We start from the raw sequence: 57,671 nt of genomic DNA on the forward strand, positions 1-57,671 counted from the left end.
GCGCTGGCGGGTATAGATATCACTGCCCGCTCGAGGAAGCAGCCAGCAGGCAGCGGATCTCGAAAGGCAAGGCTTCAACGTTTGATTGTGCGTTCCCTTAGAGAAGGTAAGGCCAGGGCAACAAGGATCCGCCGTAAGGCAGAGCGCCGGCGGAATCCCGAGATACGCGCTGCTGCGCGCGTTCGGAACCTGGCAGCGAGAGGCTATATCGCTCATCGCTACAAGAATGCATGGGTTCTTATGGACCGGGTAGACCGTGCCAACGACAATGCGGAACACCTGTATAGGTATATTCGTCAGCAGCATCCTGATATGAATATATGGTTTGTTCTGCTACGAAAGTCGCCAGATTGGGAACGGCTGCACAAAGAAGGATTCCGCCTGCTGGAGTATGGTTCTGATGCATGGAAAGCCGCACTCCTACATGCAGACCACCACATCTCGTCTCACTTGGACAAATTCGTAACGAATCCACTCGACCCTAAGCACTATGGGAAAATGCCTTGGAAATTCACGTTCCTGCAGCATGGAGTCACTAAGGATGATCAATCCAAGTGGTTCAATACCAAAGCGATCGACTTGCTGATAACAGCTTCAAACGCAGAACATTTGTCTATCGTCGGAGACGGCACAAGCTATGTATTCACAGAACGCGAAGTGCAGCTGACGGGCTTCCCTCGCCATGATGCACTGCTAAGCGTGATGGCGAAAGGGCAGGATCGTTCCCGTATTCTGTTGACTCCGACCTGGCGCAGCTGGCTCGCGGGCGAGGTGATGACTAACGGCCAACGCATGAAGATCGAAGGCTTCGCTGAGTCCGAGTATGCGTGGAACTGGCGAACTTTGTGCCAGTCCGAGGACCTGAGGGAGTTCGCGAAAGCTCGGGGACTGAAAATTTCGATGCTCCCCCATCCAAGTTTGGCTGAGTACTTGGATGAAATGGAACTGCCATCACATGTCGAGCTGTTGACCTGGGACGACATGCCGTTTAGTCAACTGCTTGCGACGAGTGCCGTCGTAGTAACGGACTATTCGTCGACGGCCTTCGACGCCGCCTACGCTGAACTGCCGCTCGTATACTTTCAGTTCGACCGTGGACGAGTTCTTGCCGGTGAACATATTTACGAGAAGGGCTATTTCGACTATGACAAACACGGTTTCGGCCCCGTTGCTTCGGACGTGTCGACGGCAGTTTCATCGATAGAGGAAGCCTTAGCAGGAGACCATTCAAAATCGGAGTATGCTACGAGACGCGCGCAAACATTTCCTTTCCGGGACGGCGCAAACTCGGAACGAGTTTTCAAAGCCATTCGAAGCATTCGGAAGGAAGTGCCGTTCAATCGTGCTGTACAGATTCTCGATGCTGAATAACCCGTCCTGATTCATTCCAAGTCGTCACGCTGATGAGCGTATAGGGATATGTGGATGTGAATGTGCAAGTTCTTGCGAGACATCCACATATCCCGCCAGTTTCAGTGTGAATGCGTTCTGCGAGATATTTAATGCAGCCCGCGAAATGAAGACATTCATTCTCACAAAACATCGAAATCCAGCCTGGGCAATGAGAAAGGCGGAACCATGTCCGAGGAGTCGGTTAATTCGGGCGACGAGGACGTGCGTCGCCCGCAGAAAACTGTTTTGACCTACGGCACATTTGATTTATTTCATATTGGGCACTTGAATATCCTGAAGCGACTTAGTCAGTTGGGAGATCGTCTCATAGTCGGTGTCTCCACGGATGAGTTCAACGCTCTAAAGGGAAAGAGACCCGTCGTGCCTTTCGAACAACGGATCGAAATCGTACGCGCTATCAGGTACGTGGATCAAGCTATTCCTGAGCAACGTTGGGCCCAGAAGCGGGAAGATATAGAAAGATATCGCGTAGACGTTTTTGGTATAGGTGAGGACTGGAAAGGTAAGTTTGACGATCTAGAGGATCAGGTTGAGGTCGTTTATTTACCACGCACAAGTGGCGTTTCTACGACTGAGATGAAGCGTATTCTTAGTGCCTTTGATGAACATCATGTAGCCGAGCTCAAGAAAACGTTGGACGCAATAAGCCAGATAGTCAAAGAACTGAGCTAGCCCGGACCGTCATTGCGATGCCCGAGGCAATGGCGGGCGTAGGTACGCTGATCGAGTGATCAACCGGTTAAATAGCGCTGATCTCTTTCGGTGCTGTCCGGGCCTAAAATTCTCAAGCGACCATGGGACTCATTTCGGTGAGACCGTTGATTTCGGAGCCGCTATGGCTGCGGTTGGGGGTACTTGGATTGGAAGGGGAACCTATGAGACCTCTAACGATGGGCCTTGCGGTCGTTGTGGGCCTCATTGTCCTCGTCACCGCGGTAGCCATCGTCGTAGCGGCGGCCATTGTGCAGCGTGCACCGGCAGATCCGCCGTTCGCGAAACTCCACTCCGAGTTACTCGACCACGATTCCACCGCGAAAATCATGATTGCCGCGCATCGTGCTCAATGGCGCGACTACCCGGAGAACTCTCTTCCCGCCATCATGAAAGCCATGGCCGACGGCGCAGACGTTGTTGAAATCGATGTCCGCCTCACGGCAGACGGGGTCCCGGTGCTTATGCACGACGAGACAGTTGATCGGACGACCAATGGTACCGGCAGTGTTGCCGACCTCTCGTTGTCCGAGATCAAGAAACTGCGCCTCGTCGAAGGGCTAGGCGGAAACGACGCCGCGATCACCAATAACGCTATCCCCACTCTGGAAGAAGCCATGCTTGCGGTAAGGCATAAGGCCTTCGTGAATCTCGACAAGGGCTGGGACATCCGGGAGCGTTTGTACGAAGTCCTTCTAGCTACGGAGACGGTTGACCACGTCATCTTCAAGGGTAGTCCAGACGTAAAACAGGCAGCCGACTTTATGTCGATCGATGAGAGCATCTTGTATATGCATATTGTTGACGATGCTACCGCAACGCATATCGGTGCCTTCCCCGAGCGCCAGCCCGTAGCATACGAGGTGGTCTTCAACAGTCTTCAGGATCCGCAGGTTCAACCGGCCGCAGTGGAGGCCATCCGGGAGACCAGCCGCATCTGGGTCAACAGCATGTGGGGCAGTTTGGCCGCGGGACACACAGACGAAGGCTCGCTGCGTGGCGCCAATCACGATTGGAATGCTCTCGTCAAGCTTGGCGCCACGGTACTACAGACGGACAACGTGGAAGCGATGGACTTCTGGCGCGATGGGGGTCTGCTTGAGCGCTGGAACCATCACCCCGGGGACAAATCGATCCGGGTTCAGGCTGAGGACCCCGTCCCTGGTGGCCAGGGAGTCGGCTACCTGGATGTCGATCGCAACCAGTGCGACCTACGTCCGGAAGAGCCCATGCTCGATGTGTGCGACAATCGGGGCGCGTACGCCCTTGCTGAGATTCGCGGCCGCGAATGGGTGAAGTATTCTGTCGATGTCAAGCGCAGCGGAACCTACCAGATTTCGACGCGTGTTGCCTCCGACGGGCCGGCGATCAGCATCATGACCGAGTGGGACGGCGAAGCCAGCGATACGTTCACGATCGACAACACCACCAGTCTCAATGCCTTCGAACGCCAACCACTCGAAACGAGGCACTTCGAAATGGGCATCCACGAACTCACTCTTCGTGTTCCGGCGGACATAGTTCCGGGCCTTAATATCGACTACTTCCAGCTGGATCTGCTGAAGTAGCACCTAAGGTGAAATGGTCAGGCGCCCCTTTGATTTGAAAGCGACCAAGCGCAATTCTTCAGAGGCACTGGCATTGTGTCAGGACAATTTCTGCCCGGACACGCACTGATGTTCCGGCGGCCATCCGCTGATCTCCTGACGGTGCCGGACGGCGTACCGGCAGCCCGAATGCTTCCATAGCGAGTACTGGCGGACCAGTCGCGCCCAGCGGCCCGTAATCAGCTAATTCCAGCAGGGCCGGTCTATAGTTCGAAGCTGCTCTTGACGGGGAAATATCGATCCAGAAAGTCTAGGACCTGTTCGTCCTTCAACGGAACCGCACCTTCAACCGGAGCATCGTTCAGGCAGAAGCAGTCTCGATCACGATTTAGCAGCATCGACATCATGGTGCCTTCGTATGCGGAGTCGAGTACGTTTATGTAGTTATATCGGAGATTGCCTGGCACGGCTTTCTGCGCTATTTGGGCATAATAGTGGAATAGCTGATCAGCGACGATATCGTCGTGGTGCCGAAATCGACTTTTCCAAGTTTGGTGGTACTCAGAGGTAAAGCGGCGTTCCATATCAAAATGCACGCTTCGAAGCTGTGGATGCGGTGTATGCTTTATCGCCCGGGAAATAGTAATTCCGAATTCATTCTCGATCAGCCGCCGAATGTTGCGCGTTAGGTTGATATGAGGCTCGTCGGATACTGCGGATTCCCCAAATGGTCGTCTATTATTGGACTGCGAGACCTTAGCTATGCCGTTTGGCAGAAAGAACTGCTCCGGAGACACCGCCCTACCGAAGAAGACGTCGTCATTGATATAGACGTAATGTTCACTCAAATCAGGTATGTGATGTAGGCGGGAAATGATGGAATTACTATTGAAGGTTGGAAGATAGGGTAGATCACCATAAATGTCTTCGTGCGTAACCAACCGGATTTTTGGATGATCTTTTCGCAGCCAAGCTGGGACCTGACCATTGGTAACCAGGAAGACGTTCCGGAACCATGGGGCGTACATCTCTAATGATCTCAGCGAATATTTGAGTTCATCACGAGAGCGGAAGCGCGCAGAATGATTGGCCTCCGGGTGGTAGACATTTCCCAAATCCTCGGCTTCGTATCGCCGTTTGCGCTCGAGCCATTCAGGATCATCGCCATCAACCCACGTGTATACAGCATCTATAGGAAAGGCTACGTCGTCTAACATGCGCCTTTTGAAAACACTGAGAGTGGGCAGCTCGCGATCAGCTATCTCAACTGCTGCAGGAGACAAATCTGAACTTCCAATGGATTGAGCTGCCGCATTACGGCGAGGAGTTACGAACGTTCCAAGTTTGGCCGGGGCCTCGTGCCAGAATTCGACGTCGCAAGCGTACTCGAGTCCTATCGTAAAGTCCGTTTGCTCAGACTGAAAGAACGAACCGAATCGCAGCACGGAGGCTTTCAAAAGGTCAGGCTGTGAGCTGAGCATGGCTACTAGGTAGAGCTTCCCTGTTGTACCTGCATCAGCAACGTAGACTGCCTGATTTCTAAGCGAACTCGCCAGTACGTCGGCGAGGGCGGACTTCTGATCCTCCATGACGGCAACGGTATATCGAGTTTTCGCATCGTTTCGGACCATGAACCAATCGATGCCAGCGCCTGACAACGCGTCAGTGACCTTCATCAGGTTTAGGACCCGAATTTCCTCCGGCATACGCCCGCCCAACGGGTAAGCCAACACGCCCCGACTATAGGAGAGTTCCTTCTGCTTGAATGTAAGTTCACGCTCAAGAGATCGACGTCCACGCGGAACGGAGCGGACTCGACGGAACCTCATGAACTCAACGACGAAGGCCCTTAAATTTCTGTAAGGATTGTTGCCGAGTATGGCGCGCAACCAAGTGATGATTCCTCTGCGAGCTAACCTTGCCCATTGCCGAGCGCTGCTCCTCATTGTGAATCAATCCTCCTGGGGTTAAATGTTGTGAAGTATTTTGTGTTTTCAACTAGATCCGTCGCGTTCAATCTCTTGCCAGCGGGCTCAGATGGAGCGACGTTCCAGCCCTGCCCTCGGCGTCTACATGGCGCCATGACCCAGCCAGAAGCAATCACGAGGTACTGTTGCTGTTCGCCTTAAGACGTTCGTGCTCGGATGGGATACGCGGCAAAAACCACAAAGGTTCAACGAGCGGTCGAGTCAGGAGTCGTACTGGTCGCCAGACGGTAACGATACAGAGGATAGTCGCGACAGCAACAAACACGGCCGTTCGAAGCGTGGGATGACCCATGTCTACGAAAGGGGTCGCCCCGACCACTGTTAGTAGAGGTAAGTGCAGGAGATACGGGTACATCGTGTCGCGACCAGCATCAGCGATGAAGTTCCCGATTCCTGTGGGTGCGTTGGGCCGTCCAGGCAAAGCCAGCATGAAGCCCGCCGCCATGAGTAAGCCACTACCCATGGCAAGAAGCCGCCATAGCATGCCTTCCACGTTGGAAACCTCAAGTGACTCATAGCTCAAATTGCCGAGGAACGGCAGGCGCCAAAAGTTCTCTCCAAAAACAATCACCACCGTGAGGCCGGCCGATAGTACGACGAGTCCAAGAGCACGAGAGCGGGGATCGCTTCTCCACTCGGATATGCGATCAACTAACCAGGGGCCTATAAGGAACATTGGAAGGAAGAACAGCACCCGTGACAGCGAGAGAAAGTCTCCAATACTCGGGGTCAGTCCAGCCAGCAGGCTGATTACAACTGAGATCAACAACGCGTTCTTGATACCCCGGAACCATGGACCAACGAGTCGCCATAAGGCCAGTGCGACGAGGAACCATAGGCCAAAGGTCTGCTCCACGAAGGTCCAGCTGGGATTGGTGTCCTCGAAGATAAAGCTGAAGAGAAACGCTATGAGTTGAAAGACAATGTACGGCGCAATCAATTGACGCGTGATCTTTGACAAGCCGGAACCATCGGCTTGTAGATTCCTGGCTCCCCATCCGGCCAAAACCACAAGAACGGGAATGTGAAAAATGTACACGAAATTAGAGATGGCCAGCGCCAGAGCACTGTCATTTCTGAGCATACCGACGGCGTGACCTACGACTACAAGCACGATTGCCACCCATCGACTCTGGTCAATCCAGGTCTGACGGGTCGGCTCTGTACGATGGCTTCCCTGACGAGGGGAAATGCTTGTTCTCAATGTGCGTCCTCGAACTGCGTTCTGAGAGCGTTCAAAGCTCGGCTGAACTGACGATGTCTCGGGGGTGGTGCGTGAATGGACTGTTTTTCGATTGTTCTGGATCGTGTCCTCGATGCGGCAGGAACTTAGGGGCCAGTTGGCTAGACTACCAAAATGAGCTAGCAGTCGCCCGTTCAACGAATCTACTTGGCGGCTGCTACCCGGGGTTCGAGGGGTGCACGTGTGCGCTCGCGCAACCATCGAGGCTCAGTTTTGCCTGCATGAGAAGGCACCAGATCCTTCCTTCACAACCACAAAAACACAGCAAGGGCAGGTTCGCCGGATCCGCGATACCTCGTCCCGATAGAGTTGTATAAATCAATTGTCACGAATCATGAGTGACAGACAACTTGGGAGAGCGACTGTGCCTGCAACCTCATTGGTCGAATTCGAGCTTGAGAAGGTCAGTGTCAACGCTGAAGGTGCGTTGACACTGACTGGAACCACTCGTCGAAGTGACATCGCCGATTCCCCGACGGATTTAGCATTCGCGATTGTTGGTCGCAAGTCTAAAGCCGCGCGCGAATATATCGCGCACGTCAACGCAGATCCCGAGCGTTTCGAAGTTCGCGGCACCATACCTATGGGGGAGCTAGGCTTGGAAATCGACGATTTGGCAGACGTTTTCCTCATCGTTCGGACACTGACCGGCGAATCACGTATCCGCCTTACATGGGATCTCCCGAACGCTCATTGGTTGCCCTATCCCACTAAGTTCGGCAACCTCAGCCTAAAGAGGAAGCAGTCATGACTGAACCGGGTACCAGCGGGAGCGCACTGCCTGCGATGAAGTACTTTATGGTCCTCTGGGGCATCGCCGATAACTTCGGCGGGATGACGACGATGAGCCTCCACCGTGGAAGCGCTTTCCAACTGCACGGGGGGAGGACGGCGACGATTGTCACCTTTGACCCGAAGCCTAGCTATGCATCGACTGTGGAACGGCTGCAAGGACAAGGCCAACTTGCAGCAGGAACTGAAGTACTGAACGTTTTCCAGCACTACAGATCCAAGGGCCTTGGAAATGTCGATGGTCCTCTGCCGATTGATGTCCCTGTCGATAAAGGCGAAACAGGGTTGCCAGAAGTGGTACTGGACCCCGAGGGGAAAGTCTTCACGCGAACGAGACTGCGCCCAGATGGAAGCACGGTAGCTGTGCGTCAGTTCTATCGGCCGGACGGTACCGAATTCCTCCGTGACGAAGCACCTCAAGATCGTACGGGAAAGGGACTTGGCCGTTTTCTGACCCTTCTCGACATTTCCGGTGCCCCGGTTGCACAGTGGCGGCAAGCCGGGGACTTCTACCGTTCTTGGCTGCGCTCTCTGGCAGCGGGAGAGCCGAGCACATTCATTGTCGACAGCGCATTTGCCAGCCGGATTGTTTCCCCCTTGGAGTCAGAAAACATCATCAAATTCATGGTTCTCCACAACAGTCATATTGCCAGTGGGGGAGACCCATTCAAGGGGAAAATGGCGGCTGGGCAAAAGCTGATACACGAAAACACTCTTGCTTGGGACGGCATCGTGTTCCTGACCCAGAAACACCGTCAAGATTACGAGGAGCGGTTTGGGACGGCATCGAATCTGTTCACAGTATCGAATCCCAAACCCCGAGTGGATTCATTGCCTGATTTTGCAAGTCGCTCGACGAACGGCGTGATGGTATGCCGATTAGAGGCGCAGAAGAACGTCCCCCACGCCATTGATGTGATGGCGCGAGTACATCAAGTGATGCCGCAGGTAAAGCTGGACATCTATGGAGCAGGATCTTTGCGGGAAGAACTTCAAACGAGAATCGATGAGCTGTCCCTGCAGGACGTTGTCCATCTCCATGGGCATACACCAAATGCGGCTGCGAAGTTTGAAACTGCGCGTTTCTCGCTGTTGACAAGCCGGAACGAAGGGCAGCCTCTGTCGCTTATGGAGAGTCTTGGCCGAGGGTGCCCACCCGTTTCCTACGACATTCGTTATGGTCCGAGCGACGTAATTGATGATGGAGAAAATGGCTTTCTGGTCTCTGCAGGAGATGTGGACGCGGCCGCCGATCGTGTGATCCAACTATGTGGAGGTGATGAGTTGGCCCAGAAGATGGGAGAGGTTGCTTGGGACCGCAGCATTCGTTTTTCTGATACTGCGGTCATCAACCAATGGGCGCTTGCCATCGAGAAGGCTTGGGATCAGCGCGCACAGCGCGTGGTGCTGTCCGATTTGTCGCTGAAGCTCCGCGAAGTCGGATATATCGCTTCCGGGGGATTGGAAATTGCGGCTGATGTCCTATGGACTCAGCATTCCGGTCCTGCCGCGCAGGAGGTTCTGGCGGCAAATCTGGTTATTGGACGACGTGCCGGAGGGAAACCGGCCTTTCTCCCCATGGAGGTCGTGGAGCGTATGCCCGGTCGGTTGGTAGTCAGCGGTTCGGCGCTGATATCGGATCTGGATCGGGGCGTTGACGCATCGAACAATGAACTCGATATCTTTGTCCAGGTTCATGGAAGCAACGTGTTGAAGACTTTCAGAGTCGGTTTCCCGGGCCCGACCCATTCGTGGGTACCGTACGCTACGGTTCACGGATCATTGAGTCTCAAGCTCGTCTGAGCCGATTGTGCGCGTTTTGGCCGGGGCACGGTTATGCGAGGGATGGAGCGGTTCTCTGACGCAGAGCTGTATCCGTCCTGGCGCGGATAGCACCGTGTCTACGTTTCTCTCGGATGAGATCCACTTATCCATGTTGTTAGTCCGAGTTTTTCAACTCTGAACATCCGGCTTCATTGCTTCTAAGATCGGTTTCTCCAGATACGGCGCAAGCGTCTTTGCGTAGGTGGCAGTGATATGCGAACCGTCGAAGTATGTGACGATACCGCCGATTGCGGGATGACATTCGTCGTCTGCGCAGAAATAACGGTCCATAGTCACCGTCGAAAGGCGATGGGATTCAAGGATTTCTGCAGCTGTATGCAGAGGATCCGGCCAATGCCACTCCTCAGGGGACCCGGTGCAATTGGCGGAACGGTTCTCGTTCTCGGCTAGACAGTCGGGAATGGAGCTGATTTCGTTACCGGGGTAGGGAGGATCCTTGATCACCAAAAGGGTAGTGCCGGAGTCGGTCCAAGCGGACAGGTAAGACCTGTAACCGGCTACAGCAGGGGCCTCCGTCGTTTCCCAGGTCTCGCCCTGCACGGGTACGGATTGTCTTTCAGATGTAATGACAAGATCGAATTTATCGCCCTTGGTCTGTTCCAACACCCAGTCACCGTAGGCAAGGCAGTTGTCGGTTTTTTCCTGCGTATCAAACTCCAGAGGCACGTCGGTGGGATTGCAACGTGAGACGAGGAACGTTGAAATCGTCCAGTCATTGCGTTCTGCCAGTTTCTGGAGTGCGGGGAGCCAATGGCCGGCATGGGAATTTCCCACTAGGGCCACCTTCTTCTCGCCGCTGCCGTAGGTACAAATGGGCCGTTCCGTGAACGGCGCGTTGGACCAGCAGCCATCGGCATAGGCATCCGACCTGTCATCCTTCGCCAGTTCTGGTTCCGGAACTAGTTCGGCGGTAGGATCAGGCTCGCAGACGTCGAACCCCTTGGCGATGGCAGCCGCACCGAGACAGGGGTCGCCGCTCGTCTCTATTGCCGATAACCGTTGCTCCGCTTGTTGCGAGCGATAGTTGACCTCCGCAAGCTGTGCTGCGCCCAACACAGTCATCAGGATCATTCCTGCCGCGGCAAACCGGAACGTCGGCAGGAGACCTTGTGCCGACTTCGTGAAACGGAACTTGTCTTCGATGAACGTCTTGCTTAGCGCCGCCAGCACTACGGTGGCCACGAGGATCACGGCCTTATCCAGCCACCCCAGATCACCGCCGCTAACATAGGGCAACAGAACGATAAGGGGCCAATGCCAAAGGTAGACGGAGTATGAAATCCCGCCCAGCCATTGCACCGGTGTCCAACGGAAGATGCCCGTGGGGGACAAGCTGCTGTTACTACCTGCGAGGATGACTAAAGCAGTACCGAGGACGGGAATAAGCGCTGCAGAACCGGGGAATGGTGTGGCCTCGGTGTACGTTACGCCCGCCACCACAATTGCCAGTATCCCGACCCAGGCCAGTACCGCGTTGGCCGACGGATTCAGGCGGCTTGCGGTCAGCGGGGCGACGGAACCGACCAGACCACCGATGGCGAGCTCCCACATTCTGGTAGGAGTGATGAAGTAGGCAGCGCCTGGTTCCGCCGCCGTTGCCAGCACTGAGACGACGAGGGAAACGACAACGACGGCGGCAATTGCGTATCGAACTAAAACGCCCGCCCTAAGCCGGCGTTTGGCGGCAATCCAGAAAGCGGCCATGATGACGAGCGGCCAGACCAAATAGAATTGTTCTTCAACTGCCAGTGACCAGAAGTGCTGAGTTGGCGTTGGATCATTGCCTTCCGCCAAGTAGTCGACAGAGCTACCGGCGAGAACCCAGTTCTGGACGTACAGGGCAGACGCGATGATTTCCTTGGCGATGCTTTCCCATTGTGTGGGAGCGGAAACCAAGCGCGTTGCAACTGCGGTAGCCGCAAGGACGGCAAAAGACGCGGGAAGCAGTCTTCTGATCCTGCGCCCGTAGAATTGGGCCATTTCCCTGCCCGTTAGCGGGGGCTTCCGGATCAGATGCGAGGTAATGAGGAAGCCAGAGATGACGAAGAAAACGTCCACACCCACATAGCCGCCTGTGAGCCGCTCGGGCCACAAATGGTATATGACGACCAGAGAGACGGCGAGAGCTCTCAGCCCTTGAATATCCGGGCGAAATCCGCTGTTCTTGGCTGCTGTAGGTGGGTTTTCCCTAATAGTTCTTCCTCCTTCAAGGCCGCAAGCTCGGCGAAAGGATCGGCAGATGGTGAACTATTCTACAAGCTTGACTCCTGCATAGCTCTATCGACCGCCAGGAGGAATCGCCGGGTGCTTGCACCAGCTTCCGTCTCTCCGAAGTGATGCCTGATCAAATCCAGTTGCTCGACGCTGATGGGACGGGACCGTAGAGCGTCCAGCACGGAGGGCGTCCGATCCGCGTCAGCCGCTTCCAGCACAGGTACAACGCTCGTGATTCCCCTAGGGTCGACAACGGCCGCCGGTTCGATGGGCTTGGTAATCAGCAAGGGTTTGCCACGCGGGAGCCAGTCCATTGCCATCGCCGAAATATCACATATGCAGATGTCAGCTTGCGCCATCGCTCCGTTGAAATCCGCATCGTGGTCACGGTAATGCCCGGCATCGGGAGACTTCTTCGCTGCCGAGGCGATCAGTGAATCGATCAGTTTTACAGATTCTCCGTGTGAACGAAGACGAACGCCCGTACGGGGATGAGGCCGGAAAATCAGGCGGTAGCGTGGATCGGCAAGGAGCGCGCGAACAAGCGCGGGGCCATGGGAGGCTGCGGAACCGTAGGCCATAGCATCACGGTCGCCCTCCCATGTAGGGGCGTACAGCACTGTGACTCGTCCGGCGTCGTTATTAGGTGGAGCCTCTACGACATCGTCGAATTGCGGACGCCCAATTTCAACCAGCTTATCGGGATCCAAACGGGGGACGTTGGCGAGTATGCGTTGTCTGGATGCCTCACCGGCAATGAACGAGAAGTCATAAGCTTTGAGCTGGTTGGAAGCCATCGAGACCTTGTCGCTCTCCCCGTGGCTCAGGTGAATATGGGCCGGGCCCGTCAGTCGCAGGACAGTGAAGTTGGCCTGGTTGTTGTTGACGTAAAACACGGCACGTACTCCGTGGGCACTAACGAACTGTTCCACTTCATTGATGCTGCTCGTCAAGTAAACCGGCAGCGGGCAATTCTTCATGACGGCCGCGGCAGTTGTCGCCTTGTGAACCAGGACAGCCACCGGATGTCGTTCGGACAGCTTGAGCATCGGACCGAACCATTGCCGGATCTGATAAGTGCTGGAGGCGTCATCGGCAAAGTACAGAATGGCTTCATACTGTGCAGGTGTAGTCGGGTTTCGGGCAATCAACTGTCGACGCACCCTCTTATCCAACAAGAAGTTGCCGGCAATGTCGGCCATGAGCTTCAAGCCCCTACGGGCCTTCGCAGTGAGTGACACAGAGTCTCCTGTTAGAGGTTCGGGAAGCATTCAGCGTATCGAAGCAGCCAGGGGGAGCATCTGCAGAATCCATAATCCGTTCAGCTTTCTGTTGGTAAACTGTAACGAATCTTGAGTGGCCCTTGGGGACTATTGTGCTTCGGAAGGAATTAATGATCGCTGGACTGCGTGGCACCATTGCACGTAACTTGCCGCAGCCCGTCGTCCAGACTGTTTTCGACCTGTTCCACGGCAGGACACAGCTGCAGGCTTCATTCCGCTCATCTACCGCTCGTTTTCTGGCTCGCGCCGAGCTGGCAGGCATGAGGGGCCCGACGGATCCCGTGATATCTGGCGGATCAGTTCTCATGACCCGGCCAGTCGAGCGGTTTTCAGCTGTGGAAGCCATCAGGGCAAACCGTGAGCTGGCCCAGCAAGCAGCAGACCGGGCCAGCATCGAGTACCGCGTCGAACAGCCCAACCCGAACAGGCCCGGATCCCTGGTGATTGCTCCCGGCGAGTCGGCGGAACTGTTCCAAGCTCTCAAGAACGTCTCCGTTGGCCGTCCGGTGTACGTCAAACTTGGCCACAGCGCTCCCAAACTGATTAGCGAGCTCAACCAATTCGATGTGGCCCAGCTAACGGTGTTTGAGCCGCAGTCAGCTGATGGCCTGGTGCTGGCCGGAAGCGATCTCGGTTGCGAGATCATAGCGAAGCCGGAACGAGCTTCCTATTCATCTGTTACTGAAATGCTGGAGCCAGTCGACGTTGTCTATACCTGGGTCGACGGCGGGGATCCTGAATGGCAGGCGCGAAAGGTCGCGGCACTGTCGCGAATGCATCTTGGCGGACTGAATGAATATTCTGCCAATGATGAACGCTACCGATCGCACGACGAGCTGCGCTATTCGCTGCGCTCACTGGATTATTTTGCCCCGTGGATCAACCACGTCTACCTCGTGACCGCTGGACAAGTTCCGGAATGGCTCGACACCTCGAATCAACGCGTCACAGTGGTCGATCATCGGGAAATTTTCCCGGAGGGCGCGCTCCCCACTTTCAACTCACATGCGATAGAATCCCGACTGCATCATATCGCCGGGCTGAGTGAACACTTCCTCTATCTGAACGACGACGTCTTCTTCGGCCGTCAGGTCAAGCCGGAATTGTTTTTCGAGGGCAGTGGGCTCACTCGGTTCTTCCTCTCTGAGCAAGGGGTCGATGGAGAGCCGCCCAATTTAGCTGACCTCCCGGTTGACAGTGCTGCCAAACAAAACCGAGCGATGATTGAGAATCGCTTTGGCCGCACAGTTCGATTCAAATTCAAACACGCTGCTCATCCCGAACGAGTGAGTACGTTACATCAGCTGGAACTAGATTTTCCCGAGAAGCATGCGGAAACGTCCCAGTCGCAGTTTCGGAGTCCATCAGATATATCCATTCCGTCTTCCTTGGCGCACTATTACGGCTACATGATTGGGGCAGCCGTGCCGGGCGACCTGAGGTACCGCTATTGCGATATAGGGGAAGCGTCGGCTCAAGCGAAGCTGCTTCGGCTCTTGAGAGACCGCGACGCTGACGTTTTCTGTCTCAATGAAATCGGCGGTGCCTCCATTGACCTGGCCGCGCAGGACCAGCTCGTGCAGCAGTTTCTGAATGCCTATTTTCCCGTCCCCAGTTCTTTCGAACTAGGAGAGTAAATGTCCGATCCGAAATCGGGGTTTTCCAGAGCTAAGTCGAAGGCGGAGCGCCTCCTGGACCCTGGCTCCGGATCGGCACGGCAAGAGCTACGCGAACTAGCCATCTCCCAGGACGGCTCGATACTCACTTCAGAATTTGCCTTGAGTCCCGAGCTCAGTCCGGTGGCCTTGTGGGCACTGCACGCGGGAGAGTCTTGGATCCGATTGGCTGGTGTGGAAGACTCCGGAAAGCTTACAGACTCGGGCTGCAAGTCTTTCGTAGCATCGGTTGACCTTGGACGGCTGGCGGCAGATCTGCCTCGACAGATAAACCCGGAAGCGGGTTCTCATGAGGTTGACTCAGACGCTGATTCGGAAGCGTTGTTCCCTTTGTTCCTCGAGATTTCGGCTACAGCGGCCAATATTCCCCGGTACAGTCGAGAGATTCGTGTGGTTGGCGGGGCTGAAGTAGGGATGTCCTTCGGGGAGTTTCGCCTGGCATTAGAATCCGGCGCGGTAGAACCGGATGCAGCGTGCACCGCGCTGTTGGCCTTCGGACGCTTTCTGCACACCGATGTCGGCTTCCTGAGAACCGTCTCTGCTGCAGACAACACGATCGTCGGCTACGTCAACCGCAAAGGCTTCGTTACCCTTGCCCTCAACCGGGTTCTTAAACCGTACAACGCGGTTTACGTAAAGCGTTTGTCCGTTGCCGGTGGTTCTATCCGGCTCTCCGCAAGGCTTGTAGCGCGGCACGGCAGTCCGACCAAAGCCGAGCTGGTACTCGTTGGACGGGAAAGCGGCTCCCGGTACGTTGCCGACACGGCCATCAAGTTGGATGAAGAGGTCACTTCCAAGCGCTTTGGTCTACGTGAATATGCGCTGCGAGCCCAACTGGACCTCGCACGTTTTTCCAATGACCAACTATCTGCCGACGATACGGTTGATGCATGGCTGGAAGTCCATGAGGGTGGTACAGAGGATCCCCATCGTGTCCGAGTCGGCAGAACCAAATACATAGTTCGGAAAATGTCGCGGGCCGGCTGGCAGAATCGCGGCGACAAGACCCTGTGCATTGTCCCGTACTACACGTTCAAGGCCAAGAATACTTCGTTCCATCTGGAACTGCTGGATACTGATGCCTTCGAATACCTGCAGAAGAAGACTCGGGTGCCCTTACCAAGAAGGACAAACGGCAAACGTGTGTGGCTGGTTGGGGAGCGGCCTTACAAGGCGCAAGACACTGGCTTACACTTTTTCCGATACTTGCGCGAGAACCGTCCTGACATCGAGGCTTACTATGTCATCGATCCAGCCTCGCCTGAAGCGCGCAATCTCAGCGGGTTGGGAAACGTGGTCGACTATCGTTCCAAGCGCCATTTTGAACTTTCCCTGCAGGCCGAGCGCTTTATCGGCTCGCACCACCCTGATTTCCTCTATCCGACGAGGCTGCCCCAGTTCCGGAGGGCTGTTACCGGTGTAAAAGTATTCCTTCAGCACGGAGTCATGGGAACCAAATGGATGGTCCCCAATTACGGCAAGAAGGCCTCGGGGTTCGATACTGACCTCTTCATCGTCAGTTCAGACCGCGAGAAAGAATACATCGTGGGGGACTTCGGCTATGCTCCGAAGGACGTGGCGGTTACCGGCCTCGCCCGTTTCGATTCGTTATTCGCAGGCGACGTAAAGGTGAAAACGAACCAGATCTTGGTCATCCCTACCTGGCGCGATTGGCTGCAGGATCCCGCGTTATTTACTGAGTCAGAATACTTCCAAGCCTGGAATCAGTTCCTACATGATCCGGAGCTTCGACAAATAGCTGAACGAACCAGTGCCGAGATCGTTTTCTGCCTGCATCCCAACATGCAGCAGTTCCGCCATCATTTCACGGGGGCACCGGCCCGGATCATTTCCCAGGGCGAAGTCGATGTTCAACATCTGCTTAAGGAAAGCGCCGTGATGGTCACGGACTACTCCAGCGTAGGTTTCGATTTCAGCTTCCTCGAGAAGCCGGTTCACTATTATCAGTTCGACCGGCGGCGTTTTTTGGGACCTAACGGCTCCCATCTTGATCTGGATGCAGAGCTTCCGGGGAAAATATCCTTCAGTGCAAGTACATTAATCGCAGCTCTCGAAGAGACACTTGCCAATGGTTGTGTAATGCCCGAGGACTATGTACGACGTGCGCACCGCTTCATAAAATATCAGGACCAGAACAACTGCAGCAGGATCTTTGATGCTGTCTGTTCAGCCCAGGCTGCAGAATCCAGGATTCGGAAGCTTATCGACCCTGAATTTGGAGAAAGGCTGTTCGGTCGATTCCGCCGTAGCCGTTTCTATTTTCCGTCCATGCGTCAGTTCTACAAGTTAGTGACACGGACTACCGTTGACAAAGACCTCATCGTGTTCGAAAGCGGTCTGGGTAAGCAGTATGCAGACAGCCCCCGGTACATCTACGAAGAACTTGTACGGCGGTCCGACGCACGTACCAAAGTGTGGATCTACAACGGTAAACTGCCGCATCAGGACCAGCACACAAAGGTGGTCAAACGGCTATCACCGGGGTACTACTGGTACCTTGCAAAGGCAAAGTACTGGGTGAATAATCAAAACTTTCCGCACTATATCCGGCGCCGAAGCGACGGAGTCATGATCCAGACATGGCATGGAACACCGCTTAAACGGATGGCCCATGACATAGAGGAGATCCATGGGCGAGATGAAGGATATCTGAGCCGGGTCAGCAGTGCAGTTCGTCAATGGAGCGTTCTCGTCTCACCCAGCGCTTATGCCACCAACGCTTTCCGCAGTGCCTTTAAATACAACGGTCCCGTGCTGGAGGAAGGCTACCCGAGAAACGATATTCTCGTGTGGGGGGTGAACGAGGGCGTCGGAAGTATGGTCCGGCAACAGCTAGGCATTCCAGAAGACAAACGGGTGGTGCTGTATGCGCCGACGTTTCGAGACTCGGAAAGCAGCGGATCGGGGAGATTCCATTTCGAACTGCCATTTGATCTGGAGCGTTTCCACGAGAAGTTTGGGGAAGACACTGTGCTCCTATTGCGCATGCACGTATTGGTCAGCAATGGAATCGAGATCCCCGAAAACGTACAGGATATGGTCCTCGATGTGTCCGGCTATCCCGAAATCCAAGAACTGTACCTTGCCAGTGACCTTCTGGTCACGGATTACTCGTCCGTGTTCTTTGACTTTTCGATATTGCGTCGACCGATCATCTTTTATGCCTACGACCTGGAGCTGTACCGGGACACACTCCGTGGGTTTTACCTCGACTACAACTCCGAACTTCCTGGACCAATCGTCGAGACCGAGGAGTCTCTGTACAGAGCTATCGATGCGACGTCACGTCCGGATCCCGAACGCGAGGCGAAGCATGAAACCTTTGTGGCTAAATTTGCGCCCAAGGACGATGGCCATGCTGCAGAACGCGTAGTTGATCAGCTCTTCTGAACCTATACATTTTCCTAACTCCTCCCAGTCAAGGGATACGAATGATCGTTCGAGACCGGATCGCGGCCTTTCAACGGCATATGAAGAGGGTTGCCGCCAAACGCAAGGCACCGCAAGTGTCGCCGGGAGACAGCGGCCCCAGCGCAAGCGCGGAATCTGCCCGGGTATCCGTGGTGATACCGGTCTTCAACGCCATGCCATTCCTGGCAGAAATGCTTGATTCTCTACAGACGCAAGAGTTGGATCCGAGGCTGTTTGAGGTCATTGCCGTCGATGATGGATCGACTGATGCCAGCGGAAAGCTTCTGGACGACTACGCAAGCAAAAACTCTCACTTTCGCGTCATCCATCAGTCGAACAGTGGTTGGCCCGGTAAGCCCCGAAACGTAGGCACGGCAGCAAGCGTGGCCCCTTACGTTTTCTTTTGCGACGCCGATGACCGGTTGGGGCCGGAGACATTGCGACGCATGGTGGACTACGCCTTCGAAAATGACGTCGATGTTCTGGTTCCCAAGCTGGTTGGTGCCAACGGCCGCCGCGTGGAGGCGTCGCTCTTCAAGGTGACGGAAGCGGACGTCGACCGGCGCAAGATTCTCGGGACTCTGTCACTGCAAAAGATGATCCGCCGTGAACTGCTGGAAAGCCACGGCATCAAATTCCACGAAGACAAGGTGCGGCTGGAAGACGGCATGGTGATGGCGCGCTGTTATTTGCTCGCCAACAGGGTTTCCGTCCTGGCGGACTACGACTATTACTTCATCAGGACACGCGATGACGGATCGAACATCAGTTCGGAACGCACCGTGCCTGAAGGCTACACCTGGTCGGTAGGAGAAATTGCACGGATCATCAAGGAAAACGAGCCGGATTCCGGCCTTGGCGACCTCATGATCCTTGACCTTTACCGTCGCAAATGCCTACGGATCTACGATCCCGCACGCTTCGGAAGGCTGGGCCGGTCCATCAGGAGTCGATGGGTTCAGGCACATGCCGACCTCGTAGAACGGTTTGTTCCAAGGGGATTGGAGAGCGAGCTATCTCCCATTTCCCGACAGCGGTCGCAGTTGGTACGCATGCGTGATCTCGCCGGCCTTGAGCGCTTGGCCGACTCAGAGCATCTGCTTCGGGCCGTGCCGCGTTCCGCGTCAGTGAGCGTGGGACGCCGCTCGGCGGTCCTGAACTTTCGGATGGAACCAGACGGCAGCTTTGAAGAATTATCCCTCCTTCTCCGTAGCCGCGGGGGCGGCAACGAGGACCGTTTGCCGCTGGAGCCGGATCCTCAAGGGTCCGGAGGTTACCTCGGTGTAGTCCCCGAGGCCCTACTCGGAGACTACACCGGGAAAATCGTCGATTGTTTCGTGGAGGCTACGGCGAACGGTTTTACGGGCCCACCGCAGCGCGTGCTGGTCAACGGTGCCACGGCATTGCCGGTTCAGGGGGACGGTATCAAGGGGTATGCAACCGTCCATGGAAACCTGAGCCTTGACCTTCGCTAGTTTTGGATCGAACCGACCATCCTACGGGGTAGCACGGCCGCCCCAGTTTCAAACTGCGTGCCGGCATAGAACCACATGGAACCGTCCGCTTCAATACCGAGCAGGTCAACCTTCCGGTCGGTATTGAAGTCACCGGGGCTGACTATGCTTTCAAACACGTCCCAGCCGCCGTTGCCGATCTTTCGTTCTGCAGTGAACCAGCTTGAGGAGTATGTGGTCCGGCCGGAGAGCAGCCACAGGGTCCCGTCCGGTTTCCTGGCAATGATGTCCGCCGTCCCATCGCCGGTGTAGTCGCCGGTTGCCGTTAGATAGCTGTACTGATCCCAACCTGAAGCTATCTGCGTCCGAGAGCCATGCTGGCCGGTGCCTGGGCCCGCATAGAGCCAGACAGCGCCGTCGGGGCGCACGGCCAGAAGGTCATTATTTCCGTCGCGGTTGATGTCTCCCGCACCGAGCAGTGTGGCGAACTGATTCCAGCCGCCGTTGCCGATTTTCACACGACGCTGGTATCCCTCATCGGAGGTGTTCACTCTGCCGGTGCCGGCATAGAACCATAAAGTGCCGTCCTTTTGACGGGCAACCAAGTCCGCATGACCGTCATCGTCGTAGTCCCCGACTCCGATGATGTCATGATAAATTTGCCAGCCGTGGCCGATGCGCATCCGGCTGCCATAGCTGCCGTTCCCATCCCCGGGGATAAACCACAATGTGCCATCGGCCATCCGGCCAATGAGGTCCGCTTTACCATCGCCGTTGAAATCCTCAGGGGTGGTCATTTGGTTGTAGACTTCCCAACCGGAATTGCGGGTCAGGACGCGGGATTTGTACCCCTCGGGCTCCGTGAACCCCGTGCCCTCGTAAAAGCCGAGGCCTCCGTCGGCATAAATCCCGAGCAGGTCATCCTTGCCATCCCTGTTGTTGTCCCAGACGCCCAGGATTTGCGTGAAAGCCTGCCAACCACTGGCCCCAATACGTTGTTCCCGGGAGAATGACGTGCCCAACGCGGGGGCCCTGCCAGTACCACGGAGGAGCCACAGTGACCCGTCCGGCTTTGTCGCAATCACATCGGCGTTGCCGTCACCGCTAAAGTCCTGAGGCGCAATCAGCCGGGCATAGCCCTTCCAGTCATCGGCAATCCTGACTCGTGAAGCGGCCCCGCCGGTACCCAGTCCCGGATACACATAAACAATTCCGTCAGGCCGCTTGGCAAGAAGGTCCCTGCGGCCGTCGCCGCTGATGTCGCCGACTCCGATGACATCACTGAACTGATTCCAGCCGCTGGTCCCCACAAGGACTCGGGGTTCGAAAGATGCTCCGCCTTTGCCTTTGTAGAACCACAGCGAGCCGTCGTTGTGGCGAGCCAAAAGATCAGGGCGCGAATCGCCGTCGTAATTCCCCACTCCGATCAGCGCGTTGTAGATTTGCCAGCCGCCGCCTACGCGAGTGGGGGAACCATAACCGCCCGAGCCGTCACCGGGGTAGTACCAAAGGGTGCCGTCGGTACGCCGTGAGAGCAGATCACTTCGACCGTCGCCGTTCAGGTCTCCTGGGGCTGCGCTGAGGACTGAAGTAGTAACCCTGTCACTGGCATTCCTGGCAAAGTCGCGCAACTGTGTCATTGTGCCGTGCCAGACATTCGAGTCACCGACGAACGGGCCGCTTGAACTGTACTGCCAAATATCGAAGCCGGACCAGCCTGCGGGCAGCGAAGGCTCGGCCAGAGTGTAACCATCCAAGGGGTAATGGGCCACGTGGAGCGGATGGTCCCTAAAAGCAGTGCTGTTGCCGGTGCAGTAGTCCCACCAGTCTGCCGTGGTGTAGATGGCCGGGAGCCGACCGGTGCGTGCCTTGATCGTATTGGAGAAATCCTTGATCCAAGCGACCATCTGGCTCGGCGACATGTTGTAGCAGGTGTTGCCAAGCTCCGGGTACGGATTGTATTCGATGTCCAGCAGGGGCGGGAGCGTCTTACCGTCGGCAGACCAGCCGCCGCCGTTGTCGACCATGTAGTCGGCCTGGGCCTTGCCCGAGGAGACATTTGGGATCGCGAAGTGATACGAGCCGCGGATCATGCCCACGTTGTAGGAACCGGTGTATTGTTCCGTCCACTCCGGATTCTGATACGACAGGGCCTCCGTGGTTTTGACGTAGGCGAACCGGGATCCGTAGTTCCACTCGGTGGTCCAGTTGACATCGGGCTGGTGGCTGCTGACGTCAATGCCCTGGATCCCGTCCGGGCTCCACTTGTTGCGGTTGATCATGGGGACGGACAATGCCTGCACCGAGCTGGTCCGGTTGATCTCCAGGACGTCCAGCTGCTCCTGGAGCTCTTCCTGCTTCTCCGGCTGCTTAAGCTCTGCCTCTCGTTGCTGCCGTTGTGCAAGTCCATGGCCCATCTGGGCGCCGTGGTCGCCCTGAAGCACTTCAAGCAGTGCGCGCAGCTGTTTCTGAGAGAGTTCCTCCACCGGAACTTCGATGTCAGCGTCGATTTCGGTCGTTCCCGTTTCCGTGGGCACAGGCCGCGGATCCTGGGTCGATTCAACGTAGGGTAGGGGAGCTGGATGTTCGCCGACCTGTGGCTGGCTGGTTGCAGGCGTTTCCGCCGGGTTCGATTTTTTCGGTGTAGCAGCCGCCGGCGAGGGCTGGGGGAGTTCCTGAGTTGTGGGCCCAGCGGTTGCCGTACTGTCCGGAGCAGACGGCATGGCCTCTGAGGGCTCGGTAGTGACCACCGGCGGCGGCGTTGCGTTGGCGGCGCTGGCGGCCGGAGGGAGGATGAACCCCGAGACCGCCAGAGACAGGGCGGTCAGTCCGGCGAGCCCAGTTCCCCGTATCCGTGCAGCGGTCGAAGGGGCTTGTGACAGTGGGCGAGCGCTCATAGATTTACTCCGGTATTTCCCCAAGCGACGGGGTATGGCTGCCCAAGAGAGCGGCAGTTATGGTCGTCGACCGGTTAACGGTAACACCAATGTGAATATTGGGGCCAGAGTTAATGCTGTTACTTTTGGCGACTGGAGACAGGGGAGTCCGGAGGCAAAGCAAGGGGCCCCCTATTGTTACGGAGGCCCCTTGGCGCATTGTTCTGGTTCCTTCAGCTACGGCGCTACCAGCCCCAGAGCGGTCGGCAGCCACATGCTCAGCTGAGGTACGAACACAACGACAAACAGTCCGATAATCAGGGAGATGAAGAACGGCACCAGCCGCTGGATCACCGGTTCGATCCGCAGCCCGGCCACGCGGGCACCGACGAACAGGACGTTCCCAACCGGCGGCGTGATCGTTCCCACGCAGAGGTTGAAGACGATCATGGTTCCGAAGTGGACCGGGTGGATGCCGAATTCCATGACGATCGGCAGGAAGATCGGTGTGAAGATCAGGATTGCCGGGGTGGGGTCCATGAACGTGCCGACGATGAGCAGGATGATCATCATCAAGATCAGGATGATCGTCGGGTTTTCCGTCAGCCCGAGAATGCTGTCCGAGATCAGATCGGGGATCCGGGCGAACGACATCAGCCAGGACATGGCGGTGGACACGCCGACCAGCAGCATCACGATAGCGGTGGTCTTGGTGGCGTCCAGGAAGATTCCCGGAAGATCCTTGACCTTGATGGTCTTATAGATGAATCCCAGTGCCAAGCAGTAGACGACGGCGATGGCAGCTGATTCTGTCGGTGTGAAGGTTCCGGCGAGGATACCGCCGATCACGATGACGATCATCAACAACGACGGCACTGCTTTGAGCAGCGTCTGGATTGCCACGGCGAAGGAGACTTTCTCCGTCGACTTCAGTTCGGGACGTTTGCGGGCGTAGAAATAGACGACGGTCATGCAGGCAAGTGCCCACAAGAGACCCGGGCCATAGCCGGCCACGAACAGTGCAGCGATGGACGTGCTGCTGACCAGCGAGTAGACAATGAAGGTGTTGCTGGGCGGAATGAGCATTCCGGATGGTGCAGAGGCAACGTTCACTGCGGCCGCAAAGCTACGGTCGTAGCCTTCCTTGGCCTGGCGAGGCCCCATGACAGTTCCGACGGCGGCCGCCGCGGCAACCGCGGCCCCACTGACGGACCCGAAAAGAGCGTTGGCGACGATGTTTGTCTGTGCGAGGGATCCAGGTGCGCGTCCCACGAGGACCTTTGCCGCGTCAATAAGACGGGACGCGATGCCGCCGTTGTTCATAAGCACGCCGGCCAGGATGAAGAATGGTATGGCCAGCAGGGTGAAGGAGTTGATTCCCGCAAACACCTGCTGGGAGGTCGTCAAGACTGCACGGTCAAAGCCGAGAACGGCGATGATCGCAGTAACGGTCGAGACGCCGATAGCAACGGCGATCGGCACGCTGAGAATGATGAGGACTGCAATCCCGATGAGAAGGATGAGCCCGGCGAGTAGTGCTGTTTCCACGGGCTCTCCTAGATAACGTCCGGATTGTCGTCTTCGGCGATGGCTTCCTCTTCGCCTCGCAGAACGGCAATCGTGTGGTAAATCGCATAGAAAATGATGATCACGCCGGTTATTGGCATCACCAGGTACAAGGGGCCCACGTTAACCGGCAGACCGGTGAGCGCTTGGCTCCAGGACTGAACGGAGACGCGGTAGCCGCCCCAGATGAGGATCACCGCGGCAAAGACCACGATGACCATCTGGACAAAGACGGCTACCGCGCGCTCAGCGCGCTCGGGCAGCTTGCGCACCACGAAATCGACGGCGATATGACCCCGTTCAGCGAATACCAGTGCCGCGCCGAACAGGCCCAACCAGACGAACAGATACTGGGCCAGTTCAGAGGTCCATGCGCTGGGGTCTTGTATGACCTGACGCGTAAAGACCTGCCAGACGACCGTCACGACTAGAACGGCGAACAGCACCACGCAGGCGACTGCAAGCAGTTTGTCGAAGAATTTCTTTATGGCATGCATAGCTGTTGTTTCAGTGACTCTCTGAGTAGGGGATTACTCGGCCGCGGCGCGGGTGGCTTCGTACAGGGCCTTGGCGGAGTCGGTGGTCACGTATTCGTCGATGAGCGGCTGCAGGGCCGTACGGAACGCTTCCGTATCGACGTCGTTGAACTTCGTTCCAGCGGCTTCAAGCTCCTTGATGGCTGCATCGGTCTCGGAGAGCCACAGGTCGGTGTGCTCGGTTACGGCTGCATCCCACTCGGCGTCAAAAGCAGCGCGGTCTTCTTCGGACATTTCAGCGAGCACATCGGTGTTGATCACCAAGTAGTCGAGGCCAACAAGGTGGTTCGTGTTCGAGAAGTACTTGGCAACCTCATTGTGCTTCTGCGTCAGGTAGGAGATTTCATTGTTCTCCGCACCATCAAGCACGCCGGACTGCAGTGCGGTGTAAACCTCGCCGAACGCCATCGGAGTGGCGGAGCCGCCCATGAGCTCGATCATCTTCATATGGACGTCGGACTCCTGGACACGGATCTTCATGCCCGCGAGGTCCTCTGGCGTGTTGATCGGCTTCTCAGTGTTGTAAACGCTGCGCGTTCCCTGGGTGAAGCCGCCGAGGACGGTGATCTTCTGATCTTCGAGGGAGGAGTAGAGTTCCCCGGTGATTTCCTCGTCGCCGACAACCTTCATCTGGTGCTCGACGTCGTCGAACACCTGAGGCAGGTTGAAGACCCGGAAGTCTTCATTGAGGTTCTCCAGCTGGGTGCCGGAGACGATGGCCATCTCCACGGTTCCATCGCTGACCAGCTGGATGGCTTCCTGCTGCGCGCCGAGGGTCTCGTTCGCGTAGACATCGATGTCCCAGCGGCCTTCGGTAGATTCCGACAGCCGTTCGCCGAAGCTGTTCAGGGCGATGTAAGAGGGGTGGGTTTCGGTCTGGTTGAGCGCCAGTCGCATGGTCTTGCCGTCCGCGCCGCCGTCGGCACTGCCGGAACCGCCACCACAGGCTGTCAGTGCCAACGCCATCGCTGCCACGGACCCCATCACTGCAAAAGCTTTGTTGCCCTTCATGGTTTACCTTTTCCTGCCCGTAGAGCGGGCATTGTGTGCAGCCGCGAAGAGTCCGCGGCTTTCCATTTTCATTGCTGCCGGTTCCAGCTGCTGGCCGCAGTGGAATGGTCGCCTTCATACATGCTGCGAATCCGCCCCAATCTGTGCACACGCATCGTTGTGGGTGCACCGGAATGGCAGGTGGCGCCATGCATGCGTTCTAATGATTCAGCCAAAAATGGAGGGTGCGCGGCAAGCAGTTGCCATATATTGCCTTGGCCTGCCGGTAAGATGTTCTGCAGGAGGACAAGTATGAGTGAAATTCAGGGGACGCCGACTATTTACGACGTCGCCCGGGTTGCAGGAGTGTCCTCGTCCACGGTTTCGCGGGCATTTGCCCGGCCGGGCCGGGTGAGCCATGAAACGGCGCAGAAGATTTTTGCGGCTGCGATCGAGCTCGGTTATCGGTCCAAGCCGATGAACGGAGCAGGGCAGCCTGGCGGAACGCGTACATCCATGATCGCGTTGGTCATCGCCGACATCCGGAACCCGGTATATGCGGAGATGGTCCGCGGCGCTGAAGCTGCGGCAGCCGAAGCCGGCTACACAATGCTCCTTGCACACACCCAGGAATCCGACCGCCGTGAACGCCAGGCGCTGGAACGGGCAATGTCCACGGTTGACGGGATTGTGCTTTCCAGTTCCCGTATGTCGGATTCGGCCATCCGGATGATCGCCAAGCAAAAACCGACGATCGTGATGAACAGGGCAGTCGCGGATGTTGCCAGCGTGGTTACTGATAACGCCAGGGGGATCCGCCGTGCCGCAGAGCATCTGGGCGAGCACGGCCACGAGACCATCACCTATCTTGCAGGCCCGGAAGCCTCTTGGGCAGACGGCATGCGTTGGCGGTCACTGCGGGAAGCAGCCTTGGAACTTGAGCTGAATGTCCGACGCACAGCACCGGCTCAGCCCACTGTTCGCGGCGGTGAGGACGTGGCAGCCGAGTGGCTCCAACATCGTACGTCGGCAGTCATTGCCTACAACGACCAGATGGCCATCGGATTCATCCGAGCCCTGCAGCAGCAGGGGTTCAGCGTTCCCGAAGACGTGAGCGTGGTGGGCTTCGACAACAGCTACGGCGCGGATCTGATTACGCCGGCGCTGACGACTGTCGCGGCACCACTGTATGCCCTGGGCACAACGGCCGTGAATAACCTGTTGGCATTCGCCGCGGGGGCTAAGTCCCAATCGGGTCAGCCGGTTGTCCTGCCGACCCGATTAGTTGTGCGTAATTCAACGGCCAGACGGGCCAAGCGCTAGCTGGTCTTTTCCAACCAAAGCTTGGCCGACTGCGCCAACTCTGCCGGCGAAGCGGCGACGTCAAGGACGACGCCAGGCTCCGTTGCATCGAGCGGTTCCAGCGTTTCCAGCTGGGATTCCAGCAAGGAGGGCGGCATAAAATGCCCGCTGCGCGAAGTCATGCGGTCTTCGAGCAGTTCCTGGCTCCCTTGGAGATGGATGAATACTACTGAGGAATCCGCGGCCCGGATAAGGTCCCGGTAGGACTTTTTCAGGGCACTGCAGGCAATGACCAACGATCCCGGAGCTTGTGCAAAGGTCTCGCCGATTTTTTCGAGCCAAGGCTTGCGGTCGCCATCGTTGAGCGGGAGACCAGACTCCATTTTGTCCACGTTGACCCGGGGATGGAGGGCGTCTCCGTCGGTGAACCCCGCGCCGATGTGCTCGGCTAGGAGCTCACCGACGGTGGACTTTCCGGATCCGGAAACGCCCATCAGCACCACATGGTAGGGGCCTGAGGTGGTCACCAGTCGTGCACCGTGCCGTCGGTGAGACGGTTGTACGGCAGGTAGGCCTGTTGGTATGGGAAGGAAGCCGCGGCTTCTTCGTTCAGCTCGATGCCGAGTCCGGGCTTGTCGCCCGGGTGCAGGTAACCGTCGGCAAAGACCATGGACTGTTCAAACACTGTGTTGGTCTTCTCGCTGTGCTCCATGTATTCCTGAATACCGAAGTTATGGATAGCCAGCCCGACGTGGGTCTGCGCTGCCAAGCCGACCGGGGAGACATCCGTAGGGCCGTGGAAACCCGACTTGACCTGGTACTGGGCGGCGAAGTCCATGACCTTCTTCAGCGGAGAGATGCCGCCGAAGTGGGTCGAAGCCGCACGGACATAGTCGATCAGCTGTTCTTTGATCAGCGTCTGGAAATCGAAGACCGTGTTGAAGATTTCACCGATCGCCAGCGGGGTGGTGGTGTGCTGGCGGACCAGCCGGAGAGCTTCCTGGTTCTCAGCGGGCGTGCAGTCCTCGAGCCAGAACAAATCGTACGGCTCCAGTGACTTGCCCAGCTTGGCTGCCTGGATCGGTGTCATGCGGTGGTGGCCGTCATGCAGGAGCGGCAGTTCCGGGCCGAACTCGTTACGGACCGCTTCGAAGACGGTAGGAAGGTGGCGCAGGTAGGCGCGGGTGTCCCAGTCTTCCTCGGTCGGCTGCGCACCTCGGCCGGCGGGTTCGAAGTCATAGCGCTCACCCGTGGCCTGTGCCTGGGCAGCAACGCCGTAGAGTGCCTTGATCCCGGGCACAGACGTCTGCACACGGATGGACTTGTAGCCTTCTTCCAAATGCTGGCGAATGGAGTCGAACAACTCGGGAATGTCGCGGCCGGAGGCATGCCCGTATGTGCGCAGACCCGTCCTTGACGCGCCGCCCAGCAGCTGGTAAACCGGCAGCCCGGCAACCTTGCCCTTGATGTCCCACAGGGCCATGTCGACTGCGGCGATGGCGGCCATGGTGACAGGGCCTCGGCGCCAGTAGGAGCTGCGGTAGAGGAACTGCCAAGTGTCTTCGATCCGGTGCGGATCCTTGCCGATCAGCAGCTGGGCAACGTGTTCCTTCAAATAAGTCGCCACGGCCAGCTCGCGGCCGTTCAGAGTGGCATCTCCCAGACCGGTAACACCGTCATCCGTGGTGATTTTCAGCGTCACAAAGTTGCGACTGGGGCTGGTCACAATGACATCAGCAGCAATGATCTTCAAGATAGGCCTTTCAATGATTTCAAATCTTCACGTAACCGTAGCTATGCCGGAAACCCGGTGGCAAGGAGTTGCCACAAGTTGCCGGATTTCCGGCAAAGCGTCCGTTACTGGTCCTGGAACGATCCGCGCAGGGTATGGACCATTTCAACGATGCCGTCTACTGCGGCAAAGTCCGGGTCCAGCAGTGCGACCAGCGCGGCGGTCTGTTCCCGCCCATCCAATGCCAGCAGCGGCATGATGCGTTCAGCCTCTGTATCGCGCACGCCTGCGCCGTCGCTACTGGCCTTTGTCAGGTAGTCGATCCACGCGGCAATTAGGCGGGCGGCCGCCTGTCCTGGTCGTCCGGCCGCGCGTTCCGCCCGGACCACAGGGACGGCCCGCATGCGGAGTTTGCTGCTCCCGTCGATGGCAATCTGGGCCAGCATGTGGGCTATGCGTGAATTGCCAAACCTTGCCAGCAGCGCCGCCCGGTACTCGTCGACCTTGAGCTCCGGCTCCGTAAGGTGTTCTGCGGCCTCATTCCAGAATTCCTCAATCCAGCCAGCACAAGCGGGATCGCGCAAGGCCTGCGCTACGGTGTCGCTGCCACGCAGTTGGCCGGCGTAGGCCAACAGGGAGTGGGCACCGTTAAGCAACCACAGCTTGCGCCGCTCAAAATGCTCAATCCTGTCGACGAACACCGCGCCGGCATCTTCCCAGGCCGGCCGGCCCGCAGGGAAATCGCCGCAGAGGACCCAGTTATGGAACGGTTCGGTCACTACCGGGGACCGGTCAGCAAAACCGGTTGCAGCGGCGACGCCGGCTATGTCCTCAGCCGTAGTCCGCGGCGTGATCCGATCGATGGATGTATCCACGAAGGACACATTGGCGTCGATCCAGTCTGCCAGTTCCGGCGCGATCGCCGATGCCAGACCACGTACGGCGTTGCGCGCAGCTGTGCCGTTGGCGCTGAGGTTGTCGCAGGAGACGACGGCTATTGGCCCGGCTTCTGCCCTCCGTCGCGCGTCTAAGCCAGTGAGTAACCGTGCAGCTGCGGTCGATGGGACGCCGCGACGGCCGGAGCCGCTGGAACCAATGAGCGCTGCTGATGCCTTCCACCACTGGCTGAGCAAGGCCGCGTCGGCGGCTACCGATTCTGCCGTTAGATCGAGCTGTCCGTCGGAGCCGAGGTTGTACGCAGCTTCTGTCACCGTCAGCGTGACGATGGCCGTCGTCGGTTGCGACAGTAGCTCCGCGAGCCGCCCAATGTTGCCGCCGTCGTATGCCGCGCTGATGCTTTCGATGACCTCGAAGCTGTCTGCGTCTTCGGCCCGCTCGACGAGGGTGTAAAGCCCGTTCTGGGCCTCAAGCGTTTCGGCAGCTTGCGGGCTGCGTCCGGTGAATGAAGCGATGCCCCATTCGTGGTTGGCATCGGCTTTATGCGTGTACCACGCCTGGTGGGCGCGGTGGAAAGCGCCCAGCCCGATGTGGACAATACGGATCGGCGCCGGATCACCTGCCTGGTAGGTCTGCCGGTTCAGCGGCTGGGTAGCGGTTTGTGCAGTCACAGTTTGAAAGCCCTTCGGGGTGCGGCATCGACAATATCGACGATGAGCTCGGCGGCGCGTGACTCGGAAACTCGGTGCTCGGCAACCAGCCGTGCCAGGAATGACGCTTCAATCCGGCGGGACGCGTCGTGGCGGGCCGGGATGGAGCAGAAGGCGCGGGTGTCGTCGATGAAGCCGGAGGAACGGTAGAACCCGGCGGTCTCCGTGATGGCCGAGCGGAAGCGCAGCATTGCATCCGGTGCATCCAGGAACCACCACGGGGCGCCTACGTAGACGGCGGGGTAGAAGCCGGCCAAGGGGGCCAATTCCCGTGAAAACACCGTTTCATCCAGGGTGAAGAGGATCAGGTTGAAGCCCTCAGCCGTACCAAAGTCCTGTAGGACCGGGCGGATAGCTTCGGTGTAGTTGACGGCGAAGGGGATGTCGTGGCCAGTGTCAGCGCCGTATTTTTCGAAGGTCGGTAGATGGTGGTTGCGGAATGAGCCGGGGTGGACCGTCATGACCAGACCGTCCTGGACTGACATGCGAGCCATCTCGTACATCATGTGGGCTTCGAAAGCGTCGCGGTCGGCGTCGGTGGCTTCCCCGCGGCGGGCCTTGTTGAAAAGGCTTTCCGCCTCCGCGCGGTCCAGTTTGAGAGTCTGCGGCGTACGTACTCCGTGGTCGGCGGAGACGGCGCCGTGGTCGACGAAGTGCTGCCGGCGGTTTTCCAGTGCACGGATGTAGCCCGCGTATCCGTTGGTACCGTCGCCGGCGGTGGTAATCAACTGGTCGACGTTTTCGATCCATGTCGGATGGCTGATGTTCAAGTACGCGTCCGGACGGAACGTAGGCAGAACCCGACCTTGGAATGTGGCATCCGCGGCCAAGGCCGCATGGGACTCCAAGCTGTCGAGGGGATCGTCAGTAGTGGCAAGGACCTCGATGTTGAAGTCCTTGAAGAGCTGACGCGGGCGGAAACCGGGTTCGCTGAGCCTGTTCTGGATGGCATCGAAAGTGGCTTCGGCGGTTGCTTCGGAGATTTCCTGTTCGAGCTTAAAGACGTGTTCGAATTCGGACCGCAGCCAGTATCCGGACGCGGTGCCGTCAAACAACGGCCAAGCCTTGGCGAACTCCCGCCATACATCGCGGGGAGAGGCCGCGGTGGATCCTCCGACACGCAGCTGTTCCAGCGGGACACCGCTGGCATGAATGAGCCGGGTGACGTAGTGGTCGGGGCTGATCAGCAGCGTTGCAGGATCAGGGAACGGGGAATTCTTGTCCAGGACAGCGGCGTCCACGTGACCGTGCGGAGAAATAATAGGCAGATCGTTTACAAGTTCCAGGAGCCCGCGCGCGATCTTTCGGACGCCGGGTTCAGCAGGTAGAAGCCGATCGGGTTCGGCGGCTAGAGAGATTGACATGGCACTATCGTTTCCAAGCACGTGAAGTGCGGTCAACGAGTTGCCACTTGTTGGCACTGCCTCCGCCGATTAGGAACGCCTGCCCCTTAAGGTCCGGACGATGTTCCCCAATGAACCGTACTTCCTCCGGTTGTCTTTGACCGAGAACGAGCCGTGAGCAGTCGCGTAGATCTTCCACGGTGCGCACTGGACAACCACCGGTGTCCCAAACAGGAGCCTTTTGGGCGCCGAGATCTCAGGATAAGCAACATAAAAATCGTAGATGACAGAAGGGCCTTTGCGGGGGAGCACCACATGCCAAGCCCGATCCGTCATCGGAACCTCAACTGGAGTTTGTCCGCCTCTTGCTTTCACAATCAGCCGGCTAGAGTCGGGAACGCCCGCAATTGGTTGGATAACGAGAACGTTGTCGTGCCATCGCGCGCTGGAAATTTCTGGTTTGGAGCAGGTGTCTTGCCTCGAAGCTGTCCGTGCAGGACCCGCTAAGACCCTTGTCCAGTTTGAGATAAATGCTTCGCGGCCGAAACGCTCCACCGAGCGGCGCGCCTCGATGCCGAGGCGCTGGCGAAGCTCCATGTCTCCCATGATCTCAAGAGCACGCTGTGCAAGTTCTTCATGGTGTTCAAATTTCACGAGGTAACCATTGCGTCCATCAACGACGACATCGCGTGGTCCATAATTGGAATCGTAAGCCACAACTGGAACTCCGAAGGACATACTTTCTAAGAGAACCATGCCGAACCCTTCTGATGCGGATGTCATCAACATAACGCAGGCTCTGCTGTAGATTTCCTCGGCTTCGTTGGTGAAAGGAACGAAGCTGACATGGGGCCGTAACGCTAAATCCTCAATAAGCCGCTCTATTTCTGCATCGTCTTCAGTCCCGTAACCGAATCCGAAAATCTCGAGAACGGCGTCCGGTTTCTCGTCGAGAATGCGCCGGAAGGCCCTGATTGCTTCGTCAACTCTTTTTTTCGGATGTGTGCGAGCAACAACGATTACCCGATTTGGGTCAACAGGGCTATCGAGCTGACTGGGGGCGTGAGCCACATGAGGAACAACATCGATCATTTCCCTTTGTCCGAATTCCGCTGCAATATCCTCACGCTGAGCGTTGGTCAGGACTACTAAGGAGTCGAACGCATCCAAATTTTCAAAAAGTCGTCTCCAATTGCGGCTAATCCCTGCTCCACGTACATAAGGCGGTTGCAGGTGGTTGCTATGGACCATCGCAATTTTCCGCAGGTTAGGATGGCGGACGCTCCGCAGCACGTCGTCTAGGTTTTGGCTCCTCAGATTGTCCAGATTGTCTCTGAATTCTGAACAGATGGCGGCGCATTCCTCGTTCCCAAGGGCGCGTTCGAGTGCGTGCTTATAGAGTTCGCCCATATTTGCGAACGCGATTGGCGTCGTTCCGAACAAGAACGCCCGACCCCAATCCTTGCTCCCCGGCGTCTGCCAGATAGTCAAGAAACACTCGCCGTCCCTCCCGATGTAGCGTTGAACAGTCACTGAGTCTGCCCTGGTAGGAAAATGCAAAACTCTCACAACCCGGCCGGTGCCGTCCATTTCTTCACGCTTGACGATTTGGCGTTGTTCGTCGAAGTAATCCACATGTTCCGGTTGGGAACCGTCTGCGCTGAATTTTGCCGCCAATATTAGCAAGCCATCGCGGAAGTATCGGAATGATCTGCCGCTGGTGTTTGTGGGAAGGCGAACGAGGCTGGGATCGTCCCAGGCGTGCTTTTTTGGCCGGATGACAGTCTCTTTACCCTCGTCCAGCGAGTATAGGAGACTGCGTACTTTTACTGCAGGGTGCAGATGGCCGTCGGCCTTAAGCTGCGCGACGTCAGCTTCCAGCCTGGGTTGGAAGGCAAGCACTTCAATGTACACGCCACCGAGGGCACCAGAATCAGCTAGTAAATTGGCGCGAGTCCTTACTGCCTTGACCAACCCGCCGCGCTTGAGGGCGAGCGTATTTACAGTGAAATGGGCGACACGGTCCATAGATGCACCTTAGCTGGATACAGGGGGGCGGACTTCTGCGCTAAATGGTCGGCTTATAGGCAGGCTTCAACCTATGCGACCAGCAGATTGTCGTTGTCGTCAAGATCGACGCTGAGGTGGTGGAACGGAATTTGCCCCTGGCAGCGGTACTGGGGCGCGAGTGAGTAGCCACACGGGATGTGTAGATCAGGAGCATCCAGGTATTCGCGTCACAATAGTCGTCCACCGTTTGGGATCCATCACTCGGCGTGGGCCTGTTGAAGTACGCACGGACACCGATGTTCGTCAAGGCACCTGTCGCCAAGCTTGCGGCCTTCAGCACGGTCGCTCGCTGGTTCAAAGAAGAGCAACCTTGTGCAGTGTCCACTACGTCGTAGATCATTGGAGGTGCGCTACATATGCCCGGGACCGGGAGCTTATGGAGACATGCGGCCCGACTGTAACAGGATGCTGCGGTGCGTCGGATGCGGCCACAGATATGAAAAAGTGCCGCCTTTAGCCTTCCTCGTGCAATGGGGGTTAAGGCGCCAAGTTCCCGTCGACAGATCAGGATACACGCTGACGAGTCGAGCAGATCTGAAAAGCGCGGCCCTGCAGACTGCCGTAATCCTATTTTCGGAGCGGCCCGAGCACCGAAGCCGAAGCCTTGAACAATGGAGAGGTGCCCCCGGCGCGACTCGAACGCGCAACCTACGGATTAGAAGGCCGTTGCTCTATCCATTGAGCTACGGGGGCGACTGGAAGAGTTTAGCTTAAACGCCCTCTTATTACGCTTCTACTGTCAAAGGCACGCCCTGTGCAGCCAAAAGTCCCCCTCGCCAACCATTCTTGGAAAGCACCACTCGCCCTGCACAGAAGCAAGCATCGTCGGACTCTCCACATATTTCGGGCAACTTCTTCTTTCGTGCAGGAGGCATTTGCAGACTGGGGGTGTCGGCAACTCCGCCGACATCGCGAGGAGGAACAGGATCATGACCGACATCATTACTGTCCGGGGAATCATAGGAACCGATATCAAGGCTGGAACGACCAAGGGTGGGACCGCCTGTGCTGACTTCCGGCTAGCTTCCAAAGAGCGGCGATTCGACCGCGAAACCCAGGAATGGGTAGACGGTCAAACCAACTGGTACACGGTGCAGTGCTATCGGAAGTTGGCCGAGAACATCGGATCAAGCCTGAGGAAGGGCCAACATGTCATCGTTACTGGCAAGCTGCGGCTCCGCCAATGGGCCAGCGACGACGGGCGGCAGGGGACGGCCTGCGAGATCGACGCGGAGTCGCTCGGCCATGACTTGTTCTGGGGAACAGCGAATTTCGTTCGGAGTATTCCATCGAGGCAGGAGCCGCAAACCCAGCAGCTCTCAGCGAGCCCCCTCCCCGGTGCGGAACAGGGGTCCCCGGCTGGCGTCAACGCCGGCACAGGAGAGGTATATGACTGGGGAACGAATACTTCAGCGGAGGCAGTTCCTGAGTTCAACGATGACAACTCGATTTTGATTGATGATCACGATGAGAACGGACTGCGGATGGCGGGATAGAAGAGCCAGAGCCGGGGCGTGACAGAATGACAGCGTGAAAAATCTGCACCGACAGGGACGTTCAGTTCAAGCGCGCTTTGCTGGCGCCGCGTGGTTATTTGCAGCCGGCTTCGCGTTGGTCGGATGCTCGGCTGTCGGATCGGGTGCCGCCGCTTCACCGGAAAGCGGCGATGTGTCGGCCGTCGAGGCTGTGCCAGCCACAACTGAAACCGCTGAACCTGCAGTCCAGACGGCGGAAGCGTCGGCCGTAGAGGTAGCCGAAAGGCATGTGCGCGACCAGCTGGAGAAACTCGCCGCTTCCTCGCCCCGGCCGAATGAGTCGCAGATGCTCAAGGCGATGACCGCGGCCGGATTCGCTGAGGACGACATCGAGGTCTCGGCCGATATCACTCCTACAGGCCTGGCGGTCGACGCGATCGAGGCCGCGGCACCGGTAGATGAGCAATGCATCATCGGGCAGGTCCGCGAAGGCGAGGTGGCGATGTCAGTGCTGCCGGTTCTGCCCGGCGGGAACTGCTTTGTCGGCAACGGCTCCTGATCGCAGCGGCTGCAGCGTCTAACTGCGCGCGAACGGCGGCCGTGGACCATGGCAGACGGCGCCCTCAAATGTGAGTTCTGACCCGCCACCCACTAGCCTTATGGGCATGGCGGAATTTATTTACACAATGACCAAGGCCCGCAAGGCCGTTGGTGACAAGGTCATCCTCGATGACGTGAGCATGTCCTTCTATCCCGGAGCCAAAATCGGCGTTGTCGGTCCGAATGGCGCCGGTAAGTCCACCATCCTGAAAATCATGGCTGGTCTGGACACACCGTCCAATGGTGAGGCCCGGCTCAGCCCCGGCTACTCAGTGGGAATCCTGCTGCAGGAGCCGCCACTGAACGAAGAGAAGACCGTCCTGGGCAACGTCCAGGAAGGCGTCGGCGAAATTTACGGCAAGATCCAGCGCTTCAACGAGATCTCCGAAGAAATGGCCAGTCCAGATGCAGACTACGACAAGCTGCTCGACGAGATGGGCAAGCTGCAGGAGGCTATCGACGCCGCTGACGCATGGGACATCGATTCCCAGCTCGAACAGGCCATGGATGCCCTGCGCTGCCCACCCGGCGACTCCGACGTCACGGTACTTTCCGGCGGTGAGCGCCGCCGTGTTGCGCTGTGCAAGCTGCTCCTCCAGAAGCCTGACCTGCTGCTCCTTGACGAGCCCACTAACCACCTCGACGCCGAGAGCGTGCTCTGGCTCGAACAGCACCTGAAGTCCTACGCCGGTGCGGTGCTGGCCGTGACTCACGACCGGTACTTTCTTGACCATGTGGCCGAATGGATCGCCGAAGTGGACCGGGGCCACCTCTACCCCTACGAAGGCAACTACTCCACCTATCTGGAGAAGAAGCGCGCCCGCCTCGAAGTCCAAGGCAAGAAGGACGCCAAGCTCGCCAGGCGTCTGTCGGACGAGCTGGAATGGGTCCGCTCCAACGCCAAGGGACGCCAGACCAAGTCCAAGGCACGTCTGGCCCGCTATGAGGAAATGGCAGCCGAAGCGGACCGCACCCGGAAGCTTGACTTCGAAGAGATCCAGATCCCGCCGGGCCCCCGCCTCGGCCAGCTTGTCGTTGAAGGCAAGAATCTGCAGAAGGGCTTCGACGACCGCCCGCTGATCGACGGACTGTCCTTCTCCCTGCCTCGCAACGGTATTGTCGGCGTCATCGGCCCTAACGGCGTTGGCAAGACCACGCTGTTCAAGACCATCGTGGGCCTCGAGGAGCTCGACGGCGGCGACTTGAAGATTGGCGACTCCGTCAGGATTTCCTACGTGGACCAGAGCCGCGGGGGAATCGACCCGAACAAGTCGCTGTGGGAAGTCGTATCCGACGGACTGGACTTCATCCAGGTCGGCCAGGTGGAGATGCCCTCGCGCGCCTACGTGTCCGCCTTCGGCTTCAAGGGCCCGGACCAGCAGAAGAAGGCCGGCGTGCTCTCAGGTGGTGAGCGTAACCGGTTGAACCTGGCGCTGACCCTCAAGCAGGGCGGCAACCTGCTGCTCCTTGATGAGCCCACTAACGACCTCGACGTGGAGACGCTGTCCAGCCTGGAGAACGCCTTGCTCGAATTCGCCGGCTGCGCCGTGGTCATTTCGCACGACCGTTGGTTCCTCGACCGGGTGGCCACCCACATCCTGTCCTACGAAGGCACCGAGGACAATCCGGCGAACTGGTACTGGTTTGAAGGTAACTTCGAGGCCTACGAGCAGAACAAGATCGAGCGACTCGGTCCGGACGCCGCCAAGCCGCACCGTGTCACACACCGCCGGCTCACCCGCGACTAAATCGAGCATCGCCCGGCTGCTGACGCGGTACAACGGGGACACGATGCAACTGAAGATGTCGCACAACTGAATAAAAGGGTCCGTCCGGCTGCCAGGCAGCCGGACGGACCCTTTTCATCGGTCATACCGCCCTTATGCGTCCACGGCTTCGACGGGAATGCGCATCATGCCTTCCTGGGCCACCGTGGCCACGAGCTCACCGGCACGGCTGAAGACCCGGCCCACGCCCAGGCCACGTGCACCGGACGCGCTCGGCGAATTCTGGACATAGAGCAGCCACTCATCCGCCCGGAACGGCCGGTGCCACCACATGGCGTGATCCAGACTCGCAAACTTGATGCCGGGGCTGATCCACGCAATGCCGTGGCGACGCAAGATCGGTTCAAGCAGGGTGTAATCGCTGGCATACGCCAACGCCGCACGATGCAGATTCAGATCGTCGGGAAGCGGGCCCTTGGATTTCATCCAGACCGCGTTAGTCGGTTCACGTTCGCCTTCAGCCCTCATGTACAAAGGGCTCTGCACATGACGGATATCGAAGGGCCGTTCGTACGCCCACTGTTGCGCGATCGGATGTTCGAATTCACCAAGGAGATCGGCTGTGCTCGGCAAGGACTCCGGGTCGGGAATGCCCTCCGGAAAGGGCTCGTGATGGTCCACCCCGTCGGACGGAACCTGGAAAGAAGCGATCATGGACAGGATGGGCACGCCGTTCTGGTAGGCGTGGGTGCGCCTGGCAGAAAAGGACCGCCCGTCGCGGAGCTTCTGCACGCCGAAGGTGATAGGCGCGTTGGCGTCCCCGGGGCGGAGGAAATAGCCGTGCATGGAATGGATCTGCCTGTCCTCGTCCACGGTGCGGACGGCGGCAAGGATCGACTGCGCCAGGACCTGCCCGCCGAAAACCCGCCCGTGAGGCTGCGGCTCCGAAATTCCGACGAAAATGTCCTCATCGGTATTGGCGCCGTCCGCGTCAGAGAGGTCCAGCAGTTGCAGCAAGGCCGCGGTGGGCTCAATGCGCTCGTCAGAGGCAGTCATGGAATCTCCTTGCCGGCGTTACCCGAGAGTAATGGAACCCTTCCGAGACTAGTTTGCACCGGCCTCCGGCTCAACTACCTTCGCCGGTTCGCGCGGCGTGGCTGTGGCTTGAGAGGATGGCTTCATGCCTAATGTGTCCCGGTTCCCTTTGCAGCTCCGTTTCAGCGACATCGATTCCTACGGTCACGTGAACAACGTGACCTTTCTGAGTTACCTGGAGACAGCACGCGTCCGGTTGCACAGCAGCCCGTCAGGGCAGACAACGGACGACGGCGGACAGCTGTCCGTGAGCGATCTGGCCGGAGCGGGGAACTTCACCTTGGTGGGCAGGCAGGAGATCGAATACCTCGCGCCGCTGCTGTTCCGGCCGGAGCCGGTGTGGGTCAGCGTCTGGGTGACGGAGGTGGGCGGCTCCAGCTTCGCCCTGGGCTATAAGGTTTCCGAAGAGGATGGCTCGGCAACGTACGCCGTTGGGGAGACCGCGATGGTACTCGTCAACCGCGAATCCGGCCGGCCGGTTCCACTGCCGGAGCTGTACCGTAAAGCGCTGGAACGGTACCGGGGACCGGAAGTCCCCTTCCGCCGTCGTGCTTCGCAAAGTGCAGGTGCTTGATTCCGTGGATGAAACTATCATGCTGAGCCTGGCCGACCCGCAGGTGACGGCGGACCTGCGCACGTTCGTCACCCGTGCACGCGCTGCCGACGACGGCGCCGTGCACCTGCAGGTCTCCGGCGCTGTCCTCGCCGCCTACGTCTGCCTCATGAGGCCACGTTTGCTGGGGGAAGCAACGCCGACCATCCTGGGACTGCGGACGATGGCGCTGGGCCTTCCGGCACAGGCCGAAATGACCGTATCGCTGGCGTCGATGGCCGACCGGCTGGCACGGATGGCCCAGAACGATGTGGTCCTGCCGCTGCCACCGATGCAGGTCAAGGAATCCTGGACCGGCGTACTGCCGCCGCGCTCGGGCTGGGAGCCGGTGGAGCAGATCGCGTCCGCGGATCTGCGGGCTGCCGCCGAAACCGGAATCCGTGAAGTTGCCGCAGCCGTGCCGGCGCAACCGGGCCAGCTGATTGTCAATAATGCGCGCAGCGCCGTATGGGGCAGGTCATTGCCGTCGGTCAGCGTGGCATTGCCGGCCGGTGCGGCATTCGCGGCGCTGACACTAGGCTTCCTTGATGATCAACCGGCAGCACTGTTCCGCAGTGGCCGCTGGTTGCGGCTGTCCACCGCCCGCGGCCACGTGCTGGTCCGCAGCGGTGCGTCCCTTTAGACGTTGCACTCAGCGGCGGGAATGCCAGCCAGGAAAGCTAGGCGCTGTTGACCATCGAGTGGGCGGCCCGCTCGAAGTAGTCCCATAGGGTCTGTTCGTACAGTGGCGGCAGCTCGAGCGAGTCCACGGCCTTGCGCATGTGGGAAAGCCAGCGGTCGCGGGCATCGAAATCCACCTTGAACGGCTGGTGGCGCATCCGAAGCCGGGGGTGGCCGCGCTGCTCGCTGTAGGTGCCGGGGCCGCCCCAGTACTGCTCGAGGAACATCCGCATCCGTTCTGCCGCCGGTCCCAGGTCCTCCTCCGGGTACATCTGCCGGAGCACTTCGTCCTCGGCGATGCCCTCGTAGAAAACGTCGACCAGCTTCACGAAGGTCGCATGTCCGCCCACGGCGTCGTAGAAGTTGTCCGTGTACTCCGGCTGTTGGAACGCGTTGGCAGCCCGTGCCGCCGGCTGCAGCGTCGCGATGGGCTGGCCGAACCGCGACTGCAGGGGGATGGCGGCTGCACCGCCGTCCGTGGCCACAGGGGAAGCCTCCGGCAGCGGGGCAGAGGGAAGATCTTTGTCAGTCATAACTATTGGCAGCCTGTTCGTTGGTGTCGGGTCCCATTGTCTCCAACATTGGCCCGTTGCAGCTAATTCCCCGGGGCTCCGGATCCGGGGCGGTGGAGAGGACTTAGGCTGGTGGCAGCGGGAGTTGTTGCGAAGATCAGGAGGGCTCAATCATGCATGAGGACATCAGCATCGAACATGACCTGGTCATCGATGCACCGCCCGAGAGCGTTTGGAGCCTGCTGACCGATCCCGACGCCATCCGGCGCTGGTACGCGTTCGACGGTGCGGTCTGCGAAGCGGTTAACGGCGGCCGGATCGAACACAGGTGGCGCGAACATGGCCGTTTCCTCGGAAAGGTACTGCAGGTCCAGCCATACGGACTTTTCCAGTACCGCTATGCCGCGCAACCTGAGACGGAACCACAGTTGGGTGCCAGCACCGTGGTGACCTTCCGGCTGGAGCCGGAGGGCACCGGCACCAGGCTCTTCGTGACCGAGCATGGATTCGAGCAGATCGCCGGGTCGATGGTGGAGGCCCGTGAACTGGCCGCGGTAAACCTCACGGCCTGGCGCGCCGGGTTCACCATATTGAGCGACCTGGCCCGCCGCCGACGCGGGGTCAGTTCACCGTGACGGGTTCGTGCAATACCGGGAAATTGACGCTGCGGGCAATGAAGCACACTTGGTTCGCGTCGTGGTGCAGCTTCTGCGCCAGTTCGTTATGGGCCGGGTCCGCAACAGTGACGCGCGGTCGGAGCGTTGCGGAAGTAAATTCGCCGCTGCCGTCCCGGTTCAGGCGCAAGGTGCCCTCGGCGTCGTCCGTGTATTCGGTCACTACCATGCCGTGTTTCACCGCGAGATGCAGGTAGGAGAGCATGTGGCACTGGGACAGTGCGGTGAGCAGGAGTTGCTCCGGATTCCACCGGTCTTTGTCCCCATGGAAGGTCGGGTCGGCGGTGCCGGCGAGATCCGGAAGCCCCGGCGCGGTGATGACGTGGTCACGTCCATAGCTCCGGTATGACGAAGTGCCTTCGCCACGGTTGCCGGTCCAGGCGAGCGATATGCGGTAGCGGTGGTTGCTGAGGTCCATGACCGGATTATGGCACGTCAAGAAGTTATGTGCCGGAAGCCGATGTGTTGCTTCATGCTCCTGCGGTTGCACGCGGTGATTTTATACAGCGCAGCGTGTTCGGCAGCTGCCAACAACTCAAATCCTTGGGAAACGTCCACGTCATAAAAGCCGGGCCACTGAAGGTAGGGGTTGAACTGCCGCGCCCGTTCGGCACCGCCTAAGTACACGTACTCTGCACCGGTGCGCCTCAAAGCGGCACACACCTCCGGATCGCGATGGATGTCCCGGAAGCGTGTCCGCAGGAACTTCTCGTCCGCGGTGCGGTCTGCAAACCCGTACTGGGAGTAGACGACATGTCGTCCAGTGAGCGCGTAAATGAACGTCGATCCGTTGAACGGGTCCCCGATGACGGTTGCGTCCGCCGGCAGGACGTCGGCCAACGACTCGATGAAGTCTTGCTCGCCTGACAGTATGCTCCGCCCGAACTCATCCGACTCAACGTCATAGTGAGGCGCTGCCGCTTCCTGGCGCGTGTCATAGCGGAAGGCGCCGGATGCCACTACAGTGCAGGCGGTTGCGGCTACGATGGCAGCCACGGCCGCACGTCTTCCCTTGACCGGCACATACCGTATCAGCGCCGTGAAAATTTGATCGAGGGCATAAGCGGCAAAGACGCAGGCGACGACGGCGGAGACGGCAGCGATACGGACGGCGTCGTGGTACCAAAGGCCGGTCATCCACGAGAGCAGTCTGGCAGGATGAAGGGCGGCCAGGTAGAGAACAACGGTTATGCCAAGGCCAACGGCAGCAGGCCAGCTTCTTTTCCGCCGCTGTGCACAGAAGGCGCCGAGGATAACCAGCGGGCCGATCCAGAAGTTGTAGTCACTCAGCTGGATCCGCTCGTTATCAGGGGACCTGGGAAGATCAAAAAACAGGCGCTCGGCGGCGTCCGGGAACGATGCTGTGACGGCAGTGTTATCCGCCATGCCCGCCACAATGGGGGAGGTGCTGATCAACCAGACTGCGCTACCTGTAGAAAGAGCCCAGAAAGCAACCCAGAGAAGTCCGTGCCGCCGGTCCTGCAACCAGCTGGCCCTGCACATCAGGACGATGTACCGCAGCACGTAGATGCCGCCCAACGCGATCAGGGCGAAAATGGCACTGGGATGAATCCAGGCCGCACCCGCCGTCGCTAGCACGAGCACTAGTGATTTCACGGTCTTGTTTCGCCCGTCCGGACGCGTGGGCCGAACATCCTCGGGTGGGTCTGTGTGCTGCTGGTGCAGACTAGCAGCGAGCTCGATCCCCAGAGCGAGGATTGCCGGCACCAAGGCCACCGCCAAGGCATTTGGCCATTGTGCACTGCGGCTCTGCTGAATGATGGGAAACGCAATGACGCCGGCGGCCACGGCCGGCGTCAGCACCCATGTCAGCCTTCGTTGTGGGAAGAGGGCCACAGCCAGGTACGTCAGCGAAGTCGGCCACACGACGCACGCCACGATGAGCGTGGCCAGGTTCGCTGAGGTAACGACGTCACCCGGTGGCAGTGCCACCAGCGCGTGCCAGCCGGCGGGATAGAAAGAGCCTGTTCCCTGGCTGTAGATGGGATTGATATCCCAAGGCGATGCCTGCCCGTTTTCTTTGATCCAGCGGAGGGCGTTCACATGAAAGCTGGGATCCCAGGCTTGGTTGACTCTATCGACGTTGTTCATCGCGTCGAGCATGGTCCACCCGTTGAGTACAGCCGCAGCAATCAGCGAGCCGGCTATGAGGAGCTTCGTTGGCCCCGGATGCCCTGGCTCAGGCGGCATCCGCTTTGGCCGGATCAGCAGGTAGAGGCAGGCAGCGAGAACGGCAGCCAGCAAGCTGACGGCAAGGAGCATCGACGGGCCCCAGCGGATACCGGTGATCCGGCACAGCAAGGTTCCGGCAGCTACGAGGGACCCTGAGACCCCGGGAGCCACGACCAAGGCCCTCAGATGGTTGAGCCGTAGCCCGCGCAGGACCATGTATCCAGGGAAGTAGAAGACGGCCAGAAGTGCGGCCAGCTGGCCGATCGCAACCCAGGACATAGATTCACCTCACAGCCCGGTGCACTGCCTCCAGCCAGAATATAGACAGGACATGCCCGCTGGGAACCAGTCCCGCAGGCATGTCCTGAGCTGTGCGACCGTCGGCGGACGGCCTTTCGGCGTCGTTACCTGTCGGCGGCCTGCGCCTTCAGCGCCCGCACAATACCGTCGCGGCTCTCCAGCACCAGACGCCGCAGTGATGGCGAGTCGGTGCCGAGCGCCTTAAGGAACTCGTCGGTCAGGTCAACGGTGGACTGCGTGGCCAGCTGCGAGGGGTAGAGCCCCACCACAATCTGCTGCGCGATCTCATGCGTGCGCGTGGTCCAGATGTCCTCGACCGCGGCAAAGTACGCCGGCGCGTAGGGCTCCAGCAGGGCAGTGTCATGGACCCTGTTGAAACCGGCGATGACGGACTGCTGGGTAGCGTTGGGCAGCTCGCCACGAACGACGACGGCGTCCCAGGCTGCCGCTTTCGCGTCGGCTGTGGGGATGGCCGCTTTGGCCAGGGCTGCAGCGCGTTGGCCGGTGGCCGTGGCGTCGCGCTCGAGTTCGGCGTCGATCTCCGGCTGCCCGAATTCGCCGCCGGCCACCAACGACGTCAGCAGCTCCCAGCGCAGGTCCGCGTCGACGGTGAGGCCGTCCAGGACGCGCTCGCCGGAGAGGAGCGAGGCTACCGCGGCGAGCTGGGCATCGGTCTGGGCGTGCAGCGCGAAGGCCTTGACGAACTGCAGCTGCGCGTCGGAACCGGCCTCGGCGCTTTGGCTGAGTTCCCACAGCCGGTCAGCCGCAGCGAGAGTCAGGCGCTTGCGGTCCGCGGGGTTGACGTAGAAGGCCAGCGTGGTTGCCAGCTGCCGCAGCAGCACCAGCACCACCGAGGAATCGGATTCGTAGGCGATGTTGTTCAGGACCAGCTCCGCGTACTCCCGTGCCGGGGTTTCGCCGTCGCGGGTAGCATCCCAGGCGGAGGCGAGCACCAGGGTCCGCGGCAGGGACTCAGCGAAGTCCTTCACATGGACCTTCGACGTCGCGAGGGAGACCTCGTCAAGCCGGATCTTGGCGTAGGCCAGATCATCGTCGTTCAGCAGCACCAGGGCGGGCCGCTCGAGGCCGGCGAGTTCGGGCACCTCCGTGCGCTCGCCGTCGACGTCGAGCTCCTCGCGGTGGGTGCGGACCAGCTTGCCTTCGGCGTCGAGGTTATAGAAGCCGACGGCGAGCCGGTGCGGCCGGATGGTCGGGAACTCGGGTACGGCGGACTGGAGAATCGCGAACGAGGTGATCTTGCCGCCGTCGTCGGTTGTGATTTCCGGACGCAACGTATTGACGCCGGCGGTCTCCAGCCACTGGGCGGACCATTCCTTCAGGTCGCGGCCGCTGGAAACCTCAAGCTCCGAGAGCAGGTCCTCCAATTCGGTGTTCTGCCAGGCATGCTTGCGGAAGTATTCGCGCACGCCGGCCATGAACTGCTCCTGGCCGACCCAGGCCACGAGCTGGCGCAGGACGGATGCACCCTTGGCATAGGTGATGCCGTCAAAGTTGACTTGCACCGCCTGCAGGTCAGGGATGTCCGCGACGATGGGGTGTGTGGAGGGCAGCTGGTCCTGCCGGTAGGCCCAGGACTTCTCCATCGAGGCGAACGTGGTCCAGGCCTGCTTCCACTCGGTGGCTTCCGCGGCGGCGAGCGTGGACATGAACTCGGCAAAGGACTCGTTCAGCCACAGGTCGTTCCACCAGCGCATGGTCACCAGGTCCCCGAACCACATGTGCGCCAGCTCGTGCAGGATGGTGATGGCCCGGCGCTCCACCAAGGCCTCGGCCACCTTGGACCGGAAGACGTAGTTCTCCAGGAAAGTCACGGCACCCGCGTTCTCCATCGCGCCGGCGTTGAACTCGGGCACGAAGAGCTGGTCGTACTTGGCGAACGGGTACGGCGTGCCGAACTGCTTTTCATAGAAGGCGAAGCCCTGGTGCGTGAGTTCGAAGATGTTCTCCGCGTCCATGTACTGCATCAGCGACTTGCGGGCAAAGACGCCCAGCGGGACCGTGCGCCCGTCGGAGCTGGTGAGCTCGCTGCGCACCGACTGGTACGGGCCGGCGATGAGCGCGGTGATGTAGGAGGAGATGCGGGGAGTCGGCTCGAAGTCCCAGGTGGAGGCGGCGCCGCCTTCCTCGATGGATCCGGCGGCGACGGGCTCCGGCGTGGGGGAGTTGGAGATGACGTCCCAGTGCGACGGGGCGGTGACCGTGAAACGGAAGGCAGCCTTCAGGTCCGGCTGCTCAAAGACGGCGAACATGCGGCGGGAATCGGGCACCTCGAACTGGCTGTAAAGGTAGACCTCGTTGTCCACCGGGTCCACGAAGCGGTGCAGACCCTCGCCGGTGTTCATGTACAGCGCGTCCGCGTCGATGACCAGGACATTCGATGCCGCCAGGATGGGCAACTGGATGCGGACGCCGTCGGAAACCTCCGCGGGGTCCAATTCCACACCGTTGAGCGTTACGGAACGCACCGTATCCGTGATGGCGTCGATAAACGTTGACGCACCCGCCGTCGCGGAGAACTTCACAACGGTCGTGGAGCCGAAGACCTTCTCGCCCCGGGTCAGGTCCAGAGTGACGTCGTAGGACTCAACGTTGAGCAATGCGGCGCGCTCGCGGGCCTCGGCGCGGGTCAGATTCAAACCTGGCAAAGTGATGCCTCCAGTGTCGTAGCGGGTCCCGGCGGGGACTGTGCGGGTGCAGGGGCTGTATGAAAGAACCCTTGCATAGTGCGGCCATTCTTTCACCGCGCCCGCGGATGTACAGCACCGCCGTGATGCGATGAAGGAAAAAGTTGCTGTTCCGTTGTGCCGCCGTTCCGCCCCCGGCCGCTAGCAAGCACGTTGGTTCAGAGTAGGCTTGAGGCCGTCATTCTTCCGCCCCTCCCGCCAGAAGGACCGTATATGCGCGTTCACATTGCCACCGACCACGCCGGACTCGAGCTGAGCCACCATCTGATCGACCACCTGACCGGCCAAGGGCATGAGGTTATCGACCACGGCCCCAAGGAGTATGACGCGGAGGATGACTACCCGTCTTTCTGCATCAACGCGGCGCTCGCAGTAGTGGCTGACCAGGCCGCGGGCCAGGACGCCCTCGGCATCGTGCTGGGCGGATCCGGCAACGGCGAGCAGATCGCCGCCAACAAGGTGAAGGGCGCACGCGCGGCGCTGGCCTGGAACCTGGACACGGCCAAGCTGGCCCGCGAGCACAATGACGCGAACGTCGTCGCGGTGGGCGGCCGCCAGCACAGCGTCGACGAGGCTACCGCCATCATCGAAGCGTTCCTGGCCGAACCGTTTTCCAACGCCGAACGCCACGTGCGGCGGATCGGCAAGATCGCCGAGTATGAAACCACCGGCGAAGTTCCCGCCTAAAGCACATGCCTGAAGGCCACTCGGTCCACCGCCTCGCCGCCCAGTTCAATTCCGTCTTTGGCGGTCAGCGCCTTGCCGTCAGCAGTCCGCAAGGCCGCTTCGCTGCCGGCGCGGAGAGGGTCAACGGACACATCCTGGAAGCTGCCCTCGCGCACGGCAAGCAACTGTTCCTGCACTTCGACAACGAGCTGATTCTGCGCGTCCACCTCGGTCTCTACGGCGCCTGGGACTTCGGCGGCGACGAAACCTTTCGCGGCGCCTCCAGCATCGGTGCGCCGCGCCGGGTAGGGGAGCGTGAAGCGTACGACGACGATCCCCACCTTGCGTACGACGGCCCGCCGGAGCCGGTGGGCCAAGTGCGCGCCAGGCTCGTATCAGCGCATGGCTGGGCGGATCTGCGCGGCCCGACGGCCTGCGAAGTGATTACCGAAGGCGAGCAGTCCGCCGTCGTCGCCAAACTGGGGCCAGACCCGCTGCAATCGGATGCCCGCCCGGACGAGTTTGTGCGGCGGCTGGCGTCGAAAGGCTCCGCGGTGGGCACATTGCTGATGAGCCAGGACGTGATTGCCGGCGTCGGCAACATCTACCGCGCGGAGACGCTGTTCCGCCGCGGGCTGAATCCCTGGCGCCCGGGCAAAAGCCTGTCAGCCGAGGAAGCGGCACTGCTGTGGGAGGACATTGCACTGGTCATGCGCGACGGTGTCCGGGACGGGCTGATCATCACTACGCGTGCCGAACACCGTGAGGGCAGTGGCGTGCCGGTGTGGCCGGACAACGCGCACTATGTCTATCAGCGCCAGGGACTCGGCTGCCGTGTCTGCGGCACTGACGTGGTGCTGGCGGAGATGGGAAACCGCAAGCTGTACTGGTGTCCGGGCTGCCAGCAGGCCTGAACGGAGCGCAGGCCCGCCGATTTGCGAAACCGGTCCGTGGTCATGCTAGAGTTTCAACGTCCTGGGGATGTAGCTCAATGGTAGAGCCTCAGTCTTCCAAACTGATTACGCGGGTTCGATTCCCGTCATCCCCTCTGCGATGAGACGGACCGGCAGCGGTCCGTCTTTTTCGTTAAGGCGGCAGTCCTTTTGCCGCCGCCGATTGTGCACGGAGTCTGCTTAGGCCGTAGACTTGCCGTGCACTACGGGGCGTAGCGTAGTGGCTAGCGCGCCTGCTTTGGGAGCAGGAGATCGCAGGTTCGAGTCCTGTCGCCCCGACTCTGTATTCTTGGTGCAGATCCAACCCCTATAGCTATCAGGAGTTCTAACGCTGTGAAGAGCGCTGTCGAAAACCTCACCCCCACCCGGGTCAAGCTCAATGTTGAGGTTCCCTTTGAGGAACTCAAGCCCAGCATCGACGAGGCCTACAAGACAATCGGCTCCCAGATCCAGGTGCCTGGCTTCCGCAAGGGCAAGGTTCCCTCCAAGCTCATCGACCAGCGGGTTGGACGCGGCTACGTCATCGAGACGGCCATCAACGAGGGCCTGAACGGTTTCTACCAGAACGCTGTGCAGGAGAGCGGCATCCGCCCCCTGAGCCGTCCCGAGGTTGAGATCACCGAGGTCCCGGACCCGGCTGCCACCGAAGGCCAGCTGTCCTTCCACGTCGAGGTGGACATCCGCCCCGAAATCGAACTGCCGGAGTACTCCGGACTCGAGGTCACCGTTGAAGCTGCCGAAGCCAGCGACGCCGACGTCGAAAAGGCCATGGACGACCTGCGCGGCCGGTTCGGCACGCTGAAATCCGTTGACCGTCCCGCCGCCCAGGATGACTTCATCACCATGGACCTCACCGCCAAGGTGAACGGCGAAGAGGCTGATTCCGCCGCGGACCTGTCCTACCAGGTCGGTGCCGGAACCATGCTCGAGGGCCTGGACGAAGCCGTTACCGGCCTGAGCGCCGACGAAGACGCGACCTTCATGACCACGCTGGCCGGTGGCGAGCATGCCGGCGAAGAAGCCGAAGTCAAGGTCATTATCAAGGCTGTCAAGGAGCGCGAGCTGCCGGAGGCAAACGATGACTTCGCCCAGCTGGCCAGCGAATTCGACACCATTGCCGAGCTGAAGGAAGACCTGGCGAAGCAGGCTGCCGCCAGCAAGGTCACGGAGCAGGGCGTCGAAGCACGCGACAAGGTGCTGGACAAGCTGATGGAACTCGTTGAGGTTCCCGTTCCCGAATCCGTGGTTGAAGAGCAGCTCGAGCAGCACTTCCGCCCGGAGAACAGCGACGGCAGCGAAGAGCACGACACCGAAGAGCACCGCGCTGAAGTCCGCCAGAACACGGAGCGCGCCTTCCAGAACGAAATCATCCTTGACGCCGTAGCGGACAAGGAAGAGGTTGGCGTCAGCCAGGCAGAACTGATCGACTACATCGTTTCCTCCGCCAGCCAGTACGGCATGGATCCGAACCAGTTCGCACAGCTCATCGACCAGAGCGGCCAGGTGCCGATGATGGTTTCCGAGGTCCGCCGCCGCAAGGCCCTGGCCAAGGTGCTGGAGCTGGCCAAGGTTACGGACACCAACGGTGCCGAGGTCGACCTCAGCGACTTCGTCCGCCCCGCCGGTGAAGAAGAGCCGAACATTGAGGACATGATCCAGGCTGCCCAGGCAGAAGCCGCTCAGGCTGACGAAGCCCCGGCCGAGGAAGCCCCGGCTGAGGCCGGTTCCGAGGAGAGCGCGGACGACAGCGCCGCCGAGTCCAAGGCCTAAACAGCAGAGCTTTATGGCGGCCGCCTACCCTTCGCGGGGTAGGCGGTTGCCGCGTTTAACCACCTGCCTGCAACGTCTCGGTGCGCTGGTGCGCCGTCAGCGAACAGCCCATGAATAAGGCAGAAACGGGCACTGATCCGCGTTAGTGTCCAAGAAGGAAAAAGAACCTGGGGACTGCACCGAACACCGGTGAAGCCTGTGGGGACAAGCGAGAGGTATTTCAGAATGTCCAGTGAATCAACCACTCCGAAGATGGCCACCGTCGACCCGGCCACACGGGAAGACTACATCTACAACCGCCTGCTGAAGGAACGCATCATCTGGCTCGGGTCGGAAGTGCGCGACGAGAACGCCAATGCCATCTGTTCCCAGTTGCTGCTGCTTTCGGCCGAGGATCCTGACAAGGACATCTACCTCTACATCAACTCGCCCGGCGGTTCGGTGACGGCAGGCATGGCCATCTATGACACCATTCAGTTCATTCCGAACGACGTCGTCACGGTCGCCACCGGCCTGGCAGCGTCCATGGGCCAGTTCCTGCTGTCGTCGGGAACCAAGGGCAAGCGCTACGCCACCCCGCACGCGCGTATCCTGATGCACCAGCCCTCCGGCGGCATCGGCGGTACTGCATCCGACATCAAGATCCAGGCCGAGCTGATTCTGCACATGAAGCGGGTCATGGCGGAGCTGACCGCGGAGCAGACCGGCCAGACGGTGGAGCAGATCCTCATTGACAATGACCGCGACAAGTGGTTTACGGCCGAGGAAGGGCTCGAGTACGGCTTCTTCGACAAGATTTCAGCCCATGCCGGCGGCGTTACCGGCGGCGGCGGAACTTCACAGGATTCATGATCGCAGGTTCTGCGACACGCCCCTACGATCATTAGAAGCAGGAGAATCACGATGAACCACAATTTTGCTGCCGCTGCCGGCGGCCATGCAGCCAACCTTCCGACCAGCCGCTATGTGCTGCCCCAGTTCGAAGAGCGCACGCCTTACGGCTTCAAGCGCCAGGACCCCTACACCAAGCTCTTCGAGGATCGGATTATCTTCCTTGGCGTGCAGGTGGACGATGCCTCGGCGGACGACGTCATGGCGCAGCTGCTTGTCCTGGAATCCACGGATCCGGACCGCGACATCACGTTGTACATCAACTCGCCCGGCGGCTCGTTCACTGCGATGACCGCCATCTACGACACGATGCAGTACATCCGTCCCGAGATCCAGACGGTTTGCCTCGGGCAAGCGGCCAGTGCTGCCGCTGTATTGCTGGCGGCTGGTACCCCGGGCAAGCGCCTGGCTTTGCCGAACGCTCGTGTGCTGATCCATCAGCCGGCACTCGGCGGCGGTGAACGCGGGCAGGCATCGGACCTGGAGATCCAGGCAGCCGAGGTCATGCGTATGCGCTCCTGGCTTGAAGATACTCTGGCGCTGCACAGCGGCCGGACCTCCGAGCAGGTCAATGTTGACATCGAACGCGACAAGATCCTGACGGCCGCGGACGCGCTGTCCTACGGACTGATCGACCAGGTCCTCGATTCGCGCAAGATTCACAAGCCGGCCATCAACAAGGCCTAATGATTGTGATCTGGCAATTTCATTGCTGATCTACTCAGCCCGTGGTGCTTAACATGGCACCACGGGCTCTGTGGTTACTGAAACTGTCAGCCAAGTGATTTAGAGTGGAAGCAAGTCAGCCGCCTTCATTCGTCTGAGCATGGGAGCTCCGCACGCTGCTCCCGGGCGTTGACCGATTCCAGTAGGACCAAGTAAGGGGACTGAATATGGCTCGCATTGGTGAGAGCGCTGACCTGCTCAAGTGCTCCTTCTGCGGCAAAAGCCAGAAACAAGTCCGGAAGTTGATCGCCGGCCCCGGCGTCTATATCTGTGACGAATGCATTGAGCTCTGCAACGAGATCATCGAAGAGGAGCTGTCGGAGGTTTCGGACCTCGGCTCCTTCGAACTGCCCAAGCCGCGTGAAATATTCGACTTCCTGCAGGAATACGTCATCGGACAGGAACCGGCGAAGCGGGCCTTGGCCGTTGCCGTCTACAACCATTACAAGCGGATCCAGTCCGGTCACACGCCCAAGAGCGCGGGGAACCTCTCCGACACCAGCCCGCTCGACGACGTCGAGGTCGGCAAGTCCAACATTCTGCTGATTGGACCCACCGGCTGCGGCAAGACGTATCTGGCCCAGACCCTGGCACGCCGGCTCAACGTTCCCTTTGCCGTCGCGGATGCCACCGCGTTGACCGAAGCCGGCTACGTCGGCGAAGACGTCGAGAACATTCTGCTCAAGCTCATCCAGGCCGCTGACTATGACGTCAAGAAGGCCGAGCAGGGGATCATCTACATTGACGAAATCGACAAGATCTCGCGCAAGAGCGAGAATCCGTCCATCACCCGGGACGTTTCCGGCGAGGGTGTCCAGCAGGCACTGCTGAAGATCCTTGAGGGAACAGTGGCATCCGTTCCGCCGCAAGGCGGCCGGAAGCACCCGCATCAGGAATTCATCCAGATCGACACCACCAATGTGCTCTTCATCGTGGCCGGCGCGTTCGCCGGACTGGAGGAAATCATCGGTTCACGGGCCGGTCGCAAGGGCATCGGGTTCGGTGCTCCACTGAGCGACGCCAGCAAGGACGCCGACAGCTACGGCGAAGTCATGCCGGAGGACCTGCTTAAGTTCGGCTTGATCCCCGAATTCATCGGCCGTCTGCCGGTGATCACCACGGTATCGCACCTTGACCGCACCGCCCTGATCCAGATCCTGACCGAACCTAAGAACGCATTGATCAAGCAGTACCAGAAGATGTTCCAACTGGATGGTGTTGAACTCTCCTTCGAGCCGGAGGCTCTGGAAGCCGTGGCCGAGCTCGCACTCGAGCGGGGGACAGGCGCCCGTGGCCTGCGCGCCATTGTCGAGGAGGCCCTGCAGCCGGTGATGTTCGACCTGCCCAGCCGCGAAGACATCGCTTCCGTCGTGATTACCGCCGACGTGGTGAACGGCAAGGGGGAGCCTTCCCTCATTTCCCACGATGTAGTTGCCAAGCGGCGGAACAAGTCGGCCTGACCGGAACTGGCGCCGCACAATCCAGACAGACGACCAGGTAGAGGACGGAATATGGCTCGCATCGGTGGAAACGGCGACCTGCTCAAATGCTCTTTCTGCGCTAAAAGCCAGAAACAGGTCCGAAAGCTGGTCGCGGGCCACGGGGTCTACATCTGTGACGAGTGCATCGAGCTGTGCAACGAGATGCTTGCGGAGGAATTCTCCGTAGCGGCAGAGCCTGCCGGCTTCGAACTGCCCAAGCCGCGGGAGATTTTTGAGTCTTTGCAGGAGTACGTCATCGGGCAGGAACCGGCGAAGCGGGCCTTGGCGGTTGCTGTCTACAACCACTACAAACGTACCCAGCCAGCTCCGGTGTCCGAAGGTTCTCCTGATTCCGCCGCTGCCGGTCCGCTGGGCGACGTCGAGGTCGGCAAATCCAATATTCTGCTGGTCGGTCCAACCGGCTGCGGTAAGACGTTTCTCGCGCAAACCCTGGCACGCCGGCTCAACGTTCCGTTCGCCATAGCCGATGCGACCGCCCTGACTGAGGCCGGCTATGTTGGTGAGGACGTCGAGAACATTCTGCTCAAGCTTCTTCAGGCCGCTGACTATGACGTCAAGAAGGCCGAGCAGGGGATCATCTACATTGACGAGATCGACAAGATCTCGCGCAAGAGCGAGAACCCCTCCATCACCCGGGACGTTTCCGGAGAGGGAGTCCAGCAGGCACTGCTGAAGATCCTGGAGGGGACCGTCGCCTCCGTCCCGCCGCAGGGCGGCAAGAAGCAGCCGCAGCAGGAAGCCATCCAGATCGATACGACCAACGTGCTCTTTATCGTGGCCGGTGCCTTCGCCGGACTCGAGGACATCGTTGAGAGTAGGTCCGGAGGCAAGGGAGTCGGCTTTGGTGCCATGCTGCGCGAGGTCTCCAAGGATGTGGACAGCCACGGGCAGGTCATGCCCGAAGACCTGCTGAAGTTCGGCTTGATCCCCGAGTTCATCGGCCGTCTGCCGGTGATCGCCACGGTATCGAAATTGGACCGTGCGGCACTGATCCAGATCCTGACAGAGCCGAAGAACGCGCTCATCAAGCAGTACCAGAAGCTGTTCCAGTTGGATGGTGTGGAGCTGTCCTTCGAGCCGGAGGCTCTCGAAGCGGTTGCAGAACTCGCGCTTGAGCGCGGGACAGGCGCCCGCGGCCTGAGGGCCATAGTGGAAGAAGCGCTGCAGCCGGTGATGTTCGAGATGCCGAGCCGTCAGGATATCGCCTCCGTGGCCATTACCGGCGACGTCATCAAGGGCAAGGGCGATCCCATCCTGATCCCGCAGGACGTTGCAGCCATGCGCCGGAACAAATCCGCCTGATCCCCGGTTGCGCATTTAAGCACCACAAACATTTTCCACAATAAGGAGTTTCGAGTATGCCCGATAACAACGCGCCGTCGACCGTTGATTTCTGGTTCGATCCGGCATGCCCGTTCGCCTGGATTACCTCGCGCTGGATGCTTGAGGTTGAAAAGGTCCGCGAGGTCAAAGTGGACTGGCACGTCATGAGCCTGGCCGTGCTGAACGATGGCCGGGACGAGTTGCCCGACAGCTACAAGGAATTCCTTAAGACCGCCTGGGGACCCGTCCGCGTCATCATCGCGGCCCGGGAACTGCACGGCGCCGACTACGTTAAGCGGCTCTATGACGCCATGGGCACCCGGATCCACGACGAAGGCAACGAGGACATCGAAGCCGTCATCGCGGCATCGCTTGCGGAGGTGGGCCTTCCGACGGACCTGGCAACTTATGCCACTTCCGATGAGTATGACGAGCAGCTGCGTGCCAGCCATGAGGAAGGCATCAGCTTGGTCGGTGACGAGGTCGGAACTCCGGTCGTCGCATTCAACGGGACAGCCTTCTTCGGACCGGTACTGACCCGGATCCCCCGAGGAGATGCCGCCGGCCGGATCTTCGACGGAGCCGTCGCACTGGCGGAATTCCCGTACTTCTATGAGATCAAGCGTTCCCGCACTACCAGTCCCGAGTTCAGCTAAAGCAGCGGCACGCCGGAGATCTTTCGGAAAAAATCCCGGATGCTCTGGCGTGTCGGCTTGCGGGGGAGTATAAATATTTATACGCATCCCCCAAAAGATGCGGGAACGAACACCAAAGATTCAGAGACAAGTTGACTGGACTCAGTTCCACCAACTGCCAGCCGGTGACAAGGCTTGGAAGACCTGGAGTTCTGCGGAGTTCGGGAGATTCTGAATGTCACTATACGAATCGTCGAGTCGAAGCCCCACCAACGGCTAAACGCTGATGGGGCTTCCCCTCGTTAAAGGCTTATTACGCCGGCTCTTCAGCTGCGGCGAGTTCGACGCCGGAGACTGTCAGTTCACCGTCCGCCTCCGTGAGCTTCAGCTCACTGGCGTTGCCTGCCGCCTTCAGATCGCCCAGACCGGCTTCCAGCTGTGCCACCTGCTTCGCTGATCCGCTGATCAAAGCCGTCACTACCTCAGTGCGCTGCTTGACCTTGGCCTCGGACTTGGCCTTCCGGATGCCGCCGAGGGCCAGACCGACCGTGCCGAGCAAATCCTTGTCGGCGTCCGCGGCGATACCCGACAGTGCCGCCGTCGTCGGCCATTCGGTGCGGTGGACGGAACCGGCGCGCCACCATCCCCACACTTCTTCAGTGGCGAACGGCAGGAAGGGAGCGAAGAGCCGCAGCAGGGCGTCCAGGGTTGTGGCCAGCGTGGCCAGCACACTGGCCTGCTCTGCCTCACCGGCACCGCCGTAGGCGCGGTCCTTGATCAGTTCGACATAATCGTCGGTGAAGGACCAGAAGAAGCTCTCGCTGATCTGGAGCGCCCGGGCGTAGTCGTACTTCTCGAATGCCGCGGTGGCCTGCTCAACCACATCGGCCAACTGGCCCAGCAGTGACTTGTCCAGCGGGTTAGTGATCACCGATGCGTCGGAGGAGATGACCGACGTTTCCGTGGCCCCCAGATTCAGCACAAACTTGGAGGCGTTGAGCAGCTTGATGGCCAGCCTGCGGCCGATCTTCATCTGTGCGATTTCGTAGGCCGTGTCCGCACCCAGCTTGGCCGAAGCGGCCCAGTAACGCACCGCGTCAGCACCGAACTGCTCAAGGACATCCGTAGGAACCACGACGTTGCCCTTGGACTTAGACATCTTCTTGCGGTCCGGGTCCAGGATCCAGCCGGAAATCGCGGCATGCTTCCACGGCGCGCAGTTGTTGAGCGCATCCGCGCGCACAGCGGTGGAGAAGAGCCAGGTCCGGATGATGTCGTGGCCCTGCGGACGCAGGTCGAACGGAAAGACCTTGCCGAAGAACTCTTCGTCGCGGCTCCATTTGCCCACAATCTGAGGGGTCAGTGAGGAGGTGGCCCAGGTATCCAGGACATCGGCGTCCCCGGTAAAACCGCCGGGAACGTCGCGCTGGGATTCGTCGTAACCCGGGGCTGCTTCCGCGGCGGGATCCACCGGCAGCATCTCGTCCGCCGGCAGCACCGGATTGTCGTAATCCGGGTTTCCTGCGGAGTCCAAGGGGTACCAGACCGGGATCGGAACTCCGAAGAAACGCTGGCGGGAGACCAGCCAGTCACCGTTGAGGCCTTCGATCCAGTTCTCGTAGCGGGAACGCATGAAGGACGGGTGGAACTCGATGTCCCGGCCGCGGCCGATCAGCCGCTCCCGGCGTTCTGCGTCGCGGCCGCCGTTGCGGATGTACCACTGGCGCGACGTGACGACCTCGAGCGGCTTGTCGCCCTTTTCATAGAAGTTGACCGGATGGGACATCTTCTTCGGCTCGCCGTCCAGCTCTCCGGCTGCGTCCAGCAGTTCGACGACCTTTTCCTTGGCGGAGAAGACGGTTTTGCCGGCGATCTCGGCGTAATTGGCCTTGCCCTCGTCCGAAGTGATCCACTCAGGCGTCTCGGCTGCGATGCGGCCGTCCCGTCCCACAATGGCCCGGGTAGGCAACTGCAGTTCACGCCACCAGGTGACGTCGGTGAGGTCGCCGAAAGTACAGACCATGGCGATGCCGGCGCCCTTGTCGGGCTTGGCCAGCGGGTGGGGTTTCACCTCTACCTCGACGTCGAACAACGGGGACTTCACTTTCGTGCCGAACAGCGGCTGGTAGCGCTCGTCGTCGGGGTGCGCGACGAGTGCCACACATGCGGCCAGCAGCTCGGGCCGGGTGGTTTCGATGTGGATCTTCTCGCCGGCCGGCGTTTCGAAGGCATAACGGTAGTAGGCCCCGGTCATTTCCCGGTCTTCGAGTTCCGCCTGGGCAACGGCAGTGCGGAACGTGACGTCCCATAGCGTCGGGGCTTCGGCCATGTAGGCGTCGCCGGCGGTCAGATTGGCCAGGAAGGCACGCTGGGAGACGGAACGGGAAACGTCGTCGATGGTCCGGTAGGTCAGTTCCCAGTCGACGGAAAGGCCGAGCGTGCTGAAGAGGTTTTCAAAGACCTTCTCGTCCTCGACGGCGAGCTCCTCGCAGAGCTCTATGAAAGTCCGCCGGGACACGACGTCGAAATCACGCTGGTTCTTTGCGGGCTTGGCCGGTGGCTGGTAATCGGGATTGTACGGCACGGACGGATCACAGCGGACACCGTAGAAATTCTGTACGCGACGTTCGGTGGGCAGGCCGTTGTCATCCCAGCCCATCGGATAGAAGACGTTCTTGCCCTGCATACGTTGGAAACGGGCCAGAACGTCTGTCTGCGTGTAGGAGAACATGTGGCCCACATGCAGCGAACCCGACGCGGTCGGCGGGGGAGTGTCGATCGAGTAGACCTGTTCCCGGGTAGTGTCCGGGTTGAACTTGTAGGTTCCTTCCTCGCGCCACCGCTGGGTGAGGACAGCCTCGAGGCCTTCGAGGGCCGGCTTGTCGGGGACATTTACGATTGCGGGCGTGTCTGTGCCCGGTTCATGTTCAGCCATGGGGGTCATTCTCCCACGACAGCGGGAGCAGATTCATATCCGCCATCCGGGCTTGCTGGCAAGGCTTCTGTCGGAAGCACGCCGTCCGGCGTAGCA

42 protein-coding genes and 3 tRNA genes (1 of these 45 cut by a window edge) are annotated in these 57,671 nt (G+C 59.5%); 25 read left to right on the plus strand and 20 right to left on the minus strand.

The window, feature by feature from the left end; all coding sequences use genetic code 11:
* The 3 genes from B0G38_RS04955 to B0G38_RS04965 all read left to right on the plus strand — a co-directional run.
* On the plus strand, positions 1–1,371 hold the 3' portion of the coding sequence (locus tag B0G38_RS04955; RefSeq protein WP_264668410.1) for a bifunctional glycosyltransferase/CDP-glycerol:glycerophosphate glycerophosphotransferase. Its footprint begins 1,341 nt before the window's first position; 1,371 of the gene's 2,712 nt are visible here — the last part of the coding sequence; the start codon falls outside the window, past its left edge; it ends in the stop codon at positions 1,369–1,371.
* Positions 1,372–1,578: 207 nt separating this feature from the next.
* Positions 1,579–2,085: an adenylyltransferase/cytidyltransferase family protein gene (locus B0G38_RS04960; protein ID WP_264668411.1), complete on the plus strand. Its 507-nt coding sequence runs from the start codon at positions 1,579–1,581 to the stop codon at positions 2,083–2,085.
* 203 nt (positions 2,086–2,288) lie between these two features.
* Entirely contained in the window at positions 2,289–3,692 is a 1,404-nt protein-coding gene (locus B0G38_RS04965; protein WP_264668412.1) for a glycerophosphodiester phosphodiesterase family protein, read from the plus strand.
* Between the two features lie 242 nt (positions 3,693–3,934).
* Here B0G38_RS04965 and B0G38_RS04970 read toward each other — a convergent pair whose 3' ends face one another.
* Together B0G38_RS04970 and B0G38_RS04975 are read right to left on the minus strand one after the other, a co-directional pair.
* Positions 3,935–5,560, minus strand: coding sequence for a stealth family protein (locus B0G38_RS04970; protein ID WP_264668413.1), 1,626 nt, complete (start codon positions 5,558–5,560; stop codon positions 3,935–3,937).
* A gap of 211 nt (positions 5,561–5,771) precedes the next feature.
* A complete protein-coding gene (locus B0G38_RS04975; RefSeq protein WP_264668414.1) occupies positions 5,772–6,782 on the minus strand; it encodes an acyltransferase family protein in 1,011 nt (336 codons plus the stop codon).
* Positions 6,783–7,266: 484 nt separating this feature from the next.
* On the opposite strand from B0G38_RS04975, the gene B0G38_RS04980 reads away from it, so the two are divergent.
* Together B0G38_RS04980 and B0G38_RS04985 are read left to right on the plus strand one after the other, a co-directional pair.
* Entirely contained in the window at positions 7,267–7,653 is a 387-nt protein-coding gene (locus tag B0G38_RS04980) for a hypothetical protein (protein WP_264668415.1), read from the plus strand.
* Positions 7,650–9,497, plus strand: coding sequence for a glycosyltransferase (locus B0G38_RS04985; RefSeq protein WP_264668416.1), 1,848 nt, complete (start codon positions 7,650–7,652; stop codon positions 9,495–9,497). The genes B0G38_RS04980 and B0G38_RS04985 overlap by 4 nt, the downstream gene beginning before the upstream one ends.
* Positions 9,498–9,647: 150 nt before the next feature.
* Here B0G38_RS04985 and B0G38_RS04990 read toward each other — a convergent pair whose 3' ends face one another.
* Together B0G38_RS04990 and B0G38_RS04995 are read right to left on the minus strand one after the other, a co-directional pair.
* Positions 9,648–11,780: an acyltransferase family protein gene (locus B0G38_RS04990; RefSeq protein WP_319801224.1), complete on the minus strand. Its 2,133-nt coding sequence runs from the start codon at positions 11,778–11,780 to the stop codon at positions 9,648–9,650.
* An 11-nt stretch (positions 11,781–11,791) separates the two neighbouring features.
* Positions 11,792–12,955, minus strand: a complete 1,164-nt coding sequence (locus B0G38_RS04995) for a CDP-glycerol glycerophosphotransferase family protein (protein ID WP_264668417.1) — start codon at positions 12,953–12,955, stop codon at positions 11,792–11,794.
* Positions 12,956–13,146: 191 nt separating this feature from the next.
* Here B0G38_RS04995 and B0G38_RS05000 point away from each other — a divergent pair, with 191 nt between their 5' ends.
* The 3 genes from B0G38_RS05000 to B0G38_RS05010 are packed head-to-tail and all read left to right on the plus strand — an operon-like array spanning position 13,147 to position 19,619.
* The gene (locus B0G38_RS05000) at positions 13,147–14,673 is read left to right on the plus strand and encodes a stealth family protein (protein ID WP_264668418.1); all 1,527 of its coding nucleotides are present in this window, start codon (positions 13,147–13,149) and stop codon (positions 14,671–14,673) included.
* Complete coding sequence (locus B0G38_RS05005) at positions 14,674–18,123, plus strand: CDP-glycerol glycerophosphotransferase family protein (RefSeq protein ID WP_264668419.1); 3,450 nt, start codon at positions 14,674–14,676, stop codon at positions 18,121–18,123.
* Positions 18,124–18,164: 41 nt separating this feature from the next.
* Positions 18,165–19,619 carry a glycosyltransferase family 2 protein gene (locus tag B0G38_RS05010; RefSeq protein WP_264668420.1) on the plus strand — a complete coding sequence of 485 codons (1,455 nt, stop codon included), beginning with the start codon at positions 18,165–18,167 and terminating at the stop codon, positions 19,617–19,619.
* Here the strand turns inward: B0G38_RS05010 and B0G38_RS05015 are convergent.
* The 4 genes from B0G38_RS05015 to B0G38_RS05030 form a co-directional block, all read right to left on the minus strand.
* Entirely contained in the window at positions 19,616–22,135 is a 2,520-nt protein-coding gene (locus tag B0G38_RS05015; protein WP_264668421.1) for a GH25 family lysozyme, read from the minus strand. The genes B0G38_RS05010 and B0G38_RS05015 overlap by 4 nt on opposite strands.
* Before the next feature lie 576 nt (positions 22,136–22,711).
* Entirely contained in the window at positions 22,712–24,022 is a 1,311-nt protein-coding gene (locus tag B0G38_RS05020) for a TRAP transporter large permease (RefSeq protein ID WP_264668422.1), read from the minus strand.
* 8 nt (positions 24,023–24,030) lie between these two features.
* Positions 24,031–24,537 (minus strand): TRAP transporter small permease, encoded by a 507-nt coding sequence (locus B0G38_RS05025; protein WP_264668423.1) that lies wholly within the window; start codon positions 24,535–24,537, stop codon positions 24,031–24,033.
* Positions 24,538–24,570: 33 nt separating this feature from the next.
* Positions 24,571–25,587 carry a TRAP transporter substrate-binding protein gene (locus B0G38_RS05030; RefSeq protein WP_264668424.1) on the minus strand — a complete coding sequence of 339 codons (1,017 nt, stop codon included), beginning with the start codon at positions 25,585–25,587 and terminating at the stop codon, positions 24,571–24,573.
* Between the two features lie 291 nt (positions 25,588–25,878).
* Between B0G38_RS05030 and B0G38_RS05035 the strand changes: the two genes are divergently transcribed.
* The gene (locus B0G38_RS05035; protein ID WP_264668425.1) at positions 25,879–26,889 is read left to right on the plus strand and encodes a LacI family DNA-binding transcriptional regulator; all 1,011 of its coding nucleotides are present in this window, start codon (positions 25,879–25,881) and stop codon (positions 26,887–26,889) included.
* Here B0G38_RS05035 and B0G38_RS05040 read toward each other — a convergent pair.
* From B0G38_RS05040 to B0G38_RS05065, 6 genes are all read right to left on the minus strand, one after another.
* Positions 26,886–27,395, minus strand: coding sequence for a gluconokinase (locus B0G38_RS05040; RefSeq protein ID WP_264668426.1), 510 nt, complete (start codon positions 27,393–27,395; stop codon positions 26,886–26,888). The two genes, B0G38_RS05035 and B0G38_RS05040, sit on opposite strands and share 4 nt — an antisense overlap.
* Positions 27,392–28,621 (minus strand): D-mannonate dehydratase ManD, encoded by a 1,230-nt coding sequence (gene manD / locus B0G38_RS05045; protein WP_264668427.1) that lies wholly within the window; start codon positions 28,619–28,621, stop codon positions 27,392–27,394. The genes B0G38_RS05040 and manD overlap by 4 nt, the downstream gene beginning before the upstream one ends.
* Before the next feature lie 104 nt (positions 28,622–28,725).
* The gene (locus tag B0G38_RS05050) at positions 28,726–30,168 is read right to left on the minus strand and encodes a mannitol dehydrogenase family protein (RefSeq protein WP_264668428.1); all 1,443 of its coding nucleotides are present in this window, start codon (positions 30,166–30,168) and stop codon (positions 28,726–28,728) included.
* Positions 30,165–31,571: a glucuronate isomerase gene (gene uxaC, locus B0G38_RS05055; RefSeq protein ID WP_264668429.1), complete on the minus strand. Its 1,407-nt coding sequence runs from the start codon at positions 31,569–31,571 to the stop codon at positions 30,165–30,167. The genes B0G38_RS05050 and uxaC overlap by 4 nt, the downstream gene beginning before the upstream one ends.
* Before the next feature lie 69 nt (positions 31,572–31,640).
* Complete coding sequence (locus B0G38_RS05060; protein WP_264668430.1) at positions 31,641–33,578, minus strand: glycosyltransferase; 1,938 nt, start codon at positions 33,576–33,578, stop codon at positions 31,641–31,643.
* 662 nt (positions 33,579–34,240) lie between these two features.
* Positions 34,241–34,313, minus strand: a tRNA-Arg gene (locus B0G38_RS05065).
* A 236-nt stretch (positions 34,314–34,549) separates the two neighbouring features.
* Here B0G38_RS05065 and B0G38_RS05070 point away from each other — a divergent pair.
* From B0G38_RS05070 to ettA, 3 genes are all read left to right on the plus strand, one after another.
* The gene (locus B0G38_RS05070; protein WP_264668431.1) at positions 34,550–35,116 is read left to right on the plus strand and encodes a single-stranded DNA-binding protein; all 567 of its coding nucleotides are present in this window, start codon (positions 34,550–34,552) and stop codon (positions 35,114–35,116) included.
* Positions 35,117–35,306: 190 nt separating this feature from the next.
* Entirely contained in the window at positions 35,307–35,654 is a 348-nt protein-coding gene (locus B0G38_RS05075) for a DUF6993 domain-containing protein (protein WP_264668432.1), read from the plus strand.
* A 106-nt stretch (positions 35,655–35,760) separates the two neighbouring features.
* Positions 35,761–37,443, plus strand: coding sequence for an energy-dependent translational throttle protein EttA (gene ettA / locus B0G38_RS05080; protein ID WP_169996694.1), 1,683 nt, complete (start codon positions 35,761–35,763; stop codon positions 37,441–37,443).
* Positions 37,444–37,575: 132 nt separating this feature from the next.
* Here ettA and B0G38_RS05085 read toward each other — a convergent pair whose 3' ends face one another.
* A complete protein-coding gene (locus B0G38_RS05085) occupies positions 37,576–38,478 on the minus strand; it encodes an acyl-CoA thioesterase (protein ID WP_264668433.1) in 903 nt (300 codons plus the stop codon).
* Positions 38,479–38,602: 124 nt separating this feature from the next.
* Here B0G38_RS05085 and B0G38_RS05090 point away from each other — a divergent pair, with 124 nt between their 5' ends.
* Both B0G38_RS05090 and B0G38_RS05095 read left to right on the plus strand, forming a co-directional pair.
* Positions 38,603–39,091 (plus strand): acyl-CoA thioesterase, encoded by a 489-nt coding sequence (locus B0G38_RS05090; protein WP_264668434.1) that lies wholly within the window; start codon positions 38,603–38,605, stop codon positions 39,089–39,091.
* A 19-nt stretch (positions 39,092–39,110) separates the two neighbouring features.
* Complete coding sequence (locus B0G38_RS05095) at positions 39,111–39,752, plus strand: hypothetical protein (RefSeq protein WP_264668558.1); 642 nt, start codon at positions 39,111–39,113, stop codon at positions 39,750–39,752.
* Between the two features lie 37 nt (positions 39,753–39,789).
* Here the strand turns inward: B0G38_RS05095 and B0G38_RS05100 are convergent, their stop codons facing one another.
* Positions 39,790–40,218, minus strand: a complete 429-nt coding sequence (locus B0G38_RS05100; RefSeq protein ID WP_319801225.1) for a globin — start codon at positions 40,216–40,218, stop codon at positions 39,790–39,792.
* Positions 40,219–40,475: 257 nt separating this feature from the next.
* Between B0G38_RS05100 and B0G38_RS05105 the strand changes: the two genes are divergently transcribed.
* Positions 40,476–40,937 (plus strand): SRPBCC domain-containing protein, encoded by a 462-nt coding sequence (locus tag B0G38_RS05105; RefSeq protein ID WP_264668435.1) that lies wholly within the window; start codon positions 40,476–40,478, stop codon positions 40,935–40,937.
* On the opposite strand, the gene B0G38_RS05110 is transcribed toward B0G38_RS05105, so the two are convergent.
* The 3 genes from B0G38_RS05110 to pepN all read right to left on the minus strand — a co-directional run bounded on the left by B0G38_RS05110 (position 40,924) and on the right by pepN (position 46,135).
* Positions 40,924–41,394, minus strand: a complete 471-nt coding sequence (locus B0G38_RS05110; protein ID WP_264668436.1) for an OsmC family protein — start codon at positions 41,392–41,394, stop codon at positions 40,924–40,926. The two genes, B0G38_RS05105 and B0G38_RS05110, sit on opposite strands and share 14 nt — an antisense overlap.
* A 17-nt stretch (positions 41,395–41,411) precedes the next feature.
* A complete protein-coding gene (locus B0G38_RS05115; protein ID WP_319801223.1) occupies positions 41,412–43,448 on the minus strand; it encodes a DUF6541 family protein in 2,037 nt (678 codons plus the stop codon).
* A 125-nt stretch (positions 43,449–43,573) separates the two neighbouring features.
* Positions 43,574–46,135, minus strand: a complete 2,562-nt coding sequence (gene pepN, locus B0G38_RS05120) for an aminopeptidase N (RefSeq protein WP_264668438.1) — start codon at positions 46,133–46,135, stop codon at positions 43,574–43,576.
* 252 nt (positions 46,136–46,387) lie between these two features.
* Here pepN and B0G38_RS05125 point away from each other — a divergent pair, with 252 nt between their 5' ends.
* The 10 genes from B0G38_RS05125 (at position 46,388) to B0G38_RS05170 (ending at position 54,661) form a co-directional block, all read left to right on the plus strand.
* Complete coding sequence (locus tag B0G38_RS05125; protein ID WP_264668439.1) at positions 46,388–46,861, plus strand: ribose-5-phosphate isomerase; 474 nt, start codon at positions 46,388–46,390, stop codon at positions 46,859–46,861.
* Positions 46,862–46,866: 5 nt separating this feature from the next.
* On the plus strand, positions 46,867–47,754 hold the full coding sequence (locus B0G38_RS05130; protein ID WP_264668440.1) for an Fpg/Nei family DNA glycosylase: 888 nt from the start codon (positions 46,867–46,869) through the stop codon (positions 47,752–47,754).
* A gap of 63 nt (positions 47,755–47,817) precedes the next feature.
* Positions 47,818–47,888: transfer RNA gene (locus B0G38_RS05135), tRNA-Gly, on the plus strand.
* A 111-nt stretch (positions 47,889–47,999) separates the two neighbouring features.
* Positions 48,000–48,072, plus strand: a tRNA-Pro gene (locus tag B0G38_RS05140).
* A gap of 54 nt (positions 48,073–48,126) precedes the next feature.
* Positions 48,127–49,563 (plus strand): trigger factor, encoded by a 1,437-nt coding sequence (tig, locus tag B0G38_RS05145; protein ID WP_264668441.1) that lies wholly within the window; start codon positions 48,127–48,129, stop codon positions 49,561–49,563.
* 252 nt (positions 49,564–49,815) lie between these two features.
* A complete protein-coding gene (locus B0G38_RS05150) occupies positions 49,816–50,415 on the plus strand; it encodes an ATP-dependent Clp protease proteolytic subunit (protein WP_169996759.1) in 600 nt (199 codons plus the stop codon).
* Positions 50,416–50,466: 51 nt separating this feature from the next.
* Positions 50,467–51,141, plus strand: a complete 675-nt coding sequence (locus tag B0G38_RS05155; protein WP_264668442.1) for an ATP-dependent Clp protease proteolytic subunit — start codon at positions 50,467–50,469, stop codon at positions 51,139–51,141.
* Positions 51,142–51,347: 206 nt separating this feature from the next.
* Entirely contained in the window at positions 51,348–52,640 is a 1,293-nt protein-coding gene (gene clpX / locus B0G38_RS05160; protein ID WP_264668443.1) for an ATP-dependent Clp protease ATP-binding subunit ClpX, read from the plus strand.
* 51 nt (positions 52,641–52,691) lie between these two features.
* Positions 52,692–53,984 carry an ATP-dependent Clp protease ATP-binding subunit ClpX gene (gene clpX, locus B0G38_RS05165; protein ID WP_264668444.1) on the plus strand — a complete coding sequence of 431 codons (1,293 nt, stop codon included), beginning with the start codon at positions 52,692–52,694 and terminating at the stop codon, positions 53,982–53,984.
* Between the two features lie 56 nt (positions 53,985–54,040).
* Entirely contained in the window at positions 54,041–54,661 is a 621-nt protein-coding gene (locus B0G38_RS05170; protein WP_264668445.1) for a mycothiol-dependent nitroreductase Rv2466c family protein, read from the plus strand.
* A 292-nt stretch (positions 54,662–54,953) separates the two neighbouring features.
* Here the strand turns inward: B0G38_RS05170 and valS are convergent, their stop codons facing one another.
* A complete protein-coding gene (valS, locus tag B0G38_RS05175) occupies positions 54,954–57,575 on the minus strand; it encodes a valine--tRNA ligase (RefSeq protein WP_264668446.1) in 2,622 nt (873 codons plus the stop codon).
* Positions 57,576–57,671: the final 96 nt, after the last annotated feature.

Source organism: Crystallibacter permensis (genome assembly GCF_025960875.1).
GTDB classification, from domain to species: Bacteria; Actinomycetota; Actinomycetes; order Actinomycetales; family Micrococcaceae; genus Crystallibacter; species Crystallibacter permensis.

Coding starts and splice junctions, on each gene's coding strand:
- B0G38_RS05155 (WP_264668442.1), top strand. CDS start 50,467: ATGAACCACAATTTTGCTGCCGCTGCCGGCGGCCATGCAGCCAACCTT.
- B0G38_RS05115 (WP_319801223.1), bottom strand. CDS start 43,448: ATGTCCTGGGTTGCGATCGGCCAGCTGGCCGCACTTCTGGCCGTCTTC.
- B0G38_RS05000 (WP_264668418.1), top strand. CDS start 13,147: ATGATCGCTGGACTGCGTGGCACCATTGCACGTAACTTGCCGCAGCCC.
- B0G38_RS05025 (WP_264668423.1), bottom strand. CDS start 24,537: ATGCATGCCATAAAGAAATTCTTCGACAAACTGCTTGCAGTCGCCTGC.
- B0G38_RS05170 (WP_264668445.1), top strand. CDS start 54,041: ATGCCCGATAACAACGCGCCGTCGACCGTTGATTTCTGGTTCGATCCG.
- B0G38_RS04985 (WP_264668416.1), top strand. CDS start 7,650: ATGACTGAACCGGGTACCAGCGGGAGCGCACTGCCTGCGATGAAGTAC.
- B0G38_RS04965 (WP_264668412.1), top strand. CDS start 2,289: ATGAGACCTCTAACGATGGGCCTTGCGGTCGTTGTGGGCCTCATTGTC.
- B0G38_RS05030 (WP_264668424.1), bottom strand. CDS start 25,587: ATGAAGGGCAACAAAGCTTTTGCAGTGATGGGGTCCGTGGCAGCGATG.
- B0G38_RS05085 (WP_264668433.1), bottom strand. CDS start 38,478: ATGACTGCCTCTGACGAGCGCATTGAGCCCACCGCGGCCTTGCTGCAA.
- B0G38_RS05110 (WP_264668436.1), bottom strand. CDS start 41,394: ATGGACCTCAGCAACCACCGCTACCGCATATCGCTCGCCTGGACCGGC.
- B0G38_RS05095 (WP_264668558.1), top strand. CDS start 39,111: ATGCTGAGCCTGGCCGACCCGCAGGTGACGGCGGACCTGCGCACGTTC.
- B0G38_RS05105 (WP_264668435.1), top strand. CDS start 40,476: ATGCATGAGGACATCAGCATCGAACATGACCTGGTCATCGATGCACCG.
- B0G38_RS05010 (WP_264668420.1), top strand. CDS start 18,165: ATGATCGTTCGAGACCGGATCGCGGCCTTTCAACGGCATATGAAGAGG.
- B0G38_RS04995 (WP_264668417.1), bottom strand. CDS start 12,955: ATGGCCGACATTGCCGGCAACTTCTTGTTGGATAAGAGGGTGCGTCGA.
- ettA (WP_169996694.1), top strand. CDS start 35,761: ATGGCGGAATTTATTTACACAATGACCAAGGCCCGCAAGGCCGTTGGT.
- clpX (WP_264668443.1), top strand. CDS start 51,348: ATGGCTCGCATTGGTGAGAGCGCTGACCTGCTCAAGTGCTCCTTCTGC.
- B0G38_RS04960 (WP_264668411.1), top strand. CDS start 1,579: ATGTCCGAGGAGTCGGTTAATTCGGGCGACGAGGACGTGCGTCGCCCG.
- B0G38_RS05035 (WP_264668425.1), top strand. CDS start 25,879: ATGAGTGAAATTCAGGGGACGCCGACTATTTACGACGTCGCCCGGGTT.
- B0G38_RS05130 (WP_264668440.1), top strand. CDS start 46,867: ATGCCTGAAGGCCACTCGGTCCACCGCCTCGCCGCCCAGTTCAATTCC.
- B0G38_RS05150 (WP_169996759.1), top strand. CDS start 49,816: ATGGCCACCGTCGACCCGGCCACACGGGAAGACTACATCTACAACCGC.
- uxaC (WP_264668429.1), bottom strand. CDS start 31,571: ATGTCAATCTCTCTAGCCGCCGAACCCGATCGGCTTCTACCTGCTGAA.
- B0G38_RS05070 (WP_264668431.1), top strand. CDS start 34,550: ATGACCGACATCATTACTGTCCGGGGAATCATAGGAACCGATATCAAG.
- B0G38_RS05005 (WP_264668419.1), top strand. CDS start 14,674: ATGTCCGATCCGAAATCGGGGTTTTCCAGAGCTAAGTCGAAGGCGGAG.
- valS (WP_264668446.1), bottom strand. CDS start 57,575: ATGGCTGAACATGAACCGGGCACAGACACGCCCGCAATCGTAAATGTC.
- clpX (WP_264668444.1), top strand. CDS start 52,692: ATGGCTCGCATCGGTGGAAACGGCGACCTGCTCAAATGCTCTTTCTGC.
- B0G38_RS05060 (WP_264668430.1), bottom strand. CDS start 33,578: ATGGACCGTGTCGCCCATTTCACTGTAAATACGCTCGCCCTCAAGCGC.
- B0G38_RS05090 (WP_264668434.1), top strand. CDS start 38,603: ATGCCTAATGTGTCCCGGTTCCCTTTGCAGCTCCGTTTCAGCGACATC.
- B0G38_RS05125 (WP_264668439.1), top strand. CDS start 46,388: ATGCGCGTTCACATTGCCACCGACCACGCCGGACTCGAGCTGAGCCAC.